We start from the raw sequence: 56,767 nt of genomic DNA, 5'->3' as shown, positions 1-56,767 counted from the left end.
CTTCTTGTCGCGAACGGTATGTGACATCTCTGTCTCCCTCAGTTTTGGCTTTTAGAGCATATCACGCTCTACTCCCCCTGAGTATTTTTCTACTGGGGGGTAGTATTAAGCTACTGGGGGGGAGTACTATTTGCGCACGCTTCCACTCCGGAAATTTCAATGAACGATTTCGCCTCACTTCTGCAGCAGGGTAATGCCTGGCTGTTTGTTCCCAGCGCTATCCTGCTCGGTGCACTACATGGCCTGGAGCCGGGTCACTCAAAAACCATGATGGCCGCCTTTATCGTGGCTATCCGCGGCACGCTGAAACAGGCGGTCCTGCTCGGCCTGGCCGCTACGCTTTCGCATACGGCAGTAGTCTGGATTATCGCCATGGCGGGTTTATGGTTTGGTCGGGGATGGGATGCGCATACGTCTGAACCCTGGTTCCAGCTGATCTCAGGGGTATTGATCGTTGCGATCGCCCTGTGGATGGCGTGGCGAACCTGGAAAGAGAGCCAGCCACACGATCATCATCACGACCATGATCATCACCACCACCATGACCATGACCATGACCATGGCCATCATCATGAACATCACCACCACGAACACCCGCTGGTTGAAGAAGAGTGGCAGGACGCCCACCAGCGCGCGCATGCGCAGGATATTAACCGGCGCTTCAGCGGCCAAAACGTCACCACCGGACAGATCGTGATGTTTGGCCTCACCGGCGGGCTTATCCCCTGCCCGGCGTCCATTACCGTTCTGCTGATCTGCCTGCAGCTGAAGCATTTCGCCCTCGGCGCGACGCTGGTGTTCAGCTTTAGCATTGGTCTGGCGTTAACGCTTGTCGCTTCCGGCGCGATTGCCGCCTTGAGCCTCAAGCACGCGACCAAACGCTGGACCGGGTTTAGCGAATTCTCCCGTAAAGCACCGTGGATCTCCGCTGCGCTGATTACCGTGGTAGGGATTTATATGAGCCTGCATGGCCTGAGCGGCATTCTGGCGTAAGCCTGCGGCCACACTCTGTGGCCGCATCTCCAGGGTCAGTTAAGGGTTCTGCTGCCAGCTGAAGGTATAGCGAAGCTGGCGTGTCTGCAGGAGGAATTCCGGCGAGACGCTGGGGCTCCAGGAGTCGTCGCCGCCCACGCCCATATGGAACGCATCGAGATTGAGCCAGCATCCCGGCTCTTTGCGCAGCAGATGGTGATGGGTTGTCTCCCGCAGCTGCTGCTGGCCGTAGCGGCTCACCGAGAAATGGAACCGGCCGTTCAGCTGATGCGTTCCCAGCGCCAGCTCCCGCGTATCACAGCGCAAACCATTTTCCGTCGGGAAGATATACGGCGTATGCATCTCCGCCAGGGGTAATGTCCAGCGCCCCTGCTGCGCCGCCAGCTTTCTGTCCGGATAGTTTTCATGCGGCCCCAGCCCAAGCCAGGACACGTTTTCCGGCGTTTCGGCGAGATGAACGCTCAGGCCAACGCGCGCGGGTTCCGGGATATCAGACGCAATATCCACCTGAATGTCGCCGTGCAGAACTCCCCGATCGTCCACCCGCCAGGTTTTACGACTCAGAAACAGCGCGTTGCCGCGATACTCAAGGACGTGCTGGGTTGTGACCACCACCTTGTCTGCGTGCTGCGCTGCCTCACAGTACAGAACGCGCGAGGTGAGATCGTACATGCCCGCCGCTTTCCAGCGCTCAACCCATGCATGCGGATCGATCTTCGTCGCTTCACTCACCCCAATATCATTGTCCAGCGGCGCACGGCTGACGTTATCCGTCAGAGGCGACATCAGCGTTTCCACGCCATTTCGCCACCATTGAGCCAGGTTTCCGGTTGCGCGATCGAATTGCCAGCGCTGTTGACCATGCGCGATCGCCAGGATGCGGTCGTTTTGCGTTAAAACCGGCGGCTCGCCCGTAGAGGCTGGCGGTGCGACAAACAGCGGAGACGGAAGCAGCCACTGCTCCCACGCGCAGCGATGGTCAGCCGGTGACCACGGCGTTGCCCGCGGCTGGCGCACTTCAACATTCAGCCAGACTTCCCCCGGCTCGGCTTTCAATTCCGGCAGAGCGATCTCCAGACGCTGAACACCTTCAGGGGCTATCGCCAGCGTCACCTCGCCCGAAGCCAGTACCTTCCCATCCCGGGCAACCGTCCAGCTCAGCACTTCGTTATCGGTATGGCGGAACAGGTACCCGCTTTGCACCTCAATCACCAGCGGAGAGGTGCTGACCCGCGTAAAGCTGAAGAACTGCTGCGCGCGCTGCGCCTCGAACAGCGCCGGGTGCGGCGTACGATCGGGGAAGACCAGGCCGTTGAGGCAGAACTGTCGGTCGTTTGGCTTATCGCCAAAGTCCCCGCCGTATGCCCAGAACGTATTGCCCTCTTCGTCCTGTTTCGTCAGGGCCTGATCGACCCAGTCCCAGACAAATCCCCCCTGCAGGCGAGGATGGCTGCGAAACGCCTGCCAGTATTTCGCGAATCCGCCGAAGCTGTTTCCCATCGCGTGGGCGTATTCGCAGAGGATCAGCGGACGCGTTTCATCCGGCATGCCGATCCATTTCTTGATTGACCATTTAGGCACCGCCGGGAAGGGTTGATCCTGATCGACCCGGGCATACATCGGACAGACAATATCGGTCGCCGCCGTGTTCGCGCCGCCGCCTTCATACTGCACCGGACGCGTCGGATCCGTGGATTTCAGCCAGCGGTACAGTGCGTCGTGGTTTGCGCCGTGGCCGGACTCATTGCCCAGCGACCAGATGATAATTGAGGGATGATTACGATCGCGCTGCACCATGCGGGTCACGCGCTCGCTCATGGCGGGCAGCCAGCGCGGATCGTCAGCAAGGCGGCTCATCGGCACCATGCCATGGGTTTCGATATTGGCCTCGTCAACGACGTACAGTCCGTAGCGATCGCAAAGCCGGTACCACAGCGGATGGTTCGGGTAGTGCGAGCAGCGCACGGCGTTGAAGTTGTGCTGCTTCATGATCTCGATATCGCGGCGCATCGTCGCTTCGTCCATCACCTGGCCGTTTTCCGGATGATGCTCGTGCCGGTTAACCCCGCGGATCAGCAGCGGTTTACCGTTGAGCTTCAGCAGGCCGTTGCTGATTTCAATCCGGCGGAAGCCGACATCGCAGGCCTCCGTCTCCAGCACGTTGCCCTGCGCATCCAAAAGCGCGATCGTCAGACGATAGAGTTCCGGGGTTTCTGCACTCCATAACGCGGGGGCTGTAACCGGGATCGCCGCCGTTAACCGCTCGGCCCAGTTGCCGCGCTCGTCCACAATGGCAGATCCGGGCCGTTGGGTAGTACTGCCACACCGCTCAGCGTTGCGCCACAGCGTGATCGCCACCTCGCATTCCGTGTAGTCTGCGCCTGCCAGCGCGACCTCAACGTTCAACACCGCGCGGTCCAGCTCCGCATTCAGATCGGTGACCACGTGAAAATCCGCAATGTGCGTCTCCGGCTTATGCAGCAGGGAGACATCGCGGAAAATGCCGCTCATGCGCCACATGTCCTGATCTTCCAGATAGCTGCCGTCGCACCAGCGCAAGACCATGACCGCCAGGCGGTTCTGCCCGGGGCGTAATGCCGCCGAGAGGTCAAACTCGGCGGGCAATCGACTGTCCTGGGAATAGCCTATCCACTGCCCGTTGCACCACAGATGGAATGCCGAGTTCACGCCGTCAAAAATAATTCGGGTTTGCCCACGCTGAAGCCAGGCGTCATCAACGTCAAATGTGAGCGAGTAACAACCTGTCGGGTTTTCCTGCGGCACAAAAGGTGGGTTAACGGGGATGGGATAGGTGACATTGGTGTAGACAGGCGTGTCGAACCCCTGCATCTGCCAGTTCGACGGCACGGGCATCGCGACGGCATCCGCGCAATCTTCGCTGACCCATGCCTCAGGAACCCGCTCGGGTGAAGAAAAATAGCTAAATCGCCACATCCCGTTAAGAGAGCGCCTGCTGATAGATCCAGCGTCATCCCTGGCGGAAGATTCATTACGCCAGCTGTCTAACGGCGCGTGTGCGGGCAGGCGGTTCCACTGGGTAACGCCGGGGTTTTCCCAGTCCCGACGGGCCAGAATGTCGCTGAGGGTCAGCGGGGATGTGTTGGACATAGTAACCTCTTTGCGAAGCGCTCACAATTTTGGTTAACATGCCCTGGCATTCTGCGACGGTAAAGCATTCAATCGCAGGCTAGCGAGTCCGATCACAAAAGTCTTATTTGCGGACAAGCTGCTCGGCCAGGAGAGCCAGGCTTCTGAGCTGCTGCGCCAGATCCTCGCGTTCGGCCTGCTGCGGCGCGCGGCGCGCGCTGGAATGGCGGGTAACCAGCGTCACCGGCAGCTGAACCTGCCAGCACGTCTCGCCTTCGGTGGGCGCCAGCAGCCACTCCACGCTGCGCTCGCCCGCCTCGCGAAATGCCTGGCGAATGGTCGTCAGCGGCGGGGAAAACCAGGCGCTGTCAGCCGTATCGTCGAACCCGACCACCGACATCTGACCTGGAATCGCGATCCCCTTTTCCGCGCAGGCGCGCATTACCCCCAGCGCCATTTGATCGTTCGCCACCAGAATGGCATCCGGCAATGCGGTACCCGACAGCAGCACATGTCCTTTCTCATAACCGCTGGCCGCGCTCCAGTCTCCGTAGGCCACCGCAGCGGCTTTATGCCCCGCGCGGGCCAGAGCCGCTTTCCACCCCGCCAGACGCGCCCGAGCAGAGATCGAGCTTTCCGGCCCGCTCAGCAGGGCAATGCGCTGATGCCCCAGCGACAGCAGGTGCTCAACGCCCAGATGCGCGCCCTGCCCGGCGTTAAACACAAGACTGTTTACATGTGCTGAAGGCGAGACATCAAGAAAAAGCACCGGAACGGGCGACGCCAGCGCCCTCAGCTGTTCGGCGTGTTCATCATCAAGCGGAACATTCACCAGCAGCGCGTCCACCCGCTGTGCCAGCAGCGCCTGAAGCGCGGCCTGACACTGCTGCGGTTGCTCCACCATGGAGATAAGGACGCTCGCCCCCTGTTCCGCCGCCCGGGATTTTACCGCCGACACAATTTGCGAGGGCGCATGCAGGGCCAGATCGATGGTGATGAGTCCCAGCGTGCGGGTGCGTTTACCCGCCAGCTGCTGTGCCCGCAGGTTAGGCACGTAGTGCAGCTCCGCCATCGCCTGCTGCACCTTTTCCCGGGTACGGGCAGACACATGCTCCGCGTCGTTAATGACGCGAGAGACGGTCTGATAAGAAACCCCCGCAAGGAGGGCGACATCATAGAGAGTGATAGCTTTCATGCATTGTGGCATCGCGTGAGTCGTGGCCCATTATTGTGGCACAGCGACGCCGTTAAAACATGTGAGCGCTTCGCAAAATTAAACAACCCGTTCCGGCTGCGCAATTTCAGCAACGCTCGGCTTCTGGCGGAACCAGGGCAGACAGAGCTGGATAAGTGGGCCAATGGTCAGGGCGTATACTACCGTTCCCACCCCAAACGTGCCGCCAAGCACGCACCCAATCAGCAGGACGGACACCTCAATAGAGGTACGCACGCTGCGAATGGACCACCCCAGCCGGGCATGAATGCCGGTCATCAGGCCGTCGCGCGGGCCAGGCCCAAAACCGGCGCCAATGTACATGCTGGTCGCAATCGCGTTCATCACGATACCCGACACCAGGAAAGCGATGCGCACAGGTAACGAGTCCAGTTCCGGGATAAGCGCCATGCTGGCATCCGCCGCCAGACCGATACAAATCACGTTGCTGATGGTGCCCAGGCCCGGCATCTGGCGCAGGGGGATCCACAGCAGCAGCACCGCAGCACCGGTTAAAATGATCACCGTTCCGATAGTCATTCCCAGCTGTAACCCCACCCCAAGGTGAAATACATCCCAGGGATCGACACCCAAATCGGAACGAATAAACATCGCGGTGGACAGGCCATACAGTCCTAAACCGACATAGAGTTGTAGCAGACGACGTACCATTTTTATCTTCTCCAGTGAACCAGGCTTTCATCCTGACCTAAAATGGCACTATGATTAATGTCCAGTTTTCAAATAGTGGACTGCATATGTCGTCACGTCGCTTCGGAAGCCAGTCTCTGGTACGCCTTTTAGGCCACTGGCAGCAAACCTCATCCCGCACGCCGCTCTGGCGACAGCTGGCCGATGCGCTGCGCCTGTTAATCCTTGACGGACGTCTGGCATTGAATACACGGCTACCGGGGGAGCGCGAGCTGGCCACGGCGCTGGACGTGAGCCGGACCACCATCAGCAGCGCCCTCGCCCATCTGCGCGAGGAGGGATATCTTGAAAGCCGCCACGGCAGCGGGTCACGCGTGATCCTCCCGGATACGCGCGCCGTTCCCACGCTTTCCGCGGCGAGTGCCGCACTGGATCTCTCCACTGCCGCCCTCAATGCCGGGCCGGAAATCCACCAGGCGTATACCCACGCGCTCACGGCCATTACGCAGCACCTCGCGCTGACGGGTTACGATCAGCTAGGGCTCCCGACGCTGCGGGAGGCCATCGCTGCGCGCTACACCGCGCGGGGTCTTCCCACCCGCGCGGACGAAGTAATGGTGGTCAATGGCGCCGTCAGCGGCTTCGCGCTGGTCCTGCGGATGATGACCGGGCCGGGAGATCGCGTCGTGGTCGATCACCCCACCTATCCGCTGGCGATTGCCGCCATTCAGGGCGCGCAGTGTCGGCCCGTGGGGGTGTCGCTGCCGGAAACGGGCTGGGATACGGACGGTTTCGCCGCCACGCTTGCCCAAACCGCGCCGCGCCTGGCGTACCTGATGCCTGATTTTCATAACCCCACCGGGCGCTGCATGGATGTCGCGACCCGTCAGGCCATTACCGATATTGCTGCGCAAACCCGTACGACGCTGGTGGTGGATGAAACGATGGTGGATCTCTGGTTTGACGCCCCTCCTCCGCCCCCGCTGGCCTCCTTTAACCCGCAGGCCACCGTCATCACCTTAGGTTCTGCCGGAAAAAGCTTCTGGGGCGGGCTGCGTCTCGGCTGGATCCGCGCGTCCTCGCGCACGATCGCCACGCTTGCCCAGACGCGCGATACGCTGGATTTAGGCTCGCCGCTGCTGGAACAGCTAGCGGCGCTGTGGCTCATCAACAACAGCGAGACGTTTCTACCCGCACGCCGCAAAATGCTGGCGGAACGACGCGATCGATGCGGTGAACTGCTGCGTGAACATTTCCCGGAGTGGACATTCCATGAAGCAGAGGGCGGGCTCTCATACTGGATTGAGCTCCCCGGCATGCTGGCGACGCAGCTTGCCGCGCGGGCTGAGATTCTGGGGATAAATCTGGGGACCGGTACGCGGTTTGGTTTATCGGGTGCGTTTGACCGCTATTTGCGGATGCCCTTCTCGCTCGAGCCGACAGAACTTGAACAGGCGCTGCTGAGGATTAAACCGTTATGGCTCGCCCTGAATAAAAACGTGCCACCTGTAAAACGCAGCGTGATTTAATAGCAAAAAGTTTGAAGCCGATCATAAAAAATAAAAACTGCTGACTGTCATGGATACAGTCAGCAGTTTTCACCAGTCCGGAATTAATGCTGAGCAGGAATAGGAAACCCTTTAAGTGAAATAACGAAGTTTTCACCGTCTTTCTTTATTTTTGCGCCAGTATCACACCAGTCAGACGCAATACGAAAGAACTCATCACTTCCGACATTCCAGCCAAGACGTACATGCTTCACGTAGCCTGAACGCAACAAATCGCAGGCCTCTTTGTAGTCACTGGCAGTTGACAGTTGTTGTTTCATTTTCTCTTCTTCAGAAGTTTACGTAGAGCCTTGATTTCTTTAGGAGTAAATGGAGAAATATTCTCTTCTTCCGTATGCTGATTATCAATATCCTCTTCCGATACTCCCGCCTCTTCTACTGCCTCGAACGCCAGCAGCAGCAGTTTCTCTGTCGTCACGCTTAAATTCTCGTTATTCACTTCCGCATAGTGGCGAAGCCTTTCTTTTAGCGCGTCATCAATCTTAACGTTTAATACCGCTGTAGCCATGTTTGTCACTTCCCTTCGGAATAAGTACTTTATTTAATACACGAAGTTAACAATGTTATCCAGATATATATTTTTTTGAGTTATGCCAGAAAATAGACGGCCAAGGATAAAATGCCCGACTATTATTACAAGTTTATGACATTAATATTTCAGCGCGATGAAATATATATTACACGCTATAGGCATAATCTTATTAGGGAATAACGTCAGGGAAGAGGCAAAAATCAGGGAAGAACGCAGAGGCTCAGAAATGGGTGGGGGCCCTGCCAGCTACATCCCGGCACACACGTCGTCTGCCCTGGCTGCTTCCTTCCGGACCTGACCTGGTGAACAGAGTAGCGTTGCGGGAGAACCAACAGAGCCCCCATTGAGAGCGTTGATAACCAACGCGCTGGCGCATTATCCCTGTGCGAAGGCCCAATTGCAAGCCGCCAGGAACCGGATGCTGGTTTCTTGCGCAAACAGGCGCAGCAATCAGGGCGATCTTCGTTTACCATGGCTCTCCAGAAACTCCCCGCAGGTGAAGGTATGGACGAGCAGGACTCTTTTCCACAGCGCGTATGGCAAATCGTGGCTTCAATCCCGGAAGGCTATGTCACCACCTATGGTGATGTCGCGCGCCTGGCCGGTTCCCCGCGCGCGGCGCGACAGGTTGGAGGCGTCCTGAAACGACTGCCGGAAGGCAGTACGCTGCCCTGGCATCGGGTGGTGAACCGTCATGGTGCCATCTCACTCACCGGGCCGGATCTCCAGCGTCAGCGTCAGGCGTTACTTTCAGAAGGGGTGCAGGTGTCAGGGTCGGGTCAGATCGATTTGCAGAAGTACCGGTGGGTGTACTGACCCCTCTCCCGAAGGAGAGGGGAATAACCCTATTACATCTGCGTCGGTGGGGTTGGCAGAGACGGCTGATTGGTTTGCGGTGCGACCGGCACTTCGGTCTGCTGTACTGGCACCAGGTTCAGGTCGATTTTGGTTCCACCGTTGTTAATCGCTTCCTGGACCGTATCGGTGATAAACACCAGCTTACCGTTGATGGTGACCGCTGCGCTCAGCAGAATACGGGCATTAGGCTGCACGTCCGATGGGTTATACGGCAACACGAAGCTAAACGGCGCCTGTTTGCCTTCAGTACGGACGGCACGCTGGGCCACGACTTTCGACGGCGCGTCGGCCAGGGAAGCATCAGACAGCGTCACCGTTAATACCGCATCCGGCGGCAACGCAACTTTCTGTTTAATCCAGATGGTACCGGAAACGTTAGGCTGCTGAATGGACTGCTGCGAAAGGGTATTAATCCCGTTCGGGTCAGCTGCTGGCACTGGCACCTGGGCGCTCTTACCGGCACAGGCGGACAACGCCACCGCAATCGCTACACCACTTAGCATAGGCACGAGTTTCATTGAAGTCTCCTTATCATCAATGCACCAGCGGGATCGATCCCATCCGATGTCGTTTCAATCACATAACGTTTTTAAGTGTGGCACAACTCACTGATTAATGCCTGAAATCATCCCGATATTCAGATTATTCTACCCATCGGACCACTTTCATTTCTGCGTTATACTCTGCCTATCTTTCGCTACGGCGTTTATTGAGGACAACTATGAGTCAGGCACTGAACAATCTGCTGACATTACTGAATCTGGAAAAAATTGAGGAAGGACTCTTTCGCGGACAGAGCGAAGATTTAGGCTTACGCCAGGTCTTCGGTGGGCAAGTCGTTGGACAAGCGCTGTACGCTGCAAAGGAGACTGTCCCGGCAGACCGTCTGGTGCATTCATTCCACAGCTACTTTTTACGCCCTGGCGATAGCGCCAAACCCATCGTGTATGACGTTGAAGTTCTGCGAGACGGCAACAGCTTCAGCGCGCGCCGCGTCGCGGCCATCCAGAACGGTAAGCCGATCTTTTACATGACCGCCTCTTTCCAGGCACCGGAGCCGGGCTACGAGCATCAGAAGGTCATGCCCCCTGCCCCCTCGCCGGACGATCTTAAATCGGAAACGGATATCGCTCGCGCATTGGCGCATCTGCTGCCGCCGCAGGTTAAAGAGAAGTTTCTCTGCGATAAGCCGCTTGAGATCCGCCCCGTCGAGTTCCACAACCCGATGAAGGGCCACACCGCCGAGCCAAAGCGTCAGGTGTGGATCCGCGCCAACGGCACCGTGCCGGAAGATTTCCGCGTCCATCAGTATCTGCTGGGCTATGCGTCTGACTTCAACTTCCTGCCGGTGGCGCTGCAGCCGCACGGCGTCGGATTCCTCGAAAAAGGGATGCAGGTCGCGACGATCGATCACTCGATGTGGTTCCACCGTCCCTTCAACATGAACGAGTGGCTGCTCTACAGCGTGGAGAGTACGTCGGCATCCAGCGCCCGCGGGTTTGTGCGTGGGGAGTTTTATACTCAGGACGGCGTGCTGGTCGCTTCAACGGTGCAGGAAGGGGTGATGCGTAACAGAGGTTGATGTAAAAGCCCGGTGGCGCGATGCTTACCGGGCCTACGTTTTGTGCTGTTGTAGGCCGGGTAAGGCGAAGCCGCCACCCGGCAAGACACTCAGATCATGCGTTATACGCATTCTCGCCGTGGCTGTTCACATCCAGACCTTCGCGCTCCTGCTCTTCCGGTACGCGCAGACCGACCGTCATGTCCGCCAGCTTGTAGCCGATGAAAGCGACGACTGCAGACCACACCACGGTGATAGCGATACTTTCCAGTTGCACCAGCACCTGATGAACCATAGTGACGCCTTCTGCGTAGCCCACGCCACCGAGCGATTTCGCCGCGAAGATACCGGTCATGATACAGCCGACAATCCCGCACACGCCGTGCACGCCGAACACATCGCAAGGGTCATCCACGCGCAGAACTCGTTTCAGTGCGGTGACGCCCCACAGACCCGCCAGACCCGACACCAGGCCGACCAGCAGCGCACCGCCGACACCGACATAACCACACGCAGGGGTGATACCAACCAGACCGGCAATCGCACCTGAACAGGCACCCAGCAGAGAAGGTTTCCCGCGTACCGCCCACTCGCCAAACACCCAGGAGAGGATTGCACCCGCCGTGGCTACAACGGTGTTCACGAAGGCCAGCGCGGCGATTTCGTTCGCGGCACTGGCTGAGCCGGCGTTGAAGCCAAACCAGCCAAAGTAGAGGATCGCAGTACCGGTAAAGACCATCGGCAGGTTGTGCGGTTTGAACGCCTCTTTACCGAAGCCCACGCGTTTGCCTATCAGATAAGCACCCACCAGACCCGCGACCGCGGCGTTAATGTGGACAACGGTACCGCCCGCGAAGTCCAGCGCGCCGTGCGTGGCCAGCAGACCACCGCCCCAGACCATGTGCGCAATCGGCACATAGGAGAGCGTCAGCCAGACCACCACGAAGATCAGGACCGCAGAGAAACGAATGCGCTCGGCGAGCGCGCCCACAATCAGCCCGACGGTAATGCAGGCGAACGAGCCCTGGAACGCCACGTGAATATACTGATAGAAGCTGCCCATCAGCGCGGTCAGTTCAATGTTTTTCAGCATCACCCAGTCGAAGTTACCAAAGAACGCGTTACCCGTGCCGAACGCCAGAGAGTAACCGTAAACCACCCAAAGCACGCAGACCAGTGCAAACGTCACGGCAACCTGCGTCAGCATGGAGAGAACGTTTTTGCCACGGATCAGACCGCCGTAGAACAGCGCAATGCCCGGAATGGACATGAACAGCACCAGCGCGGTGCTGATCATCATAAAGGCGTTATCGGCTTTGTCGGCCACCGCAGGGGCAGCAGCCAGCGCCAGGCCCGGCAGCAGCGCCAGCGAACCCAGACCCGTTTTAAGTGTTGCTATCTTCATTTTCTCGATCCCTATCACTGTGTGCCAGGCGTTAATTACAGTGCCGCTTCGTCAGATTCGCCGGTACGGATGCGAATGACGCGCTGCAGTTCGGCAACGAAAATTTTGCCGTCGCCAATTTTGCCGGTGTAGGCCGCTTTGCTAATGACATCAATGACTTCATCAAGCTGATCGTCAGCAATCGCGACATCAATTTTTACTTTTGGCAGAAAGTTAACGCTGTATTCCGCCCCGCGATAAAGCTCGGCATGACCCTTCTGACGACCAAAGCCTTTCACTTCGGTGACAGTCAGTCCCTGAATACCCATTGAAGACAATGCTTCACGCACGTCTTCGAGTTTGAATGGTTTGATTACAACCGTAACCAGCTTCATAGATCCCCTCCAGTCAGAATTCGGTAATGGCCGCAGCTTACGCGGAAGGTATTGCAAGGGATGTGCCAGAAATGAAAACGTGAGGGAATCGCGGTGCGATGTGCGTTACACGGTTCTGATAAATGAACCGGTGAAAAAAAACGCACCATGCCGGTGCAGGGTGCGTTTCAGTTTTGCACCAACAGGAATGACTGTTAGCGCGGCGCCTCATTTTAGTGCATCAGGCGCTAAGGGACTCTTCATCACGCACGCTGGCGGCCAGCTCTTCGCCCGCCAGCTGCAGCTGGTACATCTGCCAGTAGCGCCCTTGTGCTTCCAGCAGCTCGCGGTGCGTACCGCGCTCCACGGCCTGTCCGCGATGCAGCACCAGAATCGTGTCCGCGTCGACGATGGTGGAGAGCCGGTGAGCAATCACCACCAGCGTCGTGTGGTCGCGTACGGCGGCCAGCGCCTGCTGAATCGCCTGCTCGGTTCCAGAATCTATGCTGGCCGTGGCTTCGTCCAGAATCAGCACCTGCGGCGTTTCAATCAGGACGCGCGCCAGCGCCAGGAGCTGTTTTTGCCCCACGGAGAGATTGTTGCCCTGCTCGCCCAGCTTCGTGTTGATCCCGTCGCTGAACCCGCGCGCCAGCTCTGCCAGCTGCACCGTTTCCAGTACCGCCCAAACCTGCGCTTCTGAATAGTCCCGTCCCAGGGTTACGTTGGCGTAGAAGGTATCGGCCAGCACGACCGGATCCTGCTGCACCATCGCAACGCCTTTGCGTAACACCGTGTGGCTAAGCGACGCGAGCGGACGTCCGTCGAGGCGGATTTCGCCTTGCGTGACCGGATAGTAGCCCATCAGCAGGCTGGCGAGCGTGCTTTTACCGCTGCCGGTATGGCCCACCAGCGCGACGAAACCGCGTGACGGCACATCGAGCATAATCTCCTGCAACACCAGACGGTCTTCGCGATAGGCAAATGAGACGTTATCAAAGGTGATAGCCCCGCTTTGCAGAGGTCGCTCGTCATTGCCGTAGGCCTGGCGCGGCCTGTCCATCAGCTCAAAGACGCGCTCACCGGCGACAACCGCCTGTTGCAGCATCGATTGCTGCGTAGTGAGTTCGATCAGCGGCTCGTTAAGGCGTCCCAGATAGCTAATGAAAGCGTACAGCACACCCACTTCAATCGTACCGTTTGCGCTCAGGCCAAAGAGCATCAGCAGCCCGCAAAGCACCAGCGCCGAGAACAGGCTCAGCAGCGGTCGCAGCAGGAAACCGTCCAGGCGCAGCGTCTGCATACGCGCCATATAGTGCGAACGGCTGGCTTCGCCCATGCGCTCGCCAAAGCGCGCCTGCTGGCGGAACTGCTGGATGACGCTCATGCCGTTGATCACTTCGTTGAAGCCATCGTTGATATCGGCCAGATAGGCGCGCACCCGGCGCACAATTGGCGTGCTGTAACGCTGGTAAATCACCATGACGATCAGCACCGCCGGGAAGATGGTGATCGCCACCAGCGCCATGCGCCAGTCGAGGCTGAACATCGCCACCAGCATCGCGCCAATCAGCGCCGCGCTGCGCAGCACGGTTGCCACCACGGTGACGTACAGATCGCGGATCACCTCGGTATCGTTGGTCACGCGCGAAATCACCTGCCCAACCGGCTGGATATCAAACTCGCTGAGCGGCTGGCGAAGCGCCGCGTCCATCACATCGGTACGCAACTGCTGAACCACGCCCACGGCTGCACGGTTAAACAGCAGCGACTGCGCATAGTGCAATCCTGCCGCCATCAGCTGTAAGCCAACGTAGGCCACGCCTAACCCCGCCACCAGCCCGAGCGGCAGGTAGCTTTTGGCGACCATATTGTCGATGAAATAGCTGATGAGCAGCGGTCCGCTCACTTCGGCAATCGCCGCAATCCAGAGTAAAAGCACGGCAACGGAGAGCGGTTTACGCCACGGCGAGCCGTAGGCCAGCAGACGTTTGAGCGTCGGCCACATCGTTCCGAGCTTACGCATTGGCGGCCTCCTCATCCTGCTCCGGCGCATCGTCCAGCGCCGCCTCAAGCTGCTGATAGCGGTACATATCGCGATACCAGCCCGGCTGCTCGGCAAGCGTTTCATGCTGCCCGCGCTGGGCAATATGGCCGTGCTGCAAAACCAGAATTTCGCTGGCTTCGGTAAGCGCTGACAAACGGTGGGCACTGATAATTATCGTGCGTCCGTCGCCCCACTGGCGCAGGTTATGCAGGATCTGATGCTCGGTACGGCCGTCAACGGCGGAGAGCGCATCGTCCAGAATCAGGATTTCCGCATTGAGCAGCAGCGCGCGGGCAATGGAGATACGCTGTTTTTGCCCGCCGGACAGCATGACGCCGCGTTCCCCGACTTCCGTTTCGTAGCCCTGCGGCAGGCGCAAAATGTCATCATGCACGCTGGCTAAACGCGCCACATGCTCGATCTCTTCCTGCGTTGCCGCAGGGCACCCAAGCGCGATGTTGTTCGCCACGGTGTCAGAAAAAAGAAACGGCGTCTGGCTGACAACCGCCAGGCGACCACGCCACTCATCCAGCAGCAGGCTGGTGAGCGGAATATCATGGAAGCGAATATCGCCCTGCGTGACGTCAAAGTGGCGCTGGAGCAGCGAGAGTACGGTACTTTTACCGGAGCCCGTCGGGCCGCAGATGCCGAGCATCTGGCCCGGCTGAAGGGTAAAACTGACGTTCTCCAGTACCGGATGTTCCGTTTGCGGATAGATAAACTTGCGGACGTCGACTTTCATGACGCCGCGTCCTTCCGGCAACGCTTCGCTGCCGTCATTGACCACCGGCGCTTCGGCCAGCATGGCGCGAATACGGCTGTAGGCGGCGCTGCCGCGCTCCACGATGTTAAACATCCAGGCCAGCGCCAGCATCGGCCAGATCATCAGCCCCAGATACATGGCAAAGCTGGTCAACTGGCCCAGGGTGAGCGTGCCCTGCACCACCATCCAGCTCCCGCCGCCAATCGCCAGCATATTTGCCATGCCAATTGCGATATAAATCGTTGGATCAAATCGCGCGTCAATACGCGCGACGCGCATGTTTTTCGCCCCCGTGTCGGCCGCATCGGCGGCAAACAGCGCGGACTGCCGGTCTTCCAGACCAAACGCTTTGATCATGCGGATGCTGGTCATGCTCTCCTGGGTGCGATCGTTCAGCGACGAAAACGCCGCCTGCGCCAGCTTGAAGCGCTCGTGCAGCTGTTCGCCGTAGCGATTGATCGCCAGCGCCATGAGCGGCATCGGCAGCAGCGCCAGCAGGGTCAGCTGCCAGCTGATCTGCGTGGACATGACGATCAGCACCGCGCAGCCCATTACCAGCGAGTCCACCAGCGTCAGCACCCCTTCCCCGGCGGCAAAGACCACGCGATCGACGTCGTTAGTCGCGCGCGCGATAAGATCCCCGGTGCGATGGCGCAGATAAAATTCGGGATGCTGTCGACTCAGCTGGCGATAAAAATCTTCACGCAGCTCAACGGCCAGCTGATAGGACGCACCAAACAGCAGCACGCGCCAGACGTAGCGCAGCAGATAAACAATGACCGCCGTCAGCACCAGCGTGCCAACCCACATCAACACCCGTGCGGTGGTGTAATGCTGTTCGGTGACGCCATCCACGACGTAGCCCACCACTTTCGGCGGGATCAGCTGCAGGATAGCAATAATAATAAGCAGGGCGACTGCACCGAGGTAGCGTTGCCACTCCCGACGAAAGTACCAGCTTAATTGGGCAAATAATCGCACGCGGTTTGTTCCTGAAGGTATTTTACGAAGTTATTCAATGGGTAATGCTGTGGTGTATTTAATCTGTTCCATGGCGAAGCTTGAGGTGACGTCCGATAACCCCGGCACGCTGTTCACCAGCCGCTTGTAGAAGTCATCATAACGCTTCATGTCGGCCACCTGGACGCGCATCAGGTAATCGTACTCGCCGGCCATACGCCAGAAACCGAGCACTTCGGGCATCTCAGACACCTGGGTAACGAAGCGGCAATACCACTCGCTGCTGTGATGCTGGGTTTTTATCAGCACAAATGCCGTCAACCCAAGCCCCAGTTTTTCAGGATCTAACAGCGCGACGCGCCCCAGAAGAATACCGTCATCTTCCAGCTTCTTAAGCCGCTTCCAGCACGGGGTGGTGGTCAGATTAACGGCATCTGCCAGCGCCTGCAAAGAGAGGGTACAGTCACTTTGCAGCAATGAAAGGAGCTTGCGGTCAATTTTATCTAGCATACCCACCTCACAGAGAAAATTTTTCTCCCTTAATTCTATTTTAAAGGCCAGATAGCAACAATTTTTTCTGTGCTTTTCGCTATGCTAGGCACAAAATGACAAACGGATAACGACGATGAATAGCACCTGGGTTAAACATGCGATCAGCGAAATCAATGCCGACTATCAGCGCTCGGCGGATACGCACCTGATTCGCCTTTCCCTGCCGGGATTTGACGGCATTCAGCTCTATCTGAAAGATGAAAGCACCCATCCTACCGGCAGCCTGAAGCATCGCCTGGCGCGCTCGCTGTTTTTATACGGTTTATGTAACGGCTGGATTAAAGAAGGCACCACCATCATTGAATCCTCTTCCGGTTCAACGGCGGTGTCCGAAGCCTATTTCGCCCGCCTGCTGGGCCTGCCGTTTATTGCGGTGATGCCCTCCTGCACCGCAAAACGCAAAATCGAACAGATCGAATTTTACGGCGGTCGCTGCCACTTTGTGGAAAGCGCCTGCGAAATCTACGCCGCCTCCGAAATGCTGGCCCGTGAGCTGAACGGCCACTATATGGACCAGTTCACCTTCGCCGAGCGCGCGACGGACTGGCGCGGTAATAACAACATTGCCGACAGTATCTTCCGCCAGATGACCCACGAACCGCATCCGGTTCCGTCCTACATTGTGATGAGCGCCGGTACCGGCGGTACGTCAGCCACGATCGGACGCTATATCCGCTGTCAGGGTTACGATACCCAGCTGATGGTAGTTGACCCGCAGAACTCCGTGTTCCTCGACTACTGGCAAAACCGCGATGCCGGTCTGCGCAGCCCGGTGGGGAGTAAAATTGAAGGGATTGGCCGTCCGCGCGTCGAGCCCTCTTTCATCCCCGACGTGGTGGACGAGATGATGCGCGTGCCGGATGCCGCCAGCGTGGCAACGGCGCACTGGCTGGAAACGCAGCTGGGCCGCAAAGTGGGCGCCTCGACGGGCACCAATATGTGGGGCGCGCTGCAGCTTGCCGCACGTATGCGCGAAGCGGGACGCACCGGTTCCATCGTCACGCTGCTGTGCGACAGCGGCGAGCGTTATCTCGAGACCTACTACAATGCGGAGTGGGTGCAGGCCAACATCGGTGATATCGCCCCCTGGAAGGCGCAGATTGCTCAACTGCTGAAATAAAAAAAGCCAGACCGAAGTCTGGCTTGCTGGAAGGGTCTCACTATTCGGGGGAATAGGGGAGGTTGTTATTGTCCAGCCAATGCGTCAAAAAATGGGACACTGCTTCATTACGGCAGTGACCGATAACCGGCAGATGGGGAAGTTCTGCTTTCAGCTGCGCCATCGCATTCCCCATGATCAGACCGCGACCTACGCTACCCAGCATTTCGCGGTCGTTCATGGCGTCACCGAACGCCATACACTCCTGCAGCGTTAATCCCAGGTGGTCGCTCAGCACCGCCAGAGCGGAACCTTTGTTGCAGCCCACCGGCAGCACTTCCAGGCAATCCACCGCCGAGAAGGTCAGGTGCGCCCGGTCGCCCAGCGCCTCATTCAGTTGGATCCGTAAGCGACAGAGATCGTCGTGATCGCCGCAGAAGCAGATCTTGGTCACCGCATGGGCGGGGATCCGACGCAGATCGATAAGCTGGTATTTAAAACCGCTATACACATGCGCGTGCAATAATTCCGGGATGTCGCTTCCGGTAAACCAGCCCCGATCGTTAAAGACGTGGATGCTGGCGTGCGTGTCCCAGGTACTGTGCAGCACGATATCCGCCACTTCCGGGTTGAGATCCTGTCGGTACAGCACATCGCCTTCTACAGAGTGAATTCGCGTCCCGTTGCCGGTGATCAGAAAGGCATCGAGGGCAAACGCGCCCAGCAAATGGCGCATTTCCAGAACATGACGCCCGGTGGCAAACGTCAGGGTGACATTACGCTCGTGCAGGCGCTTCAGCGTGTTCAGGGTTTTCTCCCCTAAACGGTGATCCGGCATTAACAGCGTACCGTCCATATCAAATGCAGCGAGCCGAGCCATGATTACTCCCGAAATGTGATGCGGTTAACTTGTGCATCAGTATCGTGTGAGATATACGGAAGTAATAGTGAATAGATGAGAATTATTGTTCCGGGTTTCTTATGCGCCAGCTTAACCGTCTTAACCAGTATCAACGCCTGTGGCAACCTTCCGCTGGCGCGCCGCAGCAGGTAACCGTAAATGAACTTGCCAGCCGCTGCTTTTGTAGCGAGCGACATGTCCGTACTCTGCTGCGTCAGGCCCAGGAGGCGGGCTGGCTGACCTGGCGCGCGCAGTCCGGGCGTGGAAGGCGCGGTGCGCTGACGTTTCACGTCACTCCGGAATCACTGCGCAATACGATGATGGAAGAAGCGCTAAAAAGCGGGCAGCAGCATAACGCCCTCGAGCTGGCGCAGCTTGCTCCCGAAGATTTGCGTGCGCTGCTGCACCCGTTTTTGGGTGGGCAGTGGCAAAACGACACGCCGACGCTGCGCATCCCCTACTACCGCTCACTGGAGCCGCTTCAGCCGGGCTTTTTACCGGGTCGGGCAGAGCAGCATCTGGCAGGGCAAGTCTTCTCAGGTTTGACGCGATTTCACGGCAACAGCAGTGAGCCGACGGGCGATCTGGCGCATCACTGGGATGTGTCGGATGATGGGCTGCGCTGGCATTTCTACATTCGCTCCACGCTGCACTGGCATAACGGCGATAAAATTGAAACGGCGCATCTCCAGCGGAGCCTGACCGCGCTGTTGACGCTTCCCGCCCTGCGCACCCTGTTTCAGAGCGTCCTCTGTATCGAAACAACGCATCCGCAGTGCCTGACGTTTACGCTGCATCATCCGGACTACTGGCTGCCGCACAGGCTGGCAACCTACTGTAGCCGTCTGGCGCATCCCGACCATTCGACGATTGGCAGCGGCCCCTTTCGGCTGGTCGCCTTTGAACCCGACCTGGTTCGTCTGGAAAGCCATGAGCAGTACCACCTGAGCCATCCGCTGCTCAAAGCCATCGAATACTGGATCACACCCCAGCTTTTTGATCACAGGTTGGGTACCAGCTGCCGTCACCCGGTGCAAATCGCGATTGGTGAGGCCGACGAGCTGGAAAGTCTGCGGCTGGTAAGCAGCAGCACCAGCCTGGGGTTCTGTTACCTCACGCTAAAACAGAGCGCACGCCTGAGTGAGAACCAGGCAAAGCGGCTGATTAATATCATTCATCACTCCAGGCTTCTCCACACGCTTCCGCTAAACGAAGGGCTCATCACCCCCACCGGGGAACTGCTTCCCGGCTGGACAATCCCCGAATGGACTGATTTAACCGATGTTGCCCTGCCTGAAGCACTGACGCTGGTTTACCATCTTCCCGTTGAGCTTCACACCATGGCCAGCCAGTTGAAGACGTACCTGGCGCTACAGGGTTGTGAGCTGACTGTCATCTTTCATGACGCCAAGACGTGGGACGGATGCCAGCAGCTTGCCGAAGCAGACATCATGATGGGCGACAGGCTGATTGGCGAAGCGCCAGCGTATACGCTTGAGCAGTGGCTGCGCTGCGATACGCTTTGGCCACACGTGTTAAGCGCACCGGCGTACGCCCATTTGCAAGCCACGCTGGATGCGGTACAGACTCAGGCCGAAGCTCGGGATCGGCACGCGGGCCTGAAGGCCATTTTTAGCCGATTAATGGAAAATGCGGTGCTGACGCCGCTCTTTAATTATCAGTACCAGATCAGCGCGCCGCCGGGCGTGAATGGGATTCGCCTCAACACCCGCGGCTGGTTTGATTTTACCGAAGCCTGGCTGCCCGCCCCTAAATCGTGAAGAAGCTGGTCGCCGCCACAGGCAGACGGTAACATAACGTTTTTACCGTAACAGTCGAGATGATTTATGAAACGTGCCGTCGTCGTGTTCAGCGGAGGACAAGACTCTACTACCTGCCTGGTCCAGGCTCTTCATCAGTACGATGAAGTTCACTGTGTCACTTTCGATTATGGTCAGCGCCATCGCGCTGAGATCGACGTTGCCCGTGAACTGGCCCTGAAACTGGGCGCACGCGCGCACAAGGTGCTGGACGTTACGCTGTTAAATGAACTGGCCGTGAGTAGCCTCACCCGGGACAGTATTCCCGTCCCGGACTACGAACCCGATGCCAGCGGCATTCCGAATACCTTCGTGCCGGGCCGCAATATTCTGTTCCTCACCCTGACGGCAATTTATGCCTACCAGGTAAAAGCCGAAGCGGTGATCACGGGCGTGTGTGAAACAGACTTCTCCGGCTACCCGGACTGTCGTGATGAGTTCGTGAAGGCGTTAAATCACGCCGTCAATCTGGGGATGGCGAAAGAGACGCGCTTTGAAACCCCGCTGATGTGGCTGGATAAAGCCGAAACCTGGGCGCTGGCTGACTACTGGGGCAAGCTGGACCTGGTTCGCAGCGAAACCCTCACCTGCTACAACGGCATTAAAGGCGACGGTTGCGGCCAGTGCGCCGCCTGTAATCTGCGCGCTAACGGGCTGAACCATTATCTTGCCGATAAAGCCGGCGTGATGGCCGCAATGCAGAAAAAAACCGGGCTTAAATAGGGCGACCTGACCGTGCTGTCGCATAACAGGTGTCGACAGCACGGGTAAGCCTGAACCTGTGTTACACGATCATCAGTTCCAGCTTTTCGCGCAATTCCCCTTCCAGCGGCAGCGCTTTCTGCGTTTTCAGATCGATACAGACAAAGGTGATCAACGCATCAGCCACCACCTGCCCTTCCGGATCGAGCTTAACCACCTGGCTTAACACGCCGCTTTTGCCATTGATCTGCTGCACCTGGCTGGTCACCGTGAGCACATCGCCCAACACGGCAGGGCGACGGTAGTTGATATTAATATTGACGACCACGAACGCGATGTTGTGCGCGGTCATCCACTGAAAGCTTTCGCTGTTTTCCAGCCCGTCCCAGCGCGCTTCCTCAAGAAACTCCAGGTAGCGGGCATTGTTCACATGCTGGTAAACGTCGAGGTGAAAACCGCGTACTTTTATTTTTGTCTGCATAGCGCAATAGCCTTTACTGTTATTGTAGGATGAGAGGTCATAACTGGTATGACCTCTTTATCCTGGCAAAATTTTGCCGCTGTGCAAGTAATTGTGAGATTACAACGTCAGGTGTGCGAGGTTGCGCTCAACCAGCGCGCTCCCCATGCCGGGAACCTGCTTGAGATCGTCGACCGTTTTGAAAGGACCATACTCTTCACGATAGCTTACGATGGCCTGCGCTTTTTTCAGCCCGACGCCATTCATCACGCGGGCCAGCTCTTCCGCAGAGGCCGAATTGATGCTGACTCGCGTACCGTCATCATCCACGTTTTTACCAACGTCAGCCGCTTTGGTTTGCCCCTGCCCCGGCGCTGCGGTGTCGTTTTTACTCTGTACCGCCTGTGGTTTAGCGGCAGGTGTCGCCGCCAGTGCGCCCGCGTTCAGCCCGGTGGTGGCAATAGCCAGCGTAATAAACAGTGCTTTGATTCCACATTTCATGCTGTTATCTCCTTGTTTGTAGACAGCCACGTCACGATAGCCGCCCGATAAAAGAGGCACAAACAGCAGAGTGCAGAAATGGAAAAGGCCGCGAAAGCGGCCTTTAATTATTGCAGAGCGTTGCGAAAATCTGCGAGCAGATACGTAATTATTGCTGCTGAGTAATGATATCGCCCAGCTTAATTTTGGCCTCTTTACGCAAGTTGCTCATCATGGCTTCGAAGGCAATCTGGGCATTGTTCTGGGTAATCCCCTGGACCATCGCCTTCTTCTGCGCGTCTGGCAGAGTGCCGGCTTTCACTTCATCCAGCGCCAGCAGAACGACGTTACCCTGCATATCGGTAGTGGTGCCGAAGCTTGGCTTGTCTTTCGCCGGCAGAGTCAGGCCAAACGCGGCCTGGCTGATAGGGTCCTGACCGGTACGGCTCAGCGTTTTCGCTTCACCGAAGCTCAGGCCAGCCGCTTTCAGCGCGTCCTGTTTACCCGCTTTCAGATCGGCCAGAATCTTCTCAGCATCCAGTTTCGCCTGCTGTTCCGCTTTGTTGTGCTTAACCTGAGCGACGACCTGATCCTTCACTTCCGCCAGCGGTTTGACCGCTTCTGGCTTGTGCTCGCTGACGCGCAGCACAAACGCACGATCGCCATCGACGGTGATGATGTCTGAGTTACTGCCCGGCGTGCCGTTCTCACCAACCAGACCACCGTTGAAGATGGCATCAGAAACCGGTTTGAAGTTCAGCTCTTCCGGCAGGTTGTCACGACCAAACCAGCCCGTCTCAACCGCTTTCACCCCAGCCGCCTGCTCGGCACCCGCCAGAGATTCGTTGTCGTTGCTGGCAGCATCACTCACTTTCTGCTGCAGCGCATAGTAGGCATCCAGCGCTTTTTCCTGCTTCACTTTTGCCGCGATATCGTCACGAACCTCAGCCAGCGGCTTGGTTTTCGCCGCGGTGATGTCGTCCAGACGCACGACCAGGAAACCTACGGAGGATTTAATGACGCCAGACAGTTGGCCTTTCTCTTTCAGACCCGCATTTTTCAGCTCGTCCGGCGTGGTCGCGTCTTCCAGCCAGCCCATATCGCCGCCGTTTTTCGCAGAGATAATGTCGGTGGATTTCGCTTTCGCGACGGTCGCAAAATCAGCGCCTTTGTTCAGCTCATCCAGTACCGCTTTGGCATCCGCCTCGGTTTTGGTCTGAATCACGCTGTAGCGGTTACGCTGCGGCTGTGTGAACTGATCCTGATGCTGGTCGTAGTAAGACTGGATTTCCGCGTCAGACGCGCTTTCCTGCAGCGCAGCCGCATCCAGCTTGATGTAGCTCACGCGGAACTGTTCTGGAGAAACAAAGGTATTCTTGTTCTGCTCGTACCAGGCGTTGATGTCAGCGTCGCTCACCTGCTGTTTCGCCGCCAGGGCGTTAACATCAATGGTCGCTTCACGTACAACGCGCTGCTGCGCCACCAGCGCAGCCAGTTCATCCGTTTCGCCTTTGAGCATGAAATCGGTGCCAACAACGGCATTGATGAGCTGCTGGGTGGTCAGTTGGTTACGCAGCGCCTGCGCGTACTGATCGGCCGTCATCCCCATCTGGTTGACGATGCTGTTGTAACGCGCGTTGTCGAATTTACCGTTAGACTGGAAGGCTTGCGTGGAGAAGATGGCTTTTTTCACCTGCTCATCGCTAATGCCAAGGCCGAGTTTTTTGGCATACTGATCCAGCAGCGCTTCGTCGATAAGACGGTTCAGCGTCTGCTGACGCAGGGTCTTCATATACCCTTCGTTTGCTGCCAGTTCAGAGAATTGGTCGCCCAGCTGTTGCTGCATACGGTTACGTTCACCGGCAAAAGCATTCTCGAACTGGCCGCGGCTGATCTCCTGGCCATTCACTTTTGCGGCATAGTTCGCGCCACCGCCAATAAGGTAACTGCTCACGCCGGTCAATATGAACGACACGATAATGATACCGAAAATAATCTTGAGCACGAGACTGTTAGCAGCCGTGCGTAAGCTGTCCATCATGGTGTAACAACACTCCGCTGTAGGTGACTGGTTACCTGACGCTGACGGAAAATCCTGCCCGTCGCGCGTAAAGTCGTATTGTGACAAGAAAACGGGGCGATTGTCAGCCCACAACTCGCATAAACTCGCACAAATCAGGTCTGGACAAACAAAAAAGGCACATCAAACGATGCGCCCTTGTACTATCCGGCTTCCCTGAAACGGGAAAGCAATCAGTTTACTGCGTCTTTCAGCGCTTTACCTGCACGGAAACCCGGCACTTTAGCGGCAGCAATGGTGATCTCTTTACCGGTCTGAGGGTTGCGGCCAGTACGGGCAGCACGCTCTTTAACAGCAAAAGTACCGAAGCCTACCAGTGCAACGTCGTCCCCAGCCTGCAGAGATTCAGTAACAGAAGCAATTAATGCATCTAACGCACGTCCAGCTGCAGCTTTAGAAATATCAGCACCAGCAGCAATTTTGTCAATCAGTTGAGATTTATTCACTGTTCTCTTCCTCTCTTTATAATTTATATCGCGCCTGAATCCTTCACAACGCGACCGCGCAGCAGTTATATCAGGCCTGCCATGACCTTACAACACCCGTTGTTGATGGCTGACCTAATCAGCAATCTAAATTAGCTATACAAAAAAAGGCTGGCAAGTGCGAAATGACTTACCAGCCTTGTTTTTATTGACGCTCTTTGCGCGAGGTCACTATTTTGCGGTTACAACCTGCATTCCGGACGGTTCATTCTGCAATGCGAGACTAAGTACTTCCTCAATTCGCTTAACAGGATGGATCTGCAGGTCGGCAATCACGTTGTCCGGAATCTCTTCCAGATCGCGTTTGTTTTCGTAAGGGATCAATACGGTTTTGATCCCACCACGATGCGCCGCCAGCAGTTTTTCTTTTAAGCCACCGATTGGCAGAACCTGACCGCGCAGGGTGATTTCACCGGTCATTGCCACATCAGCACGCACCGGGTTACCTGTCAGGCAAGAAACCAGAGCGGTACACATGGCAATACCCGCGCTTGGACCATCTTTCGGCGTCGCCCCTTCAGGTACGTGTACGTGGATGTCGCGTTTTTCGTAGAAATCCGGGTTGATACCCAGTTTCTCCGCGCGCGCGCGCACCACGGTCAGCGCCGCCTGAATGGACTCCTGCATCACTTCACCCAGCGAGCCGGTATAGGTCAGCTTGCCTTTACCCGGTACACAGGCGGTTTCGATGGTCAGCAGATCGCCGCCCACTTCCGTCCATGCCAGACCGGTGACCTGGCCAACGCGGTTTTCGTTATCCGCGCGACCATAGTCGAAGCGCTGAACGCCGAGATAGGCATGCAGGTTATCACCATTAATCGTGATGTGTTTCAGGCTCTTATCCAGCAACAGCTGTTTCACCGCCTTACGGCACAGTTTAGAGATTTCACGCTCAAGGCTACGCACGCCCGCTTCACGGGTATAGTAGCGGATGATGCCAATAATCGCGCTGTCCTCGACGGTCAGCTCGTTGGCTTTCAGCGCGTTACGCTCAATCTGTTTCGGCAGCAGGTGCTGTTTCGCGATGTTCAGCTTCTCGTCTTCGGTATAGCCGGAGAGACGGATCACTTCCATACGGTCCAGCAGCGGCGCTGGAATATTCATGGAGTTCGACGTCGCCACGAACATCACGTCGCTCAGGTCGTAGTCCACTTCCAGGTAGTGATCGCTGAACGCCACGTTCTGTTCTGGATCAAGTACTTCCAGCAGCGCAGACGCCGGGTCACCACGCATGTCCGACGACATTTTGTCGATCTCATCGAGCAGGAACAGCGGGTTTTTAACGCCCACTTTCGCCATCTTCTGGATCAGTTTACCCGGCATAGAACCGATGTAGGTACGGCGGTGACCGCGGATTTCCGCTTCATCGCGTACGCCGCCCAGCGCCATACGGATATACTTACGTCCGGTCGCTTTAGCGATGGACTGGCCCAGAGAGGTTTTACCCACCCCCGGCGGTCCTACCAGGCACAGAATCGGGCCTTTAATTTTGTTTACACGGCTCTGTACCGCGAGGTACTCAAGAATGCGGTCTTTCACGCGTTCCAGGCCATAATGGTCAGTATCCAGGATCTCCTGCGCCTGACGCAGGTCTTTTTTGACCTTGCTGCGGGCGTTCCAAGGAACCTGTACCATCCACTCAATGTAGCCGCGCACCACGGTCGCTTCAGCCGACATCGGAGACATCATTTTCAGCTTCTGCAGTTCTGCTTCCGCTTTCTCTTTCGCCTCTTTCGGCATCTTCGCCGCGTCGATCTTACGTTTCAGCGCTTCGTTTTCGTCCGGCGCGTCGTCCATCTCGCCCAGCTCTTTCTGAATAGCCTTCATTTGCTCATTCAGATAGTACTCACGCTGAGATTTTTCCATCTGCTTTTTCACGCGGTTGCGAATGCGCTTCTCAACCTGCAGCAGATCGATTTCAGACTCCATCATCGCCATCAGGTATTCCAGACGTTCGTTAACGTCGGACATTTCCAGCACGGACTGTTTGTCAGCTAGCTTCAGCGGCATATGGGCAGCGATGGTGTCCGCCAGACGTGCAGGATCGTCGATGCTGTTCAGCGACGTCAGCACTTCTGGTGGGATTTTCTTGTTCAGCTTGATATAGCCTTCAAACTGGCTAATCGCGGTGCGCACCAGCACTTCCTGTTCGCGCTCATCAAGTTCAGGCGAATCAAGGTACTCTGCCTTCGCAGAGAAGTGTTCGCCGTCGTCTGACAGAGTGGTAATACGCGCACGCTGCAGGCCTTCTACCAGCACCTTCACGGTGCCGTCAGGCAGCTTCAGCATCTGCAAAATAGAGGCCACGGTCCCGACGGTGAAAAGATCGTTTACACCCGGCTCATCCGTTGATGCTTCTTTCTGCGCCACCAGCATGATTTTTTTATCATGATCCATAGCGGCTTCGAGGCAACGGATAGATTTTTCCCGCCCTACAAATAAGGGTATGACCATGTGCGGATAAACCACCACATCGCGCAACGGCAATACGGGGATTTCAATGCGTTCAGAACGCTCAGGATTCATAGAGCTCTCTCTTAGTTAGTGTCCGCCAGGTAAGCTGGTCATGTCACTGTGCTTCACATAACCATTAACATGTATCCAGTATATGGGGATGTTTCCCACACATTCAACGCTATGAATACGGAAAAAGTAAAGGGGAGATAAAACCCCCCCTTTTTGATTAAATGCTTGTATGATTTGGTGAATTATTCGCCAGATGCCTGCTGGGCTTCCGGTTTGCCATAAATGAGCAACGGTTTGGTTTGACCGCTGATGACCGACTCGTCAATCACCACTTTCTCAACGTCTTCCATCGACGGCAGATCGTACATGGTGTCGAGCAGTGCCGCTTCAACGATAGAACGCAGGCCACGCGCGCCGGTTTTGCGGCTCATTGCTTTTTTGGCAATCGCATCCAGCGCTTCGTCGCGGAATTCCAGATCAACCCCTTCCAGATTGAACAGCGCCTGATACTGCTTGGTCAGCGCATTTTTCGGCTCTTTCAGGATCTGGATCAGCGCCTCTTCACTCAGCTCATTCAGCGTAGCCACAACCGGCAGACGACCGATGAATTCAGGGATCAGACCGAATTTGATCAGATCTTCTGGTTCAACCTGTGCCAGGAGCTCGCCTTCGTTCGGTTTTTCGGATGTGGATTTCACCGTTGCGCCAAAACCAATGCCGGAGCCGGTTTCGACACGGTGAGAGATAACTTTATCCAGACCAGCAAAGGCACCGCCACAGATGAACAGGATCTTGGAGGTATCAACCTGCAGGAACTCCTGCTGCGGATGTTTACGACCACCCTGTGGCGGAACGGCGGCAACCGTACCTTCGATCAGCTTCAGCAGTGCCTGCTGTACGCCTTCACCCGATACGTCACGAGTGATGGACGGGTTGTCGGATTTACGGGAGATCTTGTCGATCTCATCGATGTAAACAATCCCGCGCTGGGCTTTCTGTACGTCGTAATCGCACTTCTGCAGCAGTTTCTGGATGATGTTTTCGACGTCCTCACCCACGTAACCGGCTTCGGTCAGGGTGGTGGCATCCGCCATGGTGAACGGAACATCAAGCAGACGCGCCAGGGTTTCAGCCAGCAGCGTTTTACCGGAACCGGTTGGGCCGATGAGCAGAATGTTACTTTTACCCAGTTCCACGCCATTGCTGGTATCGCCGTTACGCAGGCGTTTGTAGTGGTTATAGACCGCTACCGCCAGCACTTTCTTGGCCTGCTCCTGGCCGATGACGTAGTCGTCAAGGTGATGACGAATTTCATGCGGCGTTGGCAGCGCACTGCGCTCACGGTGCGGTGCGACTTCTTTAATCTCTTCGCGAATGATGTCGTTACATAAATCGACGCATTCGTCGCAGATATACACGGACGGCCCGGCAATCAGTTTACGCACTTCATGCTGGCTTTTGCCGCAAAAAGAGCAGTACAGCAGTTTGCCCGAACCATCTTTGCGTTTATCTGTCATGAGTCCAAACCTCTTTTTAAGTTCTTTGTGCCGCACATGACGACGCAAATGCCATTCTAAGACGCAAGCTGCATCAAGCAGCGTGCCGCCCTACCTTAGTATAGCGGCACACTCGCGTCGCGGGCATCAATTACGATGGGTCAACACGGAGTCGACTAAGCCGTACTCAACTGCCTCTGAAGCAGAGAGGAAGCGATCGCGCTCGGTATCGCGCTCGATCTGCTCGAGAGGTTGACCCGTATGCTGCGCCATAAGTTCATTCATGCGCGCTTTTACTTTCAGGATTTCGCGGGCGTGGATTTCAATATCCGTCGCCTGGCCCTGGTAACCGCCCAGCGGCTGGTGAATCATCACGCGGGAATTCGGCAAGCAGAAACGCTTACCCTTCGCCCCTGCGGTTAACAGGAACGCGCCCATAGATGCGGCCTGACCCATACAGATCGTGCTGACATCCGGTTTGATGAATTGCATGGTGTCATAAATGGACATCCCTGCGGTAATCACGCCACCCGGGGAGTTAATGTACAGGTAAATGTCTTTTTCCGGGTTTTCCGCTTCCAGAAACAGCATCTGCGCCACGATCAGGTTAGCCATGTGGTCTTCCACCTGGCCGGTCAGAAAGATAACGCGTTCCTTGAGCAGACGGGAATAGATATCAAAAGAACGCTCACCACGTGAGGTCTGTTCAATAACCATTGGCACCAGAGCCATATGGGGTGCAAAGTTATCTCGTTCGCCACTGTATGACATTTCCGTCTCCTGGATCAAAATTGAAAACACCTGCTGTACTGATTGTAACCTTACGGACGGATTATCAGCCAGTCTCATTCATCATGATTACGTACTTATGGGGTTCACAGTGCCCTATTTCAAGCATAACAACCTTTTGTTGTTACGCTAACACCGAAAGGGCGTTTTAGCACTCTTCCTGGGCTCTAGCTGCGATAAAAAAAACCCGCTGCCGCAAGGCAACGGGTTTTCTGTTCAAACTTTAAACCGTTGGGGCGAAATTATGCCTGCTGGTTCATCAGTTCGTTGAAAGAGGTCGCTTTTTCGGTCACTTTCGCTTTCGCCAGTACCGCTTCAACCGCCTGCTCTTCCAGGGCAACGTTGCGCATGTTGTCCATCAGCTCTTTGTTCTTACCGTAGAACTCGATCACTTCTGATGGATCTTCGTATGCAGAAGCCATCTCTTCGATCAGGCCTTTCACACGCTCTTCGTCAGCTTTCAGCTCGTGGGTACGAATCACTTCGCCCAGCAGCAGGCCAACCACAACGCGGCGTTTTGCCTGCTCTTCGAACAGCTCGCGCGGCAGTTCCATCGCTTGCTGCTGGTTGCCACCGAAACGCTGTGCAGCCTGACGGCGCAGAACGTCGATTTCGCTGTCGATCAGGGCAGCAGGAACGTCGATTTCGTTGGCTTTCACCAGACCTTCGATCGCCTGAGACTTCACGCGGTTACGCACAGCACCGTTCAGCTCGCGCTCCATGTTTTTACGCACTTCGGTACGCAGGCCAGCAACAGAACCGTCTTCCACGCCGAAACGTTTGATGAACTCTTCAGTCAGTTCTGGCAGTTCGCGCTCTTCCACTTTCTTCAGGTTGATGACGAACTTCGCTGCTTTACCTTTCAGGTTTTCAGCGTGGTACTCTTCCGGGAAGGTCACGTCGATGGTGAACTCTTCGCCAGCCTTGTGGCCTTTGATACCGTCTTCGAAGCCTGGGATCATTCGACCCTGGCCCATTGCCAGTACGAAGTCAGACGCTTTGCCGCCTTCGAACTCTTCGCCGTCTACAGAACCGGTGAAGTCGATGGTTACGCGGTCTTCCGCGTCAACAGCGCCTTCTTTCTCTTTCCAGTTCGCCTGCTGCTTACGCAGGGTGTCCAGCATGCCGTCAACGTCTTCGTCAGTCACGGAGACAATCGGTTTTTCAACTTCGATAGATTCCAGACCTTTCAGCTCAACTTCCGGATACACTTCAAACTCTACGGAGTAGGTGAAGTCTTCGCCCAGTTTGTATTCGCCTGGAACGTAGTTTGGCGCACCGGCCGGATTGATTTTTTCTTTGATGATCGCATCGATAAAGTTGCGGCTCATCAGTTCACCCAGCACATCCTGACGCACGGAAGCGCCATAACGCTGAGCAACAACATTCATTGGTACTTTGCCCTTACGGAAGCCGTCAATACGTACTTTTTTTGCTACGTTGACCAGCTCGCTTTTCACAGCAGTTTCGATGCTGTCAGCAGCGATAGTAATCGTTACACGGCGGCCAAGGCCTTGAGTGGTTTCAACTGAAACTTGCATCTTGTTACCTCAAAAAAATCACAGTGCTCGGTCAACTCTGAATCTGTCTGTTATACCGGGATGCTCTCTTAGTGCAGATTCACATTCCCTGTCGCCAGAATCATCCCGAAGACATTCAATAAGACGCGGCATTATAGCGGCATCACTTAGGTGAGTCGAGAACGGTTGGGGCATGTTGCTGCGGCTTTTTTCACACTTTAAGGCTATTTTTAGCCTTAAAATCGCACCATCCGCTCAAAACTCAGACAAAACAAAACGGCCCGAAGGCCGTTTTGGGGAAATCTGTAAGCAACATACTGGAAAAGCTCCAGCCGTTGCAAATCCGATTTATCAGGCGATAGTGCCTGCACCGCGACAGGGCGGCGATGCGAAAACCGTATCCTGCAAGCCTTCCCATTCCTTAATGGTGTAGGTATGCAGTGCCAGCGCATGCACGGTCGTGGAGAGCTCTTCCGTCAAGGTGCTGTAGATCAAGCGATGTCGGTTCAGGAAACGTTCTCCCGTGAAGCGATCGCTAACCAGAACCACTTTAAAGTGGCTTTCAGAACCTGCCGGTACGTTATGACGATAGCTTTCGTCGACGACTTCGAGGAACACAGGGTTGAACGCTGCCCTTAATTTATCTTCTATATGCTCACGTATCATCATGAAATTACTCCTCCGACAACGCCAGGATGTCACCCATCCCTTTAAATATTAGCCGCTTTTACCGTTTCCATTACACATTGACAACAAATATTTAGCTTTCGTCCGATTTTCTCATTCAAACGAATGAAGTTAACTGTGAGGCTCATACCTTTTATCATCCGTGAAAGGAGAAAATGAGTGAGCTGGTCAGTTTTCAGACAAGACGATGAATTTACATGCGTTGACCACTTCCCCTGACCGTTGGCGATGTTATGATGGCGGCAATTTTTCTCTCTATTATGCTTACGATTCGTGAGAACTTAAAAATGTTAAAAAAACTCTTCTTTCCATTGGTAGCCCTTTTTATGCTGGCAGGCTGTGCTACCCCGCCTACCACCATTGATGTCTCACCAAAAATCACCCTGCCTCAGCAGGACCCAAGCCTGATGGGCGTCACCGTGAGCATTAACGGTGCCGATCAGCGTCAGGATCAGGCGCTGGCAAAAGTGACCCGCGATAACCAGCAGGTGACGCTCACCGCGTCACGTGACCTGCGCTTCCTGCTGCAGGAAGTGCTGGAGAAACAAATGACCGCTCGCGGCTATATGATCGGCCCAAGCGGTGCGGTTGATCTGCAGATCATCGTCAACAACCTGTACGCTGACGTGTCACAGGGCAACGTGCGCTACAACATCGCCACCAAAGCGGATATCGCCATCATTGCCACCGCGAAGAATGGCAACAAGATGACCAAAAACTACCGCGCGAGCTACTCTGTTGAAGGTGCGTTCCAGGCATCCAACCAGAACATTGCTAACGCCGTTAACAGCGTGCTGACCGATACCATCGCCGATATGGCGCAGGACACCAGCATCCACGACTTTATCAAGCAGAACGCACGTTAATCCTGCTCACTGACCCGGTGTAACACCGGGTCAGTCTTATAAGAACATGTCCAGCCATTACTTACGCATTTTCCAGCAACCGAAATCAGCGATTCTGCTGATCCTCGGCTTTGCCTCGGGTTTACCCCTCGCGCTCACCTCCGGCACGCTTCAGGCGTGGATGACGGTCGAGAACATCGATCTCAAAACCATTGGTTTCTTCTCGCTTGTCGGTCAGGCCTATGTTTTCAAGTTCCTGTGGTCGCCGGTGATGGATCGCTATACGCCGCCGTTCCTCGGGCGTCGCCGCGGCTGGCTGGTGATGACGCAGGTCCTGCTGCTGCTGGCCATCGCGGCGATGGGGTTTCTTGAGCCCACCACGCAGCTGCGCTGGATGGCCGCGCTTGCGGTGGTGATTGCCTTCTGTTCCGCCTCTCAGGATATCGTGTTCGACGCCTGGAAGACGGACGTGTTACCTGCGGAAGAACGCGGTGCCGGTGCGGCCATCAGCGTGCTGGGCTATCGCCTCGGGATGCTGGTCTCCGGCGGGCTGGCGCTGTGGCTTGCCGACCGTTACCTCGGCTGGCAGGGCATGTACTGGCTAATGGCCACCCTGCTTATCCCCTGCATTATCGCCACGCTCTTTGCCCCCGAACCGAGCGACGTTATTCCGGTTCCCCGCTCGCTGGAGCAGGCCGTGGCCGAACCGCTGCGCGACTTCTTTGGCCGCAACAACGCCTGGCTGATCCTGCTGCTGATCGTCCTTTATAAGCTTGGCGACGCCTTTGCCATGAGCCTGACCACCACCTTCCTGATCCGCGGTGTCGGTTTTGATGCCGGTGAAGTGGGGGTAGTGAATAAAACGCTGGGGCTGTTTGCAACCATTGTCGGGGCACTTTACGGTGGCGTGCTGATGCAGCGCCTGACGCTGTTTCGCGCACTGCTGATCTTCGGCATTCTTCAGGGCGCCTCTAACGCGGGCTACTGGCTGCTGTCGATTACCGACAAACATATGATCAGCATGGCCGCTGCGGTGTTCTTCGAAAATCTCTGCGGCGGTATGGGGACAGCAGCCTTTGTCGCCCTGCTGATGACCCTGTGCAACAAGTCATTTTCCGCCACGCAGTTCGCGCTGCTCTCGGCGCTCTCTGCCGTTGGCCGCGTTTACGTAGGTCCGATTGCCGGCTGGTTTGTGGAAGCCCACGGTTGGCCAACGTTTTATCTTTTCTCCGTCGTGGCTGCCGTGCCGGGGATTTTATTGTTGCTGGTCTGTCGCCAGACGCTGGAATATACCCAGCGGACCGAACACTTTATGCCACGAACGGAATATCACCGCGCCTACCGTTTTGCGTTACGTCTGTTAATGATGGGCTGCGTTGCGCTGGCACTCTGGCTTATCGTGCTCATTATTAATGCCAGCACACCACTGGCGCTCCCGTTTGAGGCCCTTCTGCTGGACGCCGGAGCCCTGCTGGCCATCGTTGGGATCCTGACGGGCGGTCTGCTCGATTTCATGGCGTTGCGTAAAACGCAGCTGACCTGAAGAAAAATGCGAAAGGTTATTTCCCGTTGTAATCACCAACCGAAATTATAACGGTGAAATAGCCACCATCGACTAAAAAAAATATTTGTTGTTTTGTGCGGGATAGGATTTGGAAATTATTGGCTCTGGTTCCAAAACGCTATTTTTCATTAAACGATTCAGCATGCGATAGTTTGATTTTTCGTTTTTTAGATGTCTTTTTATTGATAATTAATTGTTAATTTTTTGTTTATTTTTAACAATGGTTATACCAATTGTCCCTTTTAGGGTATGCTTGGGGGTCCTTTCGTTATAAAGCCCATCTCATGCGGCTTCGGTCATAAAAACCGACATAATTTGCAACACTTGTGACACGTGCGGCAGAACCCGGTAACACCTTCCTGACACAGGCCTAATGATGTTTACAGTAATGTAACCTTCCCGTAAAATGCCCGCACACTTTAAACGCCACCAGACTCCCGTGGAATTGAGGTCGTTAAATGAGACTCAGGAAATACAATAAAAGTTTGGGATGGTTGTCATTATTCGCAGGCACTGTATTACTCAGTGGCTGTGATTCTGCACTACTAGACCCCAAAGGACAGATTGGACTGGAACAACGTTCACTGATATTGACGGCTTTTGGCCTGATGTTGATTGTGGTTATTCCAGCCATTTTGATGGCTGTTGGTTTCGCCTGGAAGTATCGTGCGAGCAATAAAGATGCGAAGTATAGCCCGAACTGGTCACACTCCAATAAAGTGGAAGCTGTGGTCTGGACGGTACCTATCCTGATCATCCTGTTCCTTGCCGTACTGACCTGGAAAACCACTCACGCACTTGAGCCAAGCAAGCCGCTGGTTCACGATGAAAAACCGATTACCATTGAAGTGGTCTCCATGGACTGGAAATGGTTCTTCATCTATCCAGAGCAGGGCATTGCCACCGTGAATGAAATCGCCTTCCCGGCGAACACTCCGGTTCAGTTCAAAGTGACCTCCAACTCCGTAATGAACTCCTTCTTCATCCCGCGTCTGGGTAGCCAGATTTACGCGATGGCCGGTATGCAGACTAACCTGCATCTGATCGCGAATGAAGCAGGCACCTACGATGGTATCTCCGCCAGCTATAGCGGCCCGGGCTTCTCAGGTATGAAGTTCAAAGCTATTGCAACGCCAGACCGTGCCGCTTTCGACCAGTGGGTTGAAAAAGCGAAACAGTCTCCAAACACCATGTCTGACATGGCGGCGTTCGAAAAAGTGGCTGCACCTAGCGAATACAACAAGGTGGAGTACTTCTCTAACGTGAAGCCTGATTTGTTCAAAGACGTTATTGGCAAATTTATGGATCACGGCAAGAGCATGGACATGACCCAGCCAGAAGGCGAGCACAGCGCGCACGAAGGTATGGAAGGCATGGACATGAGCCACGCGGAAACCGCTCACTAAGGGGCCGAGGAAGAAAATGTTCGGAAAATTGACACTGGATGCAGTGCCCTACCATGAACCGATTATCATGGTTACGGTGGCTGCAATTATCATCGGTGGCGCGGCCTTAGTTGGCCTGATCACTTACTTCGGTAAGTGGAGCTACCTGTGGAATGAGTGGCTGACTTCGGTTGACCACAAAAAACTCGGTATCATGTACTGCATCGTCGGTATCGTCATGTTAATTCGTGGCTTTGCGGATGCGATCATGATGCGTAGCCAGCAGGCGCTCGCGTCTGCGGGTGAAGCCGGCTTCCTGCCACCGCACCACTACGATCAGATCTTTACCGCCCACGGCGTTATCATGATCTTCTTCGTGGCGATGCCGCTGGTTATCGGTCTGATGAACGTGGTCGTTCCGCTGCAAATCGGCGCGCGCGACGTGGCGTTCCCGTTCCTGAACAACCTGAGCTTCTGGTTCACCGTTGTCGGCGTTATTCTGGTTAACCTGTCACTGGGCGTGGGCGAATTCGCGCAGACCGGCTGGCTGGCTTACCCACCGCTGTCAGGAATTGAGTACAGCCCGGGCGTTGGCGTCGACTACTGGATTTGGGCGCTTCAGCTCTCCGGTGTCGGTACGACCCTGACCGGTATCAACTTCTTCGTGACCATTATCAAGATGCGTGCCCCTGGCATGACCATGTTCAAGATGCCGGTATTTACCTGGGCATCTCTGTGCGCCAACATCCTGATTATTGCGTCCTTCCCAATTCTGACTGTTACCATCGCGCTGCTGACCCTGGACCGCTACCTGGGCACCCATTTCTTCACGAACGATATGGGTGGCAACATGATGATGTACATCAACCTGATTTGGGCATGGGGTCACCCGGAAGTTTACATCCTGGTTCTGCCTGTATTCGGTGTGTTCTCCGAAATCGCGGCAACCTTCTCGCGTAAACGTCTGTTTGGTTACACCTCTCTGGTGTGGGCAACCGTGTGTATTACCGTTCTGTCGTTCATCGTTTGGCTGCACCACTTCTTCACCATGGGTGCGGGCGCGAACGTAAACGCCTTCTTCGGTATTACCACCATGATTATCGCCATCCCGACCGGGGTGAAGATCTTCAACTGGCTGTTCACCATGTATCAGGGCCGTATCGTGTTCCACTCAGCAATGCTGTGGACCATCGGCTTCATCGTGACCTTCTCCGTAGGTGGGATGACCGGCGTACTGCTGGCGGTACCGGGTGCTGACTTCGTTCTGCACAACAGTCTGTTCCTGATTGCGCACTTCCATAACGTTATCATCGGTGGCGTGGTCTTCGGCTGCTTCGCTGGCGTAACCTACTGGTGGCCAAAAGCGTTCGGCTTCACGCTGAACGAAAAATGGGGTAAACGCGCGTTCTGGTTCTGGATCATCGGCTTCTTCGTCGCCTTTATGCCGCTGTACGTGCTGGGCTTCATGGGTATGACCCGTCGTCTGAGCCAGCAGATCGATCCGCAGTTCCACCCAATGCTGATGGTTGCAGCGGGCGGTGCCGTGCTGATTGCCTGTGGTATCGCGTCTCAGCTGATTCAGTTCTACGTGTCTATTCGCGACCGCGACCAGAACCGTGACCTGACCGGTGACCCATGGGGTGGCCGTACGCTGGAGTGGGCGACCTCTTCTCCACCGCCTTTCTATAACTTTGCCATCGTGCCTCAGGTTCATGAACGTGACGCATTCTGGGAAATGAAAGAAAAAGGTGAAGCGTACAAGCAACCTGCTCATTACGAAGAGATCCATATGCCGAAAAACAGCGGTGCGGGCATCGTGATTGCCGCCTTCGCAACGGTATTTGGTTTCGCAATGATCTGGCACATCTGGTGGATGGCGATTGTTGGCTTTGCTGGCATCGTAATCAGCTGGATTGTGAAGAGCTTTGACGAGGACGTGGACTACTACGTACCAGTCCGTGAAGTTGAAAAGCTGGAAAATCAGCATTTCGACGAGATTTCTAAAGCGGGGCTGAAAAATGGCAACTGATACTCTGGCGCACTCAACTGCCCACGCGCATGAACATGCGCACCACGATACAGGACCGACCAAAGTCTTCGGTTTCTGGATCTACCTGATGAGCGACTGCATTCTGTTCTGCTGTCTGTTCGCGACCTATGCCGTTCTGGTGAACGGCACAGCGGGCGGCCCGACCGGCAAGGACATCTTTGAACTGCCGTTCGTTCTGGTTGAAACCGCACTGCTGTTATTCAGCTCCATCACCTACGGCATGGCGGCTATCGCCATGTACAAAAACAACAAGAGCCAGGTTGTCTCCTGGCTGGCGTTGACCTGGCTGTTTGGTGCTGGATTTATCGGGATGGAAATCTATGAATTCCATCACCTGATCATGGAAGGCTTCGGCCCGGATCGCAGTGGCTTCCTGTCCGCGTTCTTCGCGCTGGTTGGCACCCACGGTCTGCACGTGACCTCCGGTTTGATCTGGATGGCAGTCCTGATGTTCCAGATTTCCCGTCGCGGCCTGACCAGTACTAACCGTACCCGTATCCTGTGCCTGAGCCTGTTCTGGCACTTCCTGGACGTGGTGTGGATCTGTGTGTTCTCTGTTGTCTATCTGATGGGGGCGATGTAATGAGTCATTCTAACGATCATGGCGCTTCCCACGGCAGCGTAAAAACCTACATGACAGGTTTCATCCTGTCGATCATCCTGACGGTGATCCCGTTCTGGATGGTGATGAGCGGTTCTGCGTCTAAGCCGGTTATCCTGGGAGCAATCCTGGTGACCGCGGTGATTCAGATTCTGGTGCATCTGGTTTGCTTCCTGCACATGAACACCAAGTCCGATGAAGGCTGGAACATGACCGCCTTTATCTTTACCGTGATTATCATCGCTATCCTGGTAGTCGGTTCCATCTGGATTATGTGGAACCTCAACTACAACATGATGGTTCACTAAGAGCGGCGAGTATGTTTAAGCAATACCTGCAAGTAACGAAACCAGGCATCATCTTTGGCAACCTGATCTCCGTGATCGGAGGGTTCCTGCTGGCCTCTAAGGGCAGCATTGATTACGCCCTCTTTATCTACACGCTGGTCGGTGTGTCACTGGTTGTTGCGTCCGGTTGTGTATTTAACAACTACATCGACATGGATATCGACAAGAAGATGGAAAGGACCAAAAATCGGGTGCTGGTGAAAGGCCTGATCGCCCCTTCCGTCTCGCTGGTGTACGCCACCTTGCTGGGTATTGCTGGCTTTATGCTGCTGTGGTTTGGTGCTAACCCGCTGGCCTGCTGGCTGGGGGTGATGGGGTTCGTGGTGTATGTGGGCATCTATAGCCTGTATATGAAACGTCACTCCGTCTACGGCACGCTGATTGGTTCTCTCTCCGGCGCTGCGCCGCCGGTGATTGGCTACTGCGCGGTCACGAACGAGTTCGACAGCGGTGCGCTGATCCTGCTGGCTATCTTTAGCCTGTGGCAGATGCCGCACTCCTATGCCATCGCAATTTTCCGCTTTAAGGATTATCAGGCGGCGAACATCCCGGTTCTGCCGGTCGTGAAGGGCATCTCCGTTGCCAAGAACCACATCACGCTGTACATCATCGCCTTTGCCGTGGCAACGCTGATGCTCTCTCTGGGTGGTTACGCCGGATACAAATATCTGGCGGTAGCGGCTGCGGTGAGCGTCTGGTGGCTCGGCATGGCGCTGCGCGGTTACAAAGTGGAAGATGACAAAGTCTGGGCGCGCAAGCTGTTTGTGTTCTCGATTGTGGCCATCACCTCGCTGTCCGTGATGATGTCCGTGGACTTCATGGTGCCAGATTCACATAACCTGCTGACTTACGTCTGGTAAGCCACAACAGGTAAATAAAGGGGTGCTTCGGCACCCTTTTTTATTCGCCGAATCTATTAATAACGCATGTAATATTTGTTAAATAACCCTTTATTTACCCCGCCCCTTCCCCGCACTACACTATGGCCTGCTTTTGAACTGAGGTGGTAATGAACGATTATAAAATGACGCCAGGCGAGCTGCGCGCGACCTGGGGCTTAGGGACTGTCTACTCGCTACGGATGCTTGGCATGTTTATGGTCCTGCCTGTTCTGACCACATACGGTATGGCGCTGCAGGGGGCCAGCGAGGCGCTGATTGGCCTCGCCATTGGCATTTATGGTCTGGCGCAGGCGGTGTTCCAGATCCCGTTTGGCCTGCTCTCTGACCGGGTGGGCCGCAAACCGCTGATTGTCGGCGGGCTGCTGGTCTTTGTGCTCGGAAGCGTCATTGCCGCCCTCTCCCACTCCATCTGGGGGATTATTCTTGGCCGCGCCCTGCAGGGCTCCGGCGCGATTGCCGCCGCGGTGATGGCGCTGCTGTCAGACTTAACCCGCGAGCAGAACCGCACCAAAGCCATGGCCTTTATCGGCGTCAGCTTTGGCGTGACGTTTGCGATTGCGATGGTGCTGGGCCCGATAATCACCCATGCGCTCGGCCTGCACGCCCTGTTCTGGATGATTGCCGTGCTGGCGACCCTCGGCATTGCCTTAACCCTGTGGGTGGTGCCGGACAGCAAAAACCACGTCCTCAACCGTGAGTCGGGGATGGTTAAAGGCTGCTTCAGCAAGGTGATTGTCGAGCCGCGCCTGCTTAAGCTGAATTTTGGCATTATGTGCCTGCACATTCTGCTGATGTCGACCTTTGTCGCCCTTCCCGGCCAGCTTGCCGCAGCGGGTTTCCCGGCGGCTGAGCACTGGAAAATCTATCTGGTCACGATGTTGATTTCGTTTGTCTCCGTCGTGCCGTTCATCATCTACGCCGAAGTGAAGCGCAAAATGAAGCGCGTCTTCGTGGGCTGCGTGGCGCTCCTGCTTATTGCCGAGATCGTGCTCTGGGGCGCCGGCCCGCACTTCTGGGAGCTGATCGCCGGGGTACAGTTGTTCTTCCTGGCGTTTAACCTGATGGAAGCCCTGCTGCCGTCGCTGATCAGCAAAGAGTCCCCCGCCGGTTACAAAGGCACGGCGATGGGCATTTACTCCACCAGCCAGTTTCTCGGCGTGGCGATCGGCGGCTCGCTTGGCGGCTGGGTGGACGGACTCTTTGATTCGCAAACCGTGTTTCTCGCGGGCGCGCTGCTGGCGACAGTCTGGCTGCTGGTCGCCGGCACCATGAAAGAGCCGCGCTACGTGAGCAGCCTGCGGGTTGAGATCCCGGATGACGTAGAGATTAGCGACGCGCTGAAGCAGCGTCTGGAAGGAAAAGAAGGGGTCACAGAGGTGCTGATTGTTCCCGAGGAGCGCAGCGCTTATGTCAAAATTGACAGCAAGGTGACCAACCGCTTCGAGGTCGAGCAGGCGCTGAAAGCGTGAAAAAAAGCCCGGGTAAACCGGGCTTTTTATATTAGTCGCGGAAGTTTTTAAACTGGAACGGTTGCCCCAGGTCGCCGCCGCGCACCAGCGCCATCACGGACTGCAGGTCGTCGCGGGACTTACCGGTGACGCGAATTTCCTCGCCCTGGATCTGCGCCTGCACCTTCAGCTTGCTGTCTTTGATGAGCTTCACGATCTTCTTCTGCACCGCGCTCTCGATGCCCTGCTTCAGCTTCGCTTCAACAAACCAGTTCTTACCGCTGTGCACAAACTCGTCCGGCACATCCAGGGACGTCCCTTCGATGCCGCGCTTCAACAGCTTGGCGCGCAGAATGTCGAGCAACTGATTCACCTGGAAATCAGACTCGCTCAGCACCTTAATGGTCTTATTTGCATCGTTCAGCTCAAACGACGCCTCAACGCCACGAAAATCGAAACGTGACTCAACTTCGCGGGTTGCGTTCTCAACGCCGTTGCGAACTTCCTGGATATCAACTTCGGAAACAATATCGAAAGATGGCATCTTTTCTTCTCCCTTCACTTTTGTTGCGTTGCATAATACCCGCTACGAGGCATAACTCAACAGAAGCTTAGCTGTATAATTAAGCTGTAACACCTGGCGCAGTTGCAGGTGAGGAGGAACAATGAAAATTACGGTGCTCGGATGCGGAGCGCTTGGTCAGCTGTGGCTGACCGCACTGTGCAAGCACGGACATGAGGTTCAGGGCTGGCTGCGCGTGCCCCAGCCTTATTGCAGTGTAAACCTGATTGGTGAAGACGGAAGCATCTTTAACGAATCCCTCACCGCGAACGATCCTGATTTCCTGGCGCAAAGCGACCTTTTACTGGTGACGCTTAAAGCGTGGCAGGTCTCAGACGCAGTAAAAACGCTGGCCGCGCAGCTCCCCCCCACTTCGCCCATACTGCTGCTGCATAACGGCATGGGGACCCTGGATGAGCTGAAAAGCGTTCCGCAGCCCCTGCTGATGGCAACGACCACCCACGCTGCGCGCCGCGACGGCAACATCATCGTGCATGTCGCCAGCGGTGTGACGCACATCGGGCCTGCCAGAACGCAGGATGGGGACTACAGCTATCTTGCCGATGTGCTGCAGAAGGTGCTCCCGGACGTGGCCTGGCATAACCACATTCGCCCTCAACTCTGGCGCAAGCTGGCCGTTAACTGTGTGATCAACCCGCTGACGGCGCTGTGGAACTGCCCGAACGGTGAACTGAAAAACCATCCGCAGGAGGTGGCGTCCCTCTGTGCAGAAGTCGCGGCGGTCGTTGAGCGGGAAGGGCTGCATACCTCGGCAGACGATTTACGCTGTTATGTCGAGCAGGTTATTGAGAGTACAGCTGAGAACATCTCCTCGATGCTGCAGGATGTTCGGGCATTACGCCACACGGAGATCGACTACATCACCGGCTATCTGCTAAAACGCGCCCGCGCGCACGGCATCGCGGTGCCGGAAAACGCCCGTCTGTATGACCTGGTTAAACGTAAGGAGAGTGAATATGAGCGCGTCGGCACTGATCTGCCTCGCCCCTGGTAGCGAAGAGATGGAAGCGGTCACCACCATTGATCTGATGGTGCGCGGCGGCATTAAGGTCACCACCGCCAGCGTCGCCAGCGACGGTAATCTGGCAATCACCTGTTCACGCGGGGTGAAAATCCTTGCAGATGCACCGTTGGTACAGGTGGCTGACGGAGATTACGACATCATCGTGCTGCCCGGCGGGCTGAAGGGCGCGGAATGTTTTCGTGACAGCCCGCTGCTGGTTGAGACCGTGCGTCAGTTCCATTTATCCGGCCGCATCGTCGCCGCCATTTGTGCCGCCGCCGGAACGGTTTTGGTTCCACACGATATCTTCCCCATTGGCAACATGACCGGCTTCCCGGGGCTGAAAGACACCATTCCGGAAGATCAATGGGTGGACAAGCGCGTCGTCTGGGATCCCCGCGTCAACCTGCTGACCAGCCAGGGCCCGGGCACCGCGATTGATTTTGGCTTAAAGATTATCGACCTGCTGGTCGGGCGCGAGAAGGCGTACGAAGTGGCGTCATCGCTGGTGATGCCAGCGGGGATTTATAATTACTATGAAGAGTAGTGCATAAAAAAAGCCGGGTGGCGGCTACGCCTTACCCGGCCTACAAATGCACGGTATCGTAGGCCCGGTAAGCGAAGCGCCACCGGGCGAGAAACTACGGACGATACACCTTCACATTGGCAAAGCCCTGCTCGCGCAGATACAGCGCCTGCAGGCGACTCATCACCCCGCGCTCACACCACAGCAGGTACGTTTTGCTCTGGTCGAGGTCGCCAAACTTCGTGCTCAGCTTGTAGAACGGCAGAGAAACCACTTCGACGCCGTCAACCTGCAGCGGCTTGTCATCCTGCTCGTCAATAGAGCGGATATCCAGAATCGCGTCGTTCGCGCCGAAACCGCTCACGGTCTCCACTTCTACCACTTCCTGCTCGGTCTGCTGGGCGATCTCGCGGATATCAATGTTGGACGCTTCTTCCACCACTTTATCCAGAATGCTGAAATCGAAGTTCTCTTCTTCCGCTTCGATCTTCGCCTTCACCGCTTTCACCGTTGGGCTTTTTGAGATCACGCCGCAGTATTCCGGCATGGTGCGGGCAAAATCTTCGGTACCGATTTCGCGCGCCAGATCGATGATGTGCTCTTTATCATGGGAGATCAGCGGACGCAGGATCAGGGTATCAGACACGTTGTCGATCAGGCGCAGGTTGGTCAGCGTCTGGCTGGAGACCTGCCCCAGCGCTTCACCGGTGACCAGCGCCTGCACGCCGTAGCGTTCAGCCACTTTGGATGCCGCACGCACCATCATGCGCTTCAGGATGACGCCCATCTGGCCGTCGTCCACTTTCTCCAGAATCTCGCCGACCACTGGTTCGAAATTGATTGCCACGAAACGCACGCGGTGGGAGCTGCCGAAGCGGTTCCACAGGTAATGCGCCACCTGACGAACGCCGATTTCGTGCGCCGCGCCGCCCAGGTTGAAGAAGCAGTAGTGTACGCGGCAGCCGCGGCGCATCAGCATATAGCTGGAGACGCCGGAGTCGAAGCCGCCGGAGATCAGGGACAGAACATCTTCCTGAGTCCCGATCGGGAAGCCGCCGATACCTTCATAGCGGCCTTTCACCAACAGCAGGCGATCGTTTTCGATCTCCAGATTAACGGTCACGTCCGGGTTGGTCAGACGCACGCGCGCCGTCTCAACGTGCTGGTTCAAACCGCCGCCAACGTAACGTTCCACTTCAATGGAGCTGAATTCGTGCTTACCGCGACGCTTCACGCGCACGCAAAAGGTTTTGCCTTCGATCCGATCGCGGTACTGAACCAGCGCTTTTTCGAAGATGTCGTGCATATCGCTGAACGGGACATCTTCCACTTCCAGAATATGGTGGATCCCCGGAATACGGGTCAGCGCGTCGCGAATATCCTGACGTTTGTTTTCGTCTTTCGCACGGACCTCAACGTGGTCCCAGTGGCGCACCACGGCGAGGGTTTCGTCGTAGTGCTTTAAAACGTTACGAATGTTCCCGGTGAGAATTTTAATAAAGCGCAAACGCACAGATTGGCTTTTGATGGTGATTTCAGGGAACAATTTAATGATAAACTTCATGGCGGCAATGTTTCTTAGGCAAGCGTATTAAGGCTTGTAATGGAAAAGAGTACAGCAGCCCACACCCGTGGCTGCATCCAGGCGCGCAAGTATACCACCATCGCGCCGCTCCTGTGCACATTGCGCGTTATTTGATAATTGCCCTGAGTCCGTTACCATGTCGGGGCTGAGAATATAAGAGTCAATTCACTATGCCGAAGAAGAACGACGCACCGGCCAGTTTCGAAACTGCGCTGAGTGAACTGGAGCAAATCGTTACCCGTCTTGAGAGCGGCGATCTCCCGCTGGAAGAGGCGCTCAACGAATTCGAGCGCGGCGTGCAGCTGGCGCGCCAGGGGCAGGTCAAACTGCAGCAGGCCGAGCAGCGCGTGCAGATCCTGCTTTCCGACAGCGAAGACGCGAAAACCACGCCTTTCACACCGGACGCCGAGTAAATGGATTTTGCCAACGAGCTTCAGGCGCGCGTCGTGCGTGCCAACGACGCCCTGCGCCGATTTATTGCGCCACAGCCTTTTCAGAACACTCCTCTGGTTGAAGCCATGCACTATGGCGCACTCTTGGGTGGAAAGCGCCTGCGCCCGTTCCTGGTGTACGCCACCGGCAACATGTTTGGCATCAGCGATAACACGCTGGACGCCCCGGCAGCCGCCGTTGAGTGCATCCATGCCTACTCGCTGATCCACGACGATCTCCCGGCGATGGACGACGACGATTTGCGTCGGGGTCAACCTACCTGCCACATCAAGTTTGGCGAGGCGAATGCCATTCTGGCGGGTGATGCCCTGCAGACGCTGGCGTTCTCGATTCTGAGCGACGCGCCAATGGCCGAAGTGGCTGACCGTGACCGTCTGGCAATGATTTCCGAACTGGCCATGGCCAGCGGCGTGGCCGGCATGTGCGGCGGTCAGGCGCTGGATCTTGAAGCGGAAGGACGTCAGGTTAATCTGGAACAGCTGGAGCGTATTCATCGCCATAAAACCGGGGCATTGATTCGTTCCGCCGTTCGCCTGGGCGCGCTGAGCGCGGGTGAGCAAGGGCGCAAAGCCCTGCCGATTCTGGACAGATACGCAGAAAGTATCGGTCTGGCATTCCAGGTTCAGGATGACATTCTGGATGTGGTGGGCGATACTGCAACATTGGGTAAACGTCAGGGTGCGGACCAGCAGCTTGGCAAAAGTACCTACCCCGCCCTGCTGGGTCTTGAGCAAGCCCAACGTAAAGCCCGGGATCTGATTGACGATGCCCGCCAGTCGCTGAATGAACTGGCTGCGCAATCGCTGGATACCTCGGCACTGGAAGCGCTAGCGGACTATATAATCCAGCGTGATAAATAAACTATATATCTCGATGAGCCTTTGATGAGTTTTGATATTGCCAAATACCCGACACTGGCGTTAGTTGACTCCACCCAGGAGTTACGTCTGTTGCCGAAAGAGAGCCTGCCGAAGCTGTGCGACGAGCTGCGTCGCTACCTGCTCGACAGCGTAAGCCGCTCCAGCGGCCATTTCGCCTCCGGGCTTGGCACGGTAGAGCTGACCGTGGCGCTGCACTACGTCTATAACACGCCGTTCGATCAGCTCATCTGGGACGTGGGCCACCAGGCCTATCCGCACAAAATTCTGACCGGACGTCGCGATAAAATTGGCACTATTCGTCAGAAAGGTGGCCTGCATCCGTTCCCGTGGCGCGGTGAGAGCGAGTATGACGTGCTGAGCGTCGGCCATTCCTCCACCTCCATTTCTGCGGGCATCGGTATTGCCGTCGCCGCCGAGAAAGAGAACAAGCAGCGCCGCACCGTCTGCGTGATTGGCGACGGTGCCATCACCGCGGGTATGGCCTTCGAAGCCATGAACCATGCGGGCGACATCAAGCCGGACATGCTGGTTATCCTCAACGATAACGAAATGTCGATCTCCGAGAACGTTGGCGCGCTGAACAACCATCTGGCACAGCTGCTCTCCGGCAAGCTTTACTCCTCGCTGCGTGAAGGCGGTAAAAAAGTCTTCTCCGGCGTACCGCCGATCAAAGAGCTGCTTAAGCGTACCGAAGAGCACATCAAAGGCATGGTCGTGCCGGGTACCCTGTTTGAGGAGCTGGGCTTTAACTATATTGGCCCGGTTGACGGCCACGACGTACTGGGGCTGGTCACCACGCTCAAGAACATGCGCGACCTGAAAGGTCCGCAGTTCCTGCACATCATGACCAAAAAAGGGCGTGGCTACGAACCAGCGGAAAAAGATCCGATTACCTTCCACGCGGTACCGAAATTTGACCCGTCCAGCGGCTGTCTGCCGAAAAGCAGCGGCGGCATGCCGAGCTATTCAAAAATCTTCGGCGACTGGCTGTGCGAAACCGCCGCAAAAGACAACAAGCTGATGGCGATCACCCCGGCCATGCGCGAAGGCTCCGGCATGGTAGAGTTCTCTAAAAAATACCCTGACCAGTATTTCGACGTGGCCATTGCCGAGCAGCACGCGGTGACATTTGCAGCGGGCCTGGCGATCGGCGGCTACAAACCGGTTGTCGCTATCTATTCCACCTTCCTGCAGCGCGCCTACGATCAGGTGATCCACGACGTGGCGATCCAGAAGCTGCCGGTGCTGTTTGCTATCGATCGTGCGGGCATCGTCGGTGCCGACGGCCAGACGCACCAGGGCGCGTTTGACCTGTCCTTCCTGCGCTGCATTCCAGATATGGTGATCATGACGCCAAGCGACGAGAACGAATGTCGTCAGATGCTGTTTACCGGCTACCATTATCAGGATGGACCAAGCGCCGTTCGCTATCCGCGCGGCAATGCGGTGGGCGTTGAGCTGCAGCCGCTGGAGAAGCTGGCGATCGGTAAAGGTCTGGTTAAACGTCGCGGTGAGAAAGTGGCGATCCTGAACTTCGGCACGCTGATGCCAGAGGCGGCTAAAGTAGCTGAAACGCTGAATGCCACCCTCGTGGATATGCGCTTTGTGAAGCCGCTCGACGAATCCCTGATCCTGAGTATGGCTGAGGCGCACGACGTGCTGGTCACGCTGGAAGAGAACGCGATTATGGGCGGTGCGGGCAGCGGCGTGAACGAGGTGCTGATGGCAAACCGTAAAGCCGTTCCGGTGCTGAACCTCGGCCTGCCGGACTATTTCATCCCGCAAGGTACCCAGGACGAAGCCCGCGCGGCGATTGGCCTGGACGCTGCCGGTATCGAAGCTAAAATCCGCGCCTGGCTGGACTGATCCCTCCCCCCTTTTCCGCTCCTGCTATGCTTAAACGTATTGTTTAAACAGCAGGAGCGGAACCGTGCAATACACAACATTAGGAAAAACGGACCTTAAGGTTTCCCGACTTTGTCTGGGATGCATGACCTTTGGCGAGCCCGATCGGGGGAACCACGCCTGGACGCTGCCGGAAGAGAGCAGCCGTCCGATCATCAAACGCGCCATCGAGGGCGGCATTAACTTCTTTGACACCGCCAACAGCTACTCCGACGGCAGCAGCGAGGAGATTGTCGGCCGCGCCCTGCGCGATTTTGCCCGTCGGGATGACATCGTCGTTGCCACCAAGGTGTACTACCCGGTGGGCGACCTGCCGCAAGGCCTTTCTCGCGCGCAGATCCTGCGTTCCATTGACGACAGCCTCAGGCGCCTGAACATGGATTACGTCGACCTGCTGCAAATTCACCGCTGGGATTACAACACGCCGATCGAGGAGACGCTTGAGGCGCTCAACGACGTCGTCAAAGCCGGTAAAGCACGCTACATCGGCGCATCGTCGATGCACGCGGCGCAGTTCGCTCAGGCGCTGGATCTGCAGGCGCAGCACGGCTGGGCGCGCTTTGTCACCATGCAGGATCACTACAATCTGATCTATCGAGAAGAAGAGCGTGAGATGTTGCCGCTGTGCCATCAGGAGGGCGTGGCGGTCATCCCGTGGAGCCCGCTCGCGCGCGGTCGCCTGACCCGTCCGTGGGGCGAAACTACGGCCCGTCTGGTCTCGGATGAAGTGGGAAAAAATCTCTATGAAGGAACAGAGGCCAGCGATGCACTGATTGCCGAACGCCTGGCCGGGATTGCCGACGATACCGGCGCAACCCGCGCCCAGGTAGCGCTGGCATGGCTGCTGGGTAAACGCGGCGTCGCGGCTCCCATTATCGGCACGTCCCGGGAAGAGCAGTTGGACGAACTGTTAAACGCGGTGGATATCACGCTGACGCCCGAACAGGTTGCCGAGCTGGAGACGCCGTATCAGCAGCATCCGGTGGTGGGGTTTAAATAAGCCCCATCTTTTTTGTAGGCCGGGTAAGGCGGAGCCGCCACCCGGCATTACAGAGCGTACAAACTCACGCGAAGTGATCGTACCCTTTCCAGTCCAGCGTAACCGGCGCACCGTCTTTCACAAACTTCAGCCCTTCACTCTCCGGCATGATCTGCCCGATACAGGTGAATTTCGCGCCAAGATGCGCTAACGCCACGTCGAGCGTTCCACGGTTCAGCTCCGGAACGGTAAAGCACAGTTCATAATCTTCACCACCGGACAGCGCCCAGCGCAGTGCCTGCTCAGGTTCGACATGACGAAGCAGTTCCTCTGACAGCGGGAACAGATCCAGGTCAACGCGCGCGCCGACACCGCTGGCCTTCAGGATATGGCCAAGATCTGAGATCAGCCCGTCAGAGAGATCGATAGCCGAGCTTGCGCGCTCGCGCAGCGCCTGACCGTGCAGAATACGCGGCGTCGGGCGCAGATGGCGTTTCACCAGATACGCCGCATCGTCAGCGTTCTTCACGGTTAAGCGATCCTGAAGAATCGCCAGGCCCGCGGCGCTGTCGCCCGGTGTACCGGTCACGTAGATCCAGTCGCCGGGTTTTGCACCCGAACGCTTCAGCGCGCGACCAAGCGGTACATAGCCATGGATCGCCAGCGTCATCGACAGCGGCCCGGCAGTGGTATCACCGCCAATCAGCTGCATATCGTAGTAGTTAAGCTGCTCAAACAGCGCATCGCTGAATGCTTCAAGCCAGGCTTCGTCTACCTCAGGCAGCGTCAGCGCCAGGGTTAACCACGCGGGATCGGCCCCCATCGCCGCCAGATCGCTGACGTTAACCGCCAGCGCCTTATACGCCAGATCGGCAGGATCGATATCCGGTAAAAAATGACGTCCGCACACTAAGGTGTCGGTGCTGATTGCCAGCGTCTGTTTTTCGGGAATATTGAGAAGTGCACAGTCATCGCCGATGCCGGTTTCAACATCAAGACGAGAGGTTCTGACACGGTCGAAATAACGGGCAATCAGGGAAAATTCGCCGCATGCCATACGTTATGCCTCAGCAAATAAAAGAAAAAACCGGAGCCGCACTGCCCGTCAGGCAATGCAAAACTCCGGTTTGCGGATCACTTTTTGTGGGGACGGATCGCAGGTGCTGCTTTATCAAGTACGCCGTTTACAAACTTGTGGCTGTCTTCAGCGCCGAAGGTTTTCGCCAGTTCGATCGCTTCGTTGATGGCCACTTTGTACGGCACATCATCACGTTTAGACAGCTCAAACAGCGCAATGCGCAACACTGCTTTTTCTACCTGACCCAGCTCTTCGAGCAGACGGGACAGGTAAGGTTTCATCAGACCATCGAGATACGCGCTATTAGTCGCCACTCCCGACAGCAGTTCACGGAAGTACAGAACGTCAACGTCTTTCACGTCCTGTTCTGACAGGAACTGGTATTCAACATCAGCGATGTCGTTCTGGGACAACTGCCAGGAGTAAAGTGCCTGGACGGCACATTCACGGGCGCGGCGACGAGCAGCAGGTTTCACGGAATTCCCCTTACAAAAAAATCAGGCCTTGATGGCTTTCAATACATTGATCATTTCAAGCGCGGTCAGTGCAGCTTCTGCACCTTTGTTACCGGCTTTGGTGCCAGCACGTTCGATGGCTTGTTCAATACTTTCGGTGGTCAGCACGCCGAACGCGACAGGAATTTCAGCATCCTGCGCAACGTGTGCCAGACCGTTGCTTGCACCGCCCGCAACGTATTCGAAGTGCGCAGTGCCGCCACGAATAACGGTACCCAGCGCAATCACCGCGTCATATTTACCGGTTTTCGCCAGCGCGCCCGCCGCCAGTGGCAGTTCGTAAGCGCCTGGAACCCAAACAACGGTAATGTTGTCATCTTTAACCTGGCCGATACGTTTCAGGGCGTCAACCGCACCTTCCAGCAGGCTATCGTTGATGAAGTTGTTGAAACGCGCAATGGTGATGGCGACGCGAGCGTCCGGGGTAGCTACAGCAGCTTCAATAATGTTCATACTCTTCCTTTACGGGTTCATTTGGCCCCGCAGGGGGGCGGATTTTATCATAATACTTTGCGCACTGCTTCCCTATTTCGGGAGCAATTACGCTGTCGTTAAGTGGAGGCAGACATCCGGACCCACCGGACGAATCTCGCTAAATTTGAGTTGTGGTGCATCGGCCAGTTTTTCAAGGCCGGGCAGCACAAACAGGCCGCGCGCGTCACTGCCCAACAGTTTAGGCGCAACGTAGACGAGAAGCTCATCCACCAGCCCCGCCTGAAGCAGCGCGCCGGCAAGCGTCGGGCCCGCTTCGACCCAGATGCTGTTCACCTGCTGCTTGCCGAGCAGCATCATCAGCACCACCAGATCCAGATGCCCGTTATGCTCCGGCACTATGATGCTGCGTACGCCTTCCGGCCATGCGCGCGTATCTTCTTTGGTGCGCGCAATCCAGGTTTCCCCTGGCTGCTGGACGATGCGGTGCTCCGGCGTCACGCGGTTCTGGCTATCAATGACAATACGCAGCGGCTGACGCAGGTTCTCCTGCGGATACAGAGCCTGGGTATCGGCATTCAGCTCGTCCCAGCGCACGGTCATGGCCGGATCGTCAGCCAGAACGGTTTCACTGCTGGTGAGAATAGCATGGCTTTGCGCACGCAGACGTTGCACATCGCGCCTTGCCTGCGGCGACGTGATCCACTGGCTCTCGCCGTTTGCCATCGCCGTACGACCGTCCAGCGAGGCACCCAGCTTAAGCTGGATATACGGGAACCCGGTACGCATGCGCTTCAGGAAACCTTTGTTGAGCGCTTCCGCGTCCTGCATCATCAGGCCATGGCTGACGTCAATGCCTTCCTGCTGCAGACGATACAGACCTCGTCCGGCCACCTGCGGATTCGGGTCCTGCATCGATGCAACCACGCGCGACACCCCCGCGGCAATCAGCGCGTCGCAGCACGGTGGCGTACGCCCGTGATGGCTGCAGGGCTCCAGCGTAACGTAGGCCGTCGCACCGCGCGCCTTCTCGCCGGCCATGCGCAGGGCATGAACCTCAGCATGCGGCTCGCCTGCACGATAGTGAAAGCCCTCCCCCACGATCTCGCCATCTTTAACGATAACGCACCCGACGTTCGGGTTGGGATGGGTCGTAAAACGACCGCGCTGCGCCAGCTTCATGGCTCGCGCCATGTACATCTCATCGTGCATGAGCTTAATCCTGTAAGCGGGCGATCTCTTCGCCAAACTCTTTGATATCTTCGAAGCTGCGGTAGACCGAGGCGAAGCGGATATAGGCGACCTTATCGAGCTTTTTCAGCTGCTCCATTACCAGGTTGCCAATCATCTTGCTGGGCACTTCACGCTCACCCAAACCACGAAGGTAAGATTTTATGTGGTTTAACGCCATCTCCACGTCGTCCGCGCTGACGGGACGCTTTTCAAGGGCCTTCAGCATTCCGCTGCGCAGTTTCTCTTCGTTAAACGGCTCACGTACGTCGTTACTTTTAACCACGCGCGGCATGACCAGCTCTGCCACCTCAAAGGTCGTGAAACGCTCGTTACACACCAGACACTGCCGACGACGGCGCACTGAAGACCCTTCGCCCACAAGGCGAGAGTCGATGACTTTGGTATCCACAGCGGAGCAGAATGGGCAATGCATACGGTATCCCTGTTATCTGGTTAACTGATTTTCATTTTACCCTGAACTGGCCTGACAACAAAGGAAGAGCTTTTTGAGAAAAAGGATCTATGTCTGACACAATGATGCTGGCTACCATTAGGACGATCCGTTATTTCAAGGAAATAAACGCAATGACAAGACGTTACCTGAAAATATTGCTGGTGGGGAGCCTCTTCACCCTTAGCGCCTGTGCACAGCAAACCGAAGTCCGTCAGATGAAACAGAGCGTCAATACGCTCAATACGGCGATGGACAAGCTAAACAAAGAAACGGTGAAGATCACCCAGCAAAATGCGCTGAACGCGAAATCTACCAGCGGGGTGTACCTGCTGCCGGGGGCGAATACGCCTGCCCTGCTGAACAGCCAGATTGGCACGCTAAAAATGTCTCTGGTGAATGTGGCGGCGAATGCCGATGGTACTCGCGCAACATTACGCATCAAGGGAGAGTCCAACGATCCGCTTCCGGCCTTCAGCGGCACCGTCGAGTGGGGCCAGATCCAGGGCACCACGGAGAACTACCAGGAGGTGAACGTGAAGAATCAGCTCTTCACCGCCCCGGCCAGTGTTTTAGCACCCAGTGATGTGGATATTCCGCTTCAGTTAAGTGGCCTTACGCCGGAACAGTTAGGCTTTATCCGCATTCACGACATTCAACCCGCCGCGCAGTAATCCTCTCTTTTTTAGCGGAGTGAAATGTCACTCCGCTAACATTTACATTTCGTATGGATTGGCAACATAAATGATTGCCGCTACAATCCCGGCCGTTTAAAGTACGCAAACGTGAACGCAATCGATTACGTGTATGAGAGATATGTGAAACAACACATATTTTTGTGAGCAGGGATTCCTATAATAGGCACCGCAGAAACACGAAATATTTAGAAACGCAATTCGCGCATTTTTCACTCCCGGAAGGGAATTTCAATCAGTGGCATGATTATGAAAAAAACATTACTCGCAGCTGGCGCCGTGCTGGCACTGTCCTCTTCTTTCACTGTTAACGCAGCGGAAAACGACAAACCACAATACCTCTCCGACTGGTGGCACCAGAGCGTTAACGTGGTCGGCAGCTACCACACGCGTTTCGGACCTCAGATTCGTAACGATACCTACCTGGAATATGAAGCGTTCGCCAAGAAAGACTGGTTTGATTTCTACGGCTACGTCGATCTGCCAGTATTCTTTGGTGGTAACACCGATGCGAAAGGTATCTGGAACAACGGCTCTCCGCTGTTTATGGAAATCGAACCACGCTTCTCTATCGATAAGCTGACCGGCACCGACCTAAGCTTCGGGCCGTTCAAAGAGTGGTACTTCGCGAATAACTACATTTACGACATGGGCCGCAACGATTCTCAGGAACAAAGCACCTGGTACATGGGTCTGGGTACGGACATCGACACCGGTCTGCCAATGAGCCTGTCTCTGAACGTGTACGCTAAGTATCAGTGGCAGAACTACGGTGCCGCGAACGAAAACGAGTGGGATGGCTACCGTTTCAAAGTGAAATACTTTGTGCCAATTACCCAACTGTGGGGCGGTAACCTGAGCTATATCGGCTTCACCAACTTTGACTGGGGCTCAGACCTGGGTGACAACGATTTCCGTGACCTGAACGGTAAGAAAGCGCGTACCAATAACTCCATCGCCTCCAGCCACATTCTGGCGCTGAACTACGATCACTGGCACTACTCTGTTGTGGCACGTTACTGGCACAACGGTGGTCAGTGGAACGACGACGCCAGCCTGAACTTCGGCAACGGCGACTTCAGCGTCCGATCTACCGGTTGGGGTGGTTACCTGGTTGTAGGTTACAACTTCTAATCAGTGCGGGTTTCGCCCGGTGGCGCTACGCAAACCGGGCCTACGAGCCAAATGTAGCCGGGTAAGGCGTAGCCGCCACCCGGCTTTTTACTGCCTCACCTTGCGCAAAAAATCCGCCAAAGACCTGTCCGCACTTTCGCTAAACCGCCTTTCCGTAGCCACAATATTGAGGCATCTGTCGAGCCGGAAACAGCGATAGTCATCGCGCCGTTCACACCACGCCGCCAGCAGCCAGCGCTCTCCCCAGAAGAACAGCCCCAGAGGCTGAACCTCACGATTAGACAGCTGTCCTGCTTCATCACGGTAATGCAGCGCCAGCACCTGCTGAGCGGAAATTGCCTGATGGATCCTGTCAAAATCGCTGCGGGAGTGGCTTTGCATGCAAAAATCCGGGGCGTAGATCCGCGTCTGCTCCGCCTTTCGACGACTCTCCTCGGGCAGAATCGCCAGCACCTTTTCCTGAGCCGACTCCAGCTCGCGCGACAGCGATTCCCCTCCCCAGGTTTTGAGCAGGCGAATCGCAACGATCAGCGCCTCGGACTCCTTATTTGTCAGCATCAGCGGCGGCAGGTCAAAGCCCGACATAAGCCGATATCCGCTCCCCGCCTCACCTTCCACCGGCACGCCGGAAAGCGACAGGTCGCGGATATCGCGGTAGACCGTGCGCTCGGACACGCCAAGCCGGTCCGCCAGATGCGCTGCCGTTGTCAGACGCCTGCCCCGCAGGATCTGCACAATCTGAAACAAACGGTCAGCGCGTCGGGTCATTTCTTAGTTCGCTCTCAGGCAGGTTGATGGAGGCCGACGCGGTTACCCTCGCTGTCGGTAAACAAGGCGATAGTGCCAATGCCATGCGGCAGTTCCAGCGGGCCAAACACGCACTCGCCGCCCTCAGAGGCGATGCGATCGAGCGTTGCCGCCAGATTGTCAGTATGCAGGTAAATAATAGCGCCCTGCAAAGACGGTGTAACGCCGTCAAATTTTGCCAGGGCGCCTCCGGTGGCGGGATCCTCATGCGGAAAAACGGCCAGCTCCGCACAGTCCATTTTCTCGCGACGCAGCGCAAGCTGCATCACCGGCTCATAAAATTTGATGGCGCGATCCATATCCGAGACCGGAATTTCAAACCAGTTAATGACGCTTTTCATACATCCTCCTGCCTGTTGTTTGGGTTCAGAAGGAGTCTACGACAGGGCTCCTGACAGCATACTGTCAGGAGTGTTTGTCAGGAGCAGATAAAAAAAATCCCGGTCAACCGACCGGGATTTTGATACGCAGTAAACGTCGCCTTACGGCAGAATGGACGGCTGATCCGCGCCTTCTTTTTCGACTTTCTGCTGGAGCAGGTGCTCACGCTTCATGCCGAGTTTCAGCGCCAGGGCGGACGCAACGTAGATAGACGACGCCGTACCGATGGTGACACCAATCAACATGGTCAGCGAGAAGCCTTCCAGAACCGGACCACCGAACAGGAACAGCATCAGGATCACCATCAGGGTGGTACCGGATGTGATCAAGGTACGGTGTAGCGTCTGGGTCAACGACACGTTAAAGATTTCGTACGGCGTGCCGCGACGGATCTTACGGAAGTTTTCACGGATACGGTCAGATACCACGATACTGTCGTTCAGTGAGTAACCGATGACGGACATCAGGGATGCCACAATCGTCAGGTCAATCTCAATGTGGAACAGCGACAGTATGCCCATGGTGATCACCACGTCGTGCGCCAGAGCGATAACCACACCGGCCGCCAGTCGCCACTCAAAGCGGAAACCGACGTACACCAGGATGGAGATCAGCGCCACCAGCAGCGCCATCGCACCGGTCTGCGCCAGGTCAGCACCCACGCTTGGGCCGACGAACTCAATACGCTTAACCGCCGCGTTCTGGCTGGTTGTTTCGTTAATCACGCTAACAACCTTACTGCCCAGCTCCTGGCTGCCGTTGGCATCGTGCACCGGCGGCATACGCACCATGATGTCGCGGCTGCTGCCGAAGTTCTGCAGCAGCGGCTCTTCAAAGCCCGCTTTCTGCAGCGATTCGCGCATCTGGTCCATATCGACCGGTTTTTCCAGGGAGATTTCAATTACCGTACCACCGGTAAAATCGAGACCCCAGTTAAAGCCTTTCACGCCCATAATGACGATGGACAGAATCAGCAGGAAACCTGAAATGCCGAAGGCCCAGTAGTCCCAGCGCATAAAGTCCCAGACTTTACGGCCGTGGTTCAATTGTTCAACAGTATATTCCTGTGCCACAACGCACTCCTCAGATAGACAGCTTTTTGACGCGCTTGCCGCCGTACAGCAGGTTCACGATGGCACGGGTGCCGACAATAGCGGTAAACATTGACGTTGCGACACCGATACCGGTTGTAATCGCAAAGCCTTTGATCGCGCCAGTACCCACTGCATACAGGATAAGAACCTTAATCAGTGTTGTTACGTTCGCATCGAAGATAGAGCTGAACGCGCCTTTATAACCTTCATCAATCGCCTGCTGAACAGAGCGACCGTTGCTCAACTCTTCTTTGATACGTTCGTTAATCAGTACGTTGGCGTCGACCGCCACCGCAAGGGTCAGAACGATACCCGCAATCCCCGGCATGGTCAGCGTCGCTCCC

At 56.1% G+C, this 56,767-nt stretch carries 56 protein-coding genes and 1 other RNA gene (2 of these 57 running past the window's edge); 23 read left to right on the top strand and 34 right to left on the bottom strand.

Annotation, left to right across the window (positions count from 1 at the left end; all coding sequences use genetic code 11):
• Window positions 1-27 carry the 5' portion of a metal-sensing transcriptional repressor gene (locus ACVCAM_RS02655; protein WP_008499280.1) on the bottom strand. 246 nt of this gene lie to the left of the window's left edge, so the window shows 27 of its 273 coding nt (coding positions 1-27); its start codon is at window positions 25-27; its stop codon lies off the left edge, out of view.
• A 132-nt stretch (window positions 28-159) separates the two neighbouring features.
• Here ACVCAM_RS02655 and ACVCAM_RS02650 point away from each other — a divergent pair, with 132 nt between their 5' ends.
• Complete coding sequence (locus ACVCAM_RS02650; protein ID WP_407223105.1) at window positions 160-993, top strand: nickel/cobalt efflux protein RcnA; 834 nt, start codon at window positions 160-162, stop codon at window positions 991-993.
• A 39-nt stretch (window positions 994-1,032) separates the two neighbouring features.
• Here ACVCAM_RS02650 and ACVCAM_RS02645 read toward each other — a convergent pair whose 3' ends face one another.
• The 3 genes from ACVCAM_RS02645 to yczE form a co-directional block, all read right to left on the bottom strand.
• On the bottom strand, window positions 1,033-4,122 hold the full coding sequence (locus ACVCAM_RS02645; protein ID WP_447093523.1) for a beta-galactosidase: 3,090 nt from the start codon (window positions 4,120-4,122) through the stop codon (window positions 1,033-1,035).
• Between the two features lie 103 nt (window positions 4,123-4,225).
• Window positions 4,226-5,296: a LacI family DNA-binding transcriptional regulator gene (locus ACVCAM_RS02640; protein ID WP_025912635.1), complete on the bottom strand. Its 1,071-nt coding sequence runs from the start codon at window positions 5,294-5,296 to the stop codon at window positions 4,226-4,228.
• 78 nt (window positions 5,297-5,374) lie between these two features.
• Window positions 5,375-5,986 carry a membrane protein YczE gene (gene yczE / locus ACVCAM_RS02635; protein ID WP_025912634.1) on the bottom strand — a complete coding sequence of 204 codons (612 nt, stop codon included), beginning with the start codon at window positions 5,984-5,986 and terminating at the stop codon, window positions 5,375-5,377.
• Between the two features lie 86 nt (window positions 5,987-6,072).
• Between yczE and yczR the strand changes: the two genes are divergently transcribed.
• On the top strand, window positions 6,073-7,494 hold the full coding sequence (gene yczR, locus ACVCAM_RS02630) for a MocR-like transcription factor YczR (RefSeq protein WP_025912633.1): 1,422 nt from the start codon (window positions 6,073-6,075) through the stop codon (window positions 7,492-7,494).
• A gap of 83 nt (window positions 7,495-7,577) precedes the next feature.
• Here yczR and ACVCAM_RS02625 read toward each other — a convergent pair whose 3' ends face one another.
• From ACVCAM_RS02625 to ffs, 3 genes are all read right to left on the bottom strand, one after another.
• A complete protein-coding gene (locus ACVCAM_RS02625) occupies window positions 7,578-7,793 on the bottom strand; it encodes a hypothetical protein (protein WP_008503298.1) in 216 nt (71 codons plus the stop codon).
• Window positions 7,790-8,041, bottom strand: a complete 252-nt coding sequence (locus tag ACVCAM_RS02620; protein ID WP_025912632.1) for a hypothetical protein — start codon at window positions 8,039-8,041, stop codon at window positions 7,790-7,792. The genes ACVCAM_RS02625 and ACVCAM_RS02620 overlap by 4 nt, the downstream gene beginning before the upstream one ends.
• Window positions 8,042-8,302: 261 nt before the next feature.
• Window positions 8,303-8,399: signal recognition particle sRNA small type (ffs, locus tag ACVCAM_RS02615), an RNA gene on the bottom strand.
• 137 nt (window positions 8,400-8,536) lie between these two features.
• Between ffs and ACVCAM_RS02610 the strand changes: the two genes are divergently transcribed.
• Window positions 8,537-8,881, top strand: a complete 345-nt coding sequence (locus ACVCAM_RS02610; RefSeq protein WP_031275060.1) for an MGMT family protein — start codon at window positions 8,537-8,539, stop codon at window positions 8,879-8,881.
• A 32-nt stretch (window positions 8,882-8,913) separates the two neighbouring features.
• Here the strand turns inward: ACVCAM_RS02610 and ACVCAM_RS02605 are convergent, their stop codons facing one another.
• On the bottom strand, window positions 8,914-9,441 hold the full coding sequence (locus tag ACVCAM_RS02605; RefSeq protein WP_008503301.1) for a YbaY family lipoprotein: 528 nt from the start codon (window positions 9,439-9,441) through the stop codon (window positions 8,914-8,916).
• A 203-nt stretch (window positions 9,442-9,644) separates the two neighbouring features.
• Here ACVCAM_RS02605 and tesB point away from each other — a divergent pair, with 203 nt between their 5' ends.
• The gene (gene tesB, locus ACVCAM_RS02600; RefSeq protein WP_023293157.1) at window positions 9,645-10,505 is read left to right on the top strand and encodes an acyl-CoA thioesterase II; all 861 of its coding nucleotides are present in this window, start codon (window positions 9,645-9,647) and stop codon (window positions 10,503-10,505) included.
• Window positions 10,506-10,599: 94 nt separating this feature from the next.
• Here tesB and amtB read toward each other — a convergent pair whose 3' ends face one another.
• The 5 genes from amtB to ACVCAM_RS02575 all read right to left on the bottom strand — a co-directional run bounded on the left by amtB (window position 10,600) and on the right by ACVCAM_RS02575 (window position 16,519).
• Window positions 10,600-11,889, bottom strand: coding sequence for an ammonium transporter AmtB (gene amtB / locus ACVCAM_RS02595; RefSeq protein WP_008503303.1), 1,290 nt, complete (start codon window positions 11,887-11,889; stop codon window positions 10,600-10,602).
• Between the two features lie 35 nt (window positions 11,890-11,924).
• Entirely contained in the window at window positions 11,925-12,263 is a 339-nt protein-coding gene (gene glnK, locus ACVCAM_RS02590) for a P-II family nitrogen regulator (protein WP_008503304.1), read from the bottom strand.
• Window positions 12,264-12,483: 220 nt separating this feature from the next.
• Window positions 12,484-14,265: a SmdB family multidrug efflux ABC transporter permease/ATP-binding protein gene (locus tag ACVCAM_RS02585; RefSeq protein ID WP_025912631.1), complete on the bottom strand. Its 1,782-nt coding sequence runs from the start codon at window positions 14,263-14,265 to the stop codon at window positions 12,484-12,486.
• Window positions 14,258-16,030, bottom strand: coding sequence for a SmdA family multidrug ABC transporter permease/ATP-binding protein (locus tag ACVCAM_RS02580; protein ID WP_025912630.1), 1,773 nt, complete (start codon window positions 16,028-16,030; stop codon window positions 14,258-14,260). The genes ACVCAM_RS02585 and ACVCAM_RS02580 overlap by 8 nt, the downstream gene beginning before the upstream one ends.
• A gap of 30 nt (window positions 16,031-16,060) precedes the next feature.
• Window positions 16,061-16,519 (bottom strand): Lrp/AsnC family transcriptional regulator, encoded by a 459-nt coding sequence (locus ACVCAM_RS02575; RefSeq protein WP_008503307.1) that lies wholly within the window; start codon window positions 16,517-16,519, stop codon window positions 16,061-16,063.
• A 115-nt stretch (window positions 16,520-16,634) separates the two neighbouring features.
• Between ACVCAM_RS02575 and ACVCAM_RS02570 the strand changes: the two genes are divergently transcribed.
• A complete protein-coding gene (locus ACVCAM_RS02570) occupies window positions 16,635-17,681 on the top strand; it encodes a PLP-dependent cysteine synthase family protein (protein WP_008503308.1) in 1,047 nt (348 codons plus the stop codon).
• Between the two features lie 40 nt (window positions 17,682-17,721).
• Here ACVCAM_RS02570 and cof read toward each other — a convergent pair whose 3' ends face one another.
• Window positions 17,722-18,540, bottom strand: coding sequence for an HMP-PP phosphatase (gene cof, locus ACVCAM_RS02565; protein ID WP_025912629.1), 819 nt, complete (start codon window positions 18,538-18,540; stop codon window positions 17,722-17,724).
• A 101-nt stretch (window positions 18,541-18,641) separates the two neighbouring features.
• On the opposite strand from cof, the gene ACVCAM_RS02560 reads away from it, so the two are divergent.
• Both ACVCAM_RS02560 and queC read left to right on the top strand, forming a co-directional pair.
• On the top strand, window positions 18,642-20,342 hold the full coding sequence (locus ACVCAM_RS02560) for an SgrR family transcriptional regulator (RefSeq protein WP_023293160.1): 1,701 nt from the start codon (window positions 18,642-18,644) through the stop codon (window positions 20,340-20,342).
• Between the two features lie 66 nt (window positions 20,343-20,408).
• The gene (queC, locus tag ACVCAM_RS02555; RefSeq protein WP_008503311.1) at window positions 20,409-21,104 is read left to right on the top strand and encodes a 7-cyano-7-deazaguanine synthase QueC; all 696 of its coding nucleotides are present in this window, start codon (window positions 20,409-20,411) and stop codon (window positions 21,102-21,104) included.
• A 61-nt stretch (window positions 21,105-21,165) separates the two neighbouring features.
• Here the strand turns inward: queC and ACVCAM_RS02550 are convergent, their stop codons facing one another.
• The 9 genes from ACVCAM_RS02550 to bolA form a co-directional block, all read right to left on the bottom strand.
• Window positions 21,166-21,564 (bottom strand): YbgC/FadM family acyl-CoA thioesterase, encoded by a 399-nt coding sequence (locus tag ACVCAM_RS02550; protein ID WP_447093522.1) that lies wholly within the window; start codon window positions 21,562-21,564, stop codon window positions 21,166-21,168.
• A 99-nt stretch (window positions 21,565-21,663) separates the two neighbouring features.
• Window positions 21,664-22,044 (bottom strand): helix-hairpin-helix domain-containing protein, encoded by a 381-nt coding sequence (locus tag ACVCAM_RS02545; RefSeq protein ID WP_055321810.1) that lies wholly within the window; start codon window positions 22,042-22,044, stop codon window positions 21,664-21,666.
• Between the two features lie 148 nt (window positions 22,045-22,192).
• Window positions 22,193-24,064: a peptidylprolyl isomerase gene (gene ppiD, locus ACVCAM_RS02540; RefSeq protein ID WP_023326792.1), complete on the bottom strand. Its 1,872-nt coding sequence runs from the start codon at window positions 24,062-24,064 to the stop codon at window positions 22,193-22,195.
• A gap of 212 nt (window positions 24,065-24,276) precedes the next feature.
• A complete protein-coding gene (hupB, locus tag ACVCAM_RS02535) occupies window positions 24,277-24,549 on the bottom strand; it encodes a nucleoid-associated protein HU-beta (RefSeq protein WP_002444653.1) in 273 nt (90 codons plus the stop codon).
• Window positions 24,550-24,759: 210 nt separating this feature from the next.
• Window positions 24,760-27,114, bottom strand: coding sequence for an endopeptidase La (gene lon, locus ACVCAM_RS02530; protein WP_008503315.1), 2,355 nt, complete (start codon window positions 27,112-27,114; stop codon window positions 24,760-24,762).
• A gap of 182 nt (window positions 27,115-27,296) precedes the next feature.
• Window positions 27,297-28,571, bottom strand: a complete 1,275-nt coding sequence (gene clpX / locus ACVCAM_RS02525; protein ID WP_008503316.1) for an ATP-dependent protease ATP-binding subunit ClpX — start codon at window positions 28,569-28,571, stop codon at window positions 27,297-27,299.
• Between the two features lie 126 nt (window positions 28,572-28,697).
• Complete coding sequence (clpP, locus tag ACVCAM_RS02520; RefSeq protein ID WP_008503317.1) at window positions 28,698-29,321, bottom strand: ATP-dependent Clp endopeptidase proteolytic subunit ClpP; 624 nt, start codon at window positions 29,319-29,321, stop codon at window positions 28,698-28,700.
• Window positions 29,322-29,581: 260 nt separating this feature from the next.
• Entirely contained in the window at window positions 29,582-30,880 is a 1,299-nt protein-coding gene (gene tig / locus ACVCAM_RS02515) for a trigger factor (protein WP_008503318.1), read from the bottom strand.
• A gap of 330 nt (window positions 30,881-31,210) precedes the next feature.
• Window positions 31,211-31,528, bottom strand: coding sequence for a transcriptional regulator BolA (bolA, locus tag ACVCAM_RS02510; protein WP_021241655.1), 318 nt, complete (start codon window positions 31,526-31,528; stop codon window positions 31,211-31,213).
• A gap of 305 nt (window positions 31,529-31,833) precedes the next feature.
• Between bolA and ACVCAM_RS02505 the strand changes: the two genes are divergently transcribed.
• The 8 genes from ACVCAM_RS02505 to ACVCAM_RS02470 all read left to right on the top strand — a co-directional run bounded on the left by ACVCAM_RS02505 (window position 31,834) and on the right by ACVCAM_RS02470 (window position 40,709).
• Window positions 31,834-32,412, top strand: coding sequence for a lipoprotein (locus ACVCAM_RS02505; RefSeq protein WP_023310568.1), 579 nt, complete (start codon window positions 31,834-31,836; stop codon window positions 32,410-32,412).
• 46 nt (window positions 32,413-32,458) lie between these two features.
• Window positions 32,459-33,934: a muropeptide MFS transporter AmpG gene (gene ampG / locus ACVCAM_RS02500; protein ID WP_025912625.1), complete on the top strand. Its 1,476-nt coding sequence runs from the start codon at window positions 32,459-32,461 to the stop codon at window positions 33,932-33,934.
• Between the two features lie 479 nt (window positions 33,935-34,413).
• Window positions 34,414-35,361 (top strand): cytochrome o ubiquinol oxidase subunit II, encoded by a 948-nt coding sequence (gene cyoA / locus ACVCAM_RS02495; protein WP_008503322.1) that lies wholly within the window; start codon window positions 34,414-34,416, stop codon window positions 35,359-35,361.
• A 16-nt stretch (window positions 35,362-35,377) separates the two neighbouring features.
• Entirely contained in the window at window positions 35,378-37,369 is a 1,992-nt protein-coding gene (cyoB, locus tag ACVCAM_RS02490) for a cytochrome o ubiquinol oxidase subunit I (RefSeq protein WP_008503323.1), read from the top strand.
• Window positions 37,359-37,973, top strand: coding sequence for a cytochrome o ubiquinol oxidase subunit III (locus ACVCAM_RS02485; RefSeq protein WP_008503324.1), 615 nt, complete (start codon window positions 37,359-37,361; stop codon window positions 37,971-37,973). Before cyoB ends, ACVCAM_RS02485 begins: the two co-directional genes overlap by 11 nt.
• The gene (locus tag ACVCAM_RS02480) at window positions 37,973-38,299 is read left to right on the top strand and encodes a cytochrome o ubiquinol oxidase subunit IV (protein ID WP_006176899.1); all 327 of its coding nucleotides are present in this window, start codon (window positions 37,973-37,975) and stop codon (window positions 38,297-38,299) included. Before ACVCAM_RS02485 ends, ACVCAM_RS02480 begins: the two co-directional genes overlap by 1 nt.
• Before the next feature lie 11 nt (window positions 38,300-38,310).
• A complete protein-coding gene (cyoE, locus tag ACVCAM_RS02475) occupies window positions 38,311-39,198 on the top strand; it encodes a heme o synthase (RefSeq protein WP_008503325.1) in 888 nt (295 codons plus the stop codon).
• Between the two features lie 149 nt (window positions 39,199-39,347).
• Window positions 39,348-40,709 (top strand): MFS transporter, encoded by a 1,362-nt coding sequence (locus ACVCAM_RS02470; protein ID WP_407223103.1) that lies wholly within the window; start codon window positions 39,348-39,350, stop codon window positions 40,707-40,709.
• A gap of 31 nt (window positions 40,710-40,740) precedes the next feature.
• Here the strand turns inward: ACVCAM_RS02470 and ACVCAM_RS02465 are convergent, their stop codons facing one another.
• Window positions 40,741-41,232: a YajQ family cyclic di-GMP-binding protein gene (locus tag ACVCAM_RS02465; protein ID WP_023293165.1), complete on the bottom strand. Its 492-nt coding sequence runs from the start codon at window positions 41,230-41,232 to the stop codon at window positions 40,741-40,743.
• Window positions 41,233-41,353: 121 nt separating this feature from the next.
• Between ACVCAM_RS02465 and panE the strand changes: the two genes are divergently transcribed.
• Both panE and yajL read left to right on the top strand, forming a co-directional pair.
• Window positions 41,354-42,265 (top strand): 2-dehydropantoate 2-reductase, encoded by a 912-nt coding sequence (gene panE / locus ACVCAM_RS02460; RefSeq protein WP_008503328.1) that lies wholly within the window; start codon window positions 41,354-41,356, stop codon window positions 42,263-42,265.
• A complete protein-coding gene (gene yajL, locus ACVCAM_RS02455; protein ID WP_008503329.1) occupies window positions 42,228-42,821 on the top strand; it encodes a protein deglycase YajL in 594 nt (197 codons plus the stop codon). Before panE ends, yajL begins: the two co-directional genes overlap by 38 nt.
• Window positions 42,822-42,915: 94 nt before the next feature.
• Here the strand turns inward: yajL and thiI are convergent, their stop codons facing one another.
• A complete protein-coding gene (gene thiI / locus ACVCAM_RS02450) occupies window positions 42,916-44,364 on the bottom strand; it encodes a tRNA uracil 4-sulfurtransferase ThiI (RefSeq protein ID WP_023343485.1) in 1,449 nt (482 codons plus the stop codon).
• Between the two features lie 191 nt (window positions 44,365-44,555).
• On the opposite strand from thiI, the gene xseB reads away from it, so the two are divergent.
• From xseB to ACVCAM_RS02430, 4 genes are all read left to right on the top strand, one after another.
• Complete coding sequence (gene xseB / locus ACVCAM_RS02445; protein WP_008503331.1) at window positions 44,556-44,798, top strand: exodeoxyribonuclease VII small subunit; 243 nt, start codon at window positions 44,556-44,558, stop codon at window positions 44,796-44,798.
• A complete protein-coding gene (gene ispA, locus ACVCAM_RS02440) occupies window positions 44,799-45,698 on the top strand; it encodes a (2E,6E)-farnesyl diphosphate synthase (RefSeq protein ID WP_008503332.1) in 900 nt (299 codons plus the stop codon).
• 24 nt (window positions 45,699-45,722) lie between these two features.
• Entirely contained in the window at window positions 45,723-47,585 is a 1,863-nt protein-coding gene (dxs, locus tag ACVCAM_RS02435; protein ID WP_008503333.1) for a 1-deoxy-D-xylulose-5-phosphate synthase, read from the top strand.
• Window positions 47,586-47,649: 64 nt separating this feature from the next.
• Complete coding sequence (locus tag ACVCAM_RS02430) at window positions 47,650-48,624, top strand: aldo/keto reductase (RefSeq protein ID WP_025912623.1); 975 nt, start codon at window positions 47,650-47,652, stop codon at window positions 48,622-48,624.
• A 64-nt stretch (window positions 48,625-48,688) separates the two neighbouring features.
• Here ACVCAM_RS02430 and thiL read toward each other — a convergent pair whose 3' ends face one another.
• From thiL to nrdR, 5 genes are all read right to left on the bottom strand, one after another.
• Window positions 48,689-49,660, bottom strand: a complete 972-nt coding sequence (gene thiL, locus ACVCAM_RS02425) for a thiamine-phosphate kinase (RefSeq protein WP_021241664.1) — start codon at window positions 49,658-49,660, stop codon at window positions 48,689-48,691.
• Between the two features lie 77 nt (window positions 49,661-49,737).
• Complete coding sequence (nusB, locus tag ACVCAM_RS02420; RefSeq protein ID WP_006809908.1) at window positions 49,738-50,157, bottom strand: transcription antitermination factor NusB; 420 nt, start codon at window positions 50,155-50,157, stop codon at window positions 49,738-49,740.
• A gap of 21 nt (window positions 50,158-50,178) precedes the next feature.
• Window positions 50,179-50,649 (bottom strand): 6,7-dimethyl-8-ribityllumazine synthase, encoded by a 471-nt coding sequence (ribH, locus tag ACVCAM_RS02415; RefSeq protein ID WP_003859098.1) that lies wholly within the window; start codon window positions 50,647-50,649, stop codon window positions 50,179-50,181.
• An 87-nt stretch (window positions 50,650-50,736) separates the two neighbouring features.
• Complete coding sequence (gene ribD, locus ACVCAM_RS02410; protein ID WP_023326783.1) at window positions 50,737-51,840, bottom strand: bifunctional diaminohydroxyphosphoribosylaminopyrimidine deaminase/5-amino-6-(5-phosphoribosylamino)uracil reductase RibD; 1,104 nt, start codon at window positions 51,838-51,840, stop codon at window positions 50,737-50,739.
• 4 nt (window positions 51,841-51,844) lie between these two features.
• Entirely contained in the window at window positions 51,845-52,294 is a 450-nt protein-coding gene (gene nrdR, locus ACVCAM_RS02405; protein WP_008503337.1) for a transcriptional regulator NrdR, read from the bottom strand.
• Between the two features lie 152 nt (window positions 52,295-52,446).
• Between nrdR and ACVCAM_RS02400 the strand changes: the two genes are divergently transcribed.
• Window positions 52,447-52,986, top strand: coding sequence for a SadB/YajI family lipoprotein (locus ACVCAM_RS02400; protein WP_008503338.1), 540 nt, complete (start codon window positions 52,447-52,449; stop codon window positions 52,984-52,986).
• Window positions 52,987-53,256: 270 nt separating this feature from the next.
• Window positions 53,257-54,141 (top strand): nucleoside-specific channel-forming protein Tsx, encoded by an 885-nt coding sequence (locus ACVCAM_RS02395; protein ID WP_031275068.1) that lies wholly within the window; start codon window positions 53,257-53,259, stop codon window positions 54,139-54,141.
• An 87-nt stretch (window positions 54,142-54,228) separates the two neighbouring features.
• Here ACVCAM_RS02395 and ACVCAM_RS02390 read toward each other — a convergent pair whose 3' ends face one another.
• The 4 genes from ACVCAM_RS02390 to secD all read right to left on the bottom strand — a co-directional run.
• Window positions 54,229-54,909 (bottom strand): helix-turn-helix transcriptional regulator, encoded by a 681-nt coding sequence (locus ACVCAM_RS02390; protein WP_023616119.1) that lies wholly within the window; start codon window positions 54,907-54,909, stop codon window positions 54,229-54,231.
• Between the two features lie 14 nt (window positions 54,910-54,923).
• Entirely contained in the window at window positions 54,924-55,289 is a 366-nt protein-coding gene (locus ACVCAM_RS02385) for a VOC family protein (protein ID WP_407223102.1), read from the bottom strand.
• A gap of 141 nt (window positions 55,290-55,430) precedes the next feature.
• Window positions 55,431-56,402, bottom strand: a complete 972-nt coding sequence (secF, locus tag ACVCAM_RS02380) for a protein translocase subunit SecF (protein ID WP_008503342.1) — start codon at window positions 56,400-56,402, stop codon at window positions 55,431-55,433.
• 10 nt (window positions 56,403-56,412) lie between these two features.
• Window positions 56,413-56,767, bottom strand: the final stretch of a protein-coding gene (gene secD, locus ACVCAM_RS02375) for a protein translocase subunit SecD (RefSeq protein ID WP_021241665.1). Its footprint extends 1,493 nt past the window's final position; 355 of the gene's 1,848 nt are visible here — the last part of the coding sequence; the start codon falls outside the window, past its right edge — the gene reads right to left on this strand; its stop codon occupies window positions 56,413-56,415.

The sequence above is a fragment of the Enterobacter sp. CFEC122 genome, from assembly GCF_052983755.1.
The sequence above is the reverse complement of the archived record's forward strand: the minus strand, read 5'-3'. Positions and strand labels throughout refer to the sequence as shown.

Bases quoted from the DNA above. Each gene is read 5' to 3' on its own strand.
- ACVCAM_RS02650 (WP_407223105.1), top strand. From the start codon at position 160: ATGAACGATTTCGCCTCACTTCTGCAGCAGGGTAATGCCTGGCTGTTT.
- ACVCAM_RS02645 (WP_447093523.1), bottom strand. From the start codon at position 4,122: ATGTCCAACACATCCCCGCTGACCCTCAGCGACATTCTGGCCCGTCGG.
- ACVCAM_RS02640 (WP_025912635.1), bottom strand. From the start codon at position 5,296: ATGAAAGCTATCACTCTCTATGATGTCGCCCTCCTTGCGGGGGTTTCT.
- yczE (WP_025912634.1), bottom strand. From the start codon at position 5,986: ATGGTACGTCGTCTGCTACAACTCTATGTCGGTTTAGGACTGTATGGC.
- yczR (WP_025912633.1), top strand. From the start codon at position 6,073: ATGTCGTCACGTCGCTTCGGAAGCCAGTCTCTGGTACGCCTTTTAGGC.
- ACVCAM_RS02625 (WP_008503298.1), bottom strand. From the start codon at position 7,793: ATGAAACAACAACTGTCAACTGCCAGTGACTACAAAGAGGCCTGCGAT.
- ACVCAM_RS02620 (WP_025912632.1), bottom strand. From the start codon at position 8,041: ATGGCTACAGCGGTATTAAACGTTAAGATTGATGACGCGCTAAAAGAA.
- ACVCAM_RS02610 (WP_031275060.1), top strand. From the start codon at position 8,537: ATGGCTCTCCAGAAACTCCCCGCAGGTGAAGGTATGGACGAGCAGGAC.
- ACVCAM_RS02605 (WP_008503301.1), bottom strand. From the start codon at position 9,441: ATGAAACTCGTGCCTATGCTAAGTGGTGTAGCGATTGCGGTGGCGTTG.
- tesB (WP_023293157.1), top strand. From the start codon at position 9,645: ATGAGTCAGGCACTGAACAATCTGCTGACATTACTGAATCTGGAAAAA.
- amtB (WP_008503303.1), bottom strand. From the start codon at position 11,889: ATGAAGATAGCAACACTTAAAACGGGTCTGGGTTCGCTGGCGCTGCTG.
- glnK (WP_008503304.1), bottom strand. From the start codon at position 12,263: ATGAAGCTGGTTACGGTTGTAATCAAACCATTCAAACTCGAAGACGTG.
- ACVCAM_RS02585 (WP_025912631.1), bottom strand. From the start codon at position 14,265: ATGCGTAAGCTCGGAACGATGTGGCCGACGCTCAAACGTCTGCTGGCC.
- ACVCAM_RS02575 (WP_008503307.1), bottom strand. From the start codon at position 16,519: ATGCTAGATAAAATTGACCGCAAGCTCCTTTCATTGCTGCAAAGTGAC.
- ACVCAM_RS02570 (WP_008503308.1), top strand. From the start codon at position 16,635: ATGAATAGCACCTGGGTTAAACATGCGATCAGCGAAATCAATGCCGAC.
- cof (WP_025912629.1), bottom strand. From the start codon at position 18,540: ATGGCTCGGCTCGCTGCATTTGATATGGACGGTACGCTGTTAATGCCG.
- ACVCAM_RS02560 (WP_023293160.1), top strand. From the start codon at position 18,642: ATGCGCCAGCTTAACCGTCTTAACCAGTATCAACGCCTGTGGCAACCT.
- queC (WP_008503311.1), top strand. From the start codon at position 20,409: ATGAAACGTGCCGTCGTCGTGTTCAGCGGAGGACAAGACTCTACTACC.
- ACVCAM_RS02550 (WP_447093522.1), bottom strand. From the start codon at position 21,564: ATGCAGACAAAAATAAAAGTACGCGGTTTTCACCTCGACGTTTACCAG.
- ACVCAM_RS02545 (WP_055321810.1), bottom strand. From the start codon at position 22,044: ATGAAATGTGGAATCAAAGCACTGTTTATTACGCTGGCTATTGCCACC.
- ppiD (WP_023326792.1), bottom strand. From the start codon at position 24,064: ATGATGGACAGCTTACGCACGGCTGCTAACAGTCTCGTGCTCAAGATT.
- lon (WP_008503315.1), bottom strand. From the start codon at position 27,114: ATGAATCCTGAGCGTTCTGAACGCATTGAAATCCCCGTATTGCCGTTG.
- clpX (WP_008503316.1), bottom strand. From the start codon at position 28,571: ATGACAGATAAACGCAAAGATGGTTCGGGCAAACTGCTGTACTGCTCT.
- clpP (WP_008503317.1), bottom strand. From the start codon at position 29,321: ATGTCATACAGTGGCGAACGAGATAACTTTGCACCCCATATGGCTCTG.
- tig (WP_008503318.1), bottom strand. From the start codon at position 30,880: ATGCAAGTTTCAGTTGAAACCACTCAAGGCCTTGGCCGCCGTGTAACG.
- bolA (WP_021241655.1), bottom strand. From the start codon at position 31,528: ATGATGATACGTGAGCATATAGAAGATAAATTAAGGGCAGCGTTCAAC.
- ACVCAM_RS02505 (WP_023310568.1), top strand. From the start codon at position 31,834: ATGTTAAAAAAACTCTTCTTTCCATTGGTAGCCCTTTTTATGCTGGCA.
- ampG (WP_025912625.1), top strand. From the start codon at position 32,459: ATGTCCAGCCATTACTTACGCATTTTCCAGCAACCGAAATCAGCGATT.
- cyoA (WP_008503322.1), top strand. From the start codon at position 34,414: ATGAGACTCAGGAAATACAATAAAAGTTTGGGATGGTTGTCATTATTC.
- cyoB (WP_008503323.1), top strand. From the start codon at position 35,378: ATGTTCGGAAAATTGACACTGGATGCAGTGCCCTACCATGAACCGATT.
- ACVCAM_RS02485 (WP_008503324.1), top strand. From the start codon at position 37,359: ATGGCAACTGATACTCTGGCGCACTCAACTGCCCACGCGCATGAACAT.
- ACVCAM_RS02480 (WP_006176899.1), top strand. From the start codon at position 37,973: ATGAGTCATTCTAACGATCATGGCGCTTCCCACGGCAGCGTAAAAACC.
- cyoE (WP_008503325.1), top strand. From the start codon at position 38,311: ATGTTTAAGCAATACCTGCAAGTAACGAAACCAGGCATCATCTTTGGC.
- ACVCAM_RS02470 (WP_407223103.1), top strand. From the start codon at position 39,348: ATGAACGATTATAAAATGACGCCAGGCGAGCTGCGCGCGACCTGGGGC.
- ACVCAM_RS02465 (WP_023293165.1), bottom strand. From the start codon at position 41,232: ATGCCATCTTTCGATATTGTTTCCGAAGTTGATATCCAGGAAGTTCGC.
- panE (WP_008503328.1), top strand. From the start codon at position 41,354: ATGAAAATTACGGTGCTCGGATGCGGAGCGCTTGGTCAGCTGTGGCTG.
- yajL (WP_008503329.1), top strand. From the start codon at position 42,228: ATGAGCGCGTCGGCACTGATCTGCCTCGCCCCTGGTAGCGAAGAGATG.
- thiI (WP_023343485.1), bottom strand. From the start codon at position 44,364: ATGAAGTTTATCATTAAATTGTTCCCTGAAATCACCATCAAAAGCCAA.
- xseB (WP_008503331.1), top strand. From the start codon at position 44,556: ATGCCGAAGAAGAACGACGCACCGGCCAGTTTCGAAACTGCGCTGAGT.
- ispA (WP_008503332.1), top strand. From the start codon at position 44,799: ATGGATTTTGCCAACGAGCTTCAGGCGCGCGTCGTGCGTGCCAACGAC.
- dxs (WP_008503333.1), top strand. From the start codon at position 45,723: ATGAGTTTTGATATTGCCAAATACCCGACACTGGCGTTAGTTGACTCC.
- thiL (WP_021241664.1), bottom strand. From the start codon at position 49,660: ATGGCATGCGGCGAATTTTCCCTGATTGCCCGTTATTTCGACCGTGTC.
- ribH (WP_003859098.1), bottom strand. From the start codon at position 50,649: ATGAACATTATTGAAGCTGCTGTAGCTACCCCGGACGCTCGCGTCGCC.
- ribD (WP_023326783.1), bottom strand. From the start codon at position 51,840: ATGCACGATGAGATGTACATGGCGCGAGCCATGAAGCTGGCGCAGCGC.
- nrdR (WP_008503337.1), bottom strand. From the start codon at position 52,294: ATGCATTGCCCATTCTGCTCCGCTGTGGATACCAAAGTCATCGACTCT.
- ACVCAM_RS02400 (WP_008503338.1), top strand. From the start codon at position 52,447: ATGACAAGACGTTACCTGAAAATATTGCTGGTGGGGAGCCTCTTCACC.
- ACVCAM_RS02395 (WP_031275068.1), top strand. From the start codon at position 53,257: ATGAAAAAAACATTACTCGCAGCTGGCGCCGTGCTGGCACTGTCCTCT.
- ACVCAM_RS02390 (WP_023616119.1), bottom strand. From the start codon at position 54,909: ATGACCCGACGCGCTGACCGTTTGTTTCAGATTGTGCAGATCCTGCGG.
- ACVCAM_RS02385 (WP_407223102.1), bottom strand. From the start codon at position 55,289: ATGAAAAGCGTCATTAACTGGTTTGAAATTCCGGTCTCGGATATGGAT.